The organism is Dyella sp. (assembly GCF_051954575.1).
Lineage (GTDB): Bacteria > Pseudomonadota > Gammaproteobacteria > Xanthomonadales > Rhodanobacteraceae > Dyella_B.
The window spans coordinates 1-57671 of record NZ_JBQCHP010000060.1 but is presented as its reverse complement, the minus strand read 5'-3'; the positions used below and the strand labels follow the sequence as shown (position 1 = coordinate 57671).

The 57671-nt window shown below is 61.8% G+C and carries 37 protein-coding genes; all 37 read left to right on the top strand.

The annotated features are described in order from the left end of the window. Positions 1–226 precede the first annotated feature (226 nt). The gene (gene tssB, locus ACTHNE_RS08280; protein WP_440268996.1) at positions 227–730 is read left to right on the top strand and encodes a type VI secretion system contractile sheath small subunit; all 504 of its coding nucleotides are present in this window, start codon (positions 227–229) and stop codon (positions 728–730) included. Positions 731–736: 6 nt separating this feature from the next. Further along, positions 737–2227, top strand: a complete 1491-nt coding sequence (tssC, locus tag ACTHNE_RS08275) for a type VI secretion system contractile sheath large subunit (protein ID WP_324947024.1) — start codon at positions 737–739, stop codon at positions 2225–2227. Positions 2228–2319: 92 nt separating this feature from the next. Further along, positions 2320–2823, top strand: coding sequence for an Hcp family type VI secretion system effector (locus ACTHNE_RS08270; protein WP_324947021.1), 504 nt, complete (start codon positions 2320–2322; stop codon positions 2821–2823). 267 nt (positions 2824–3090) lie between these two features. Continuing rightward, complete coding sequence (locus ACTHNE_RS08265) at positions 3091–3879, top strand: type VI secretion system accessory protein TagJ (RefSeq protein WP_440268995.1); 789 nt, start codon at positions 3091–3093, stop codon at positions 3877–3879. A 13-nt stretch (positions 3880–3892) separates the two neighbouring features. After that, positions 3893–4396: a type VI secretion system baseplate subunit TssE gene (gene tssE / locus ACTHNE_RS08260; RefSeq protein WP_324947017.1), complete on the top strand. Its 504-nt coding sequence runs from the start codon at positions 3893–3895 to the stop codon at positions 4394–4396. 10 nt (positions 4397–4406) lie between these two features. Further along, the gene (gene tssF, locus ACTHNE_RS08255) at positions 4407–6290 is read left to right on the top strand and encodes a type VI secretion system baseplate subunit TssF (protein ID WP_440268994.1); all 1884 of its coding nucleotides are present in this window, start codon (positions 4407–4409) and stop codon (positions 6288–6290) included. Then, positions 6254–7276 (top strand): type VI secretion system baseplate subunit TssG, encoded by a 1023-nt coding sequence (gene tssG / locus ACTHNE_RS08250; protein ID WP_440268993.1) that lies wholly within the window; start codon positions 6254–6256, stop codon positions 7274–7276. Before tssF ends, tssG begins: the two co-directional genes overlap by 37 nt. Positions 7277–7397: 121 nt before the next feature. Continuing rightward, complete coding sequence (locus tag ACTHNE_RS08245; protein ID WP_324947011.1) at positions 7398–7847, top strand: hypothetical protein; 450 nt, start codon at positions 7398–7400, stop codon at positions 7845–7847. Continuing rightward, the gene (locus ACTHNE_RS08240; protein WP_324947009.1) at positions 7828–8082 is read left to right on the top strand and encodes a hypothetical protein; all 255 of its coding nucleotides are present in this window, start codon (positions 7828–7830) and stop codon (positions 8080–8082) included. The genes ACTHNE_RS08245 and ACTHNE_RS08240 overlap by 20 nt, the downstream gene beginning before the upstream one ends. Before the next feature lie 118 nt (positions 8083–8200). Further along, positions 8201–10936 (top strand): type VI secretion system ATPase TssH, encoded by a 2736-nt coding sequence (tssH, locus tag ACTHNE_RS08235; protein WP_324947007.1) that lies wholly within the window; start codon positions 8201–8203, stop codon positions 10934–10936. A gap of 14 nt (positions 10937–10950) precedes the next feature. Next, the gene (locus ACTHNE_RS08230) at positions 10951–11439 is read left to right on the top strand and encodes a hypothetical protein (RefSeq protein WP_324947005.1); all 489 of its coding nucleotides are present in this window, start codon (positions 10951–10953) and stop codon (positions 11437–11439) included. Between the two features lie 145 nt (positions 11440–11584). After that, on the top strand, positions 11585–12604 hold the full coding sequence (locus ACTHNE_RS08225; RefSeq protein ID WP_440268992.1) for a M35 family metallo-endopeptidase: 1020 nt from the start codon (positions 11585–11587) through the stop codon (positions 12602–12604). A 136-nt stretch (positions 12605–12740) separates the two neighbouring features. Then, positions 12741–13076, top strand: a complete 336-nt coding sequence (locus tag ACTHNE_RS08220; RefSeq protein WP_324947001.1) for a hypothetical protein — start codon at positions 12741–12743, stop codon at positions 13074–13076. A gap of 125 nt (positions 13077–13201) precedes the next feature. Then, positions 13202–13489 carry a PAAR domain-containing protein gene (locus ACTHNE_RS08215; RefSeq protein WP_324946999.1) on the top strand — a complete coding sequence of 96 codons (288 nt, stop codon included), beginning with the start codon at positions 13202–13204 and terminating at the stop codon, positions 13487–13489. 51 nt (positions 13490–13540) lie between these two features. Then, positions 13541–13807 carry a hypothetical protein gene (locus tag ACTHNE_RS08210; RefSeq protein WP_324946997.1) on the top strand — a complete coding sequence of 89 codons (267 nt, stop codon included), beginning with the start codon at positions 13541–13543 and terminating at the stop codon, positions 13805–13807. A 106-nt stretch (positions 13808–13913) separates the two neighbouring features. Further along, positions 13914–14315, top strand: coding sequence for a DUF6795 domain-containing protein (locus ACTHNE_RS08205; RefSeq protein ID WP_324946995.1), 402 nt, complete (start codon positions 13914–13916; stop codon positions 14313–14315). Positions 14316–14353: 38 nt separating this feature from the next. Next, entirely contained in the window at positions 14354–15517 is a 1164-nt protein-coding gene (locus ACTHNE_RS08200; RefSeq protein ID WP_324946993.1) for a lipase family protein, read from the top strand. A gap of 101 nt (positions 15518–15618) precedes the next feature. Further along, a complete protein-coding gene (locus tag ACTHNE_RS08195) occupies positions 15619–16896 on the top strand; it encodes a tetratricopeptide repeat protein (RefSeq protein WP_324946991.1) in 1278 nt (425 codons plus the stop codon). A gap of 54 nt (positions 16897–16950) precedes the next feature. Continuing rightward, positions 16951–17607, top strand: a complete 657-nt coding sequence (locus ACTHNE_RS08190) for a hypothetical protein (RefSeq protein WP_324946989.1) — start codon at positions 16951–16953, stop codon at positions 17605–17607. A gap of 13 nt (positions 17608–17620) precedes the next feature. After that, positions 17621–18229: a glycoside hydrolase family 73 protein gene (locus tag ACTHNE_RS08185; RefSeq protein ID WP_440268991.1), complete on the top strand. Its 609-nt coding sequence runs from the start codon at positions 17621–17623 to the stop codon at positions 18227–18229. A gap of 316 nt (positions 18230–18545) precedes the next feature. Beyond that, positions 18546–20498 carry a type VI secretion system Vgr family protein gene (locus ACTHNE_RS08180; RefSeq protein ID WP_324938655.1) on the top strand — a complete coding sequence of 651 codons (1953 nt, stop codon included), beginning with the start codon at positions 18546–18548 and terminating at the stop codon, positions 20496–20498. Between the two features lie 64 nt (positions 20499–20562). Continuing rightward, positions 20563–21105: a DUF6931 family protein gene (locus tag ACTHNE_RS08175; protein ID WP_324938657.1), complete on the top strand. Its 543-nt coding sequence runs from the start codon at positions 20563–20565 to the stop codon at positions 21103–21105. Positions 21106–21117: 12 nt separating this feature from the next. Beyond that, positions 21118–22467, top strand: coding sequence for a type VI secretion system-associated FHA domain protein TagH (tagH, locus tag ACTHNE_RS08170; protein ID WP_440268990.1), 1350 nt, complete (start codon positions 21118–21120; stop codon positions 22465–22467). Positions 22468–22574: 107 nt separating this feature from the next. Beyond that, a complete protein-coding gene (gene tssK, locus ACTHNE_RS08165; RefSeq protein ID WP_440268989.1) occupies positions 22575–23918 on the top strand; it encodes a type VI secretion system baseplate subunit TssK in 1344 nt (447 codons plus the stop codon). A gap of 145 nt (positions 23919–24063) precedes the next feature. Further along, positions 24064–25356: a type IVB secretion system protein IcmH/DotU gene (gene icmH, locus ACTHNE_RS08160; RefSeq protein WP_440269001.1), complete on the top strand. Its 1293-nt coding sequence runs from the start codon at positions 24064–24066 to the stop codon at positions 25354–25356. Continuing rightward, positions 25352–28888 carry a type VI secretion system membrane subunit TssM gene (tssM, locus tag ACTHNE_RS08155; protein ID WP_440269000.1) on the top strand — a complete coding sequence of 1179 codons (3537 nt, stop codon included), beginning with the start codon at positions 25352–25354 and terminating at the stop codon, positions 28886–28888. Before icmH ends, tssM begins: the two co-directional genes overlap by 5 nt. Positions 28889–28894: 6 nt before the next feature. Next, on the top strand, positions 28895–30454 hold the full coding sequence (gene tagF, locus ACTHNE_RS08150; protein WP_440268988.1) for a type VI secretion system-associated protein TagF: 1560 nt from the start codon (positions 28895–28897) through the stop codon (positions 30452–30454). Further along, positions 30451–31161, top strand: coding sequence for a PP2C family protein-serine/threonine phosphatase (locus tag ACTHNE_RS08145; RefSeq protein WP_324947540.1), 711 nt, complete (start codon positions 30451–30453; stop codon positions 31159–31161). Before tagF ends, ACTHNE_RS08145 begins: the two co-directional genes overlap by 4 nt. Positions 31162–31394: 233 nt before the next feature. Next, entirely contained in the window at positions 31395–35015 is a 3621-nt protein-coding gene (locus ACTHNE_RS08140) for a protein kinase domain-containing protein (protein WP_440268987.1), read from the top strand. Continuing rightward, complete coding sequence (locus ACTHNE_RS08135) at positions 35012–35335, top strand: hypothetical protein (RefSeq protein WP_440268986.1); 324 nt, start codon at positions 35012–35014, stop codon at positions 35333–35335. Before ACTHNE_RS08140 ends, ACTHNE_RS08135 begins: the two co-directional genes overlap by 4 nt. Continuing rightward, positions 35325–35561, top strand: coding sequence for a hypothetical protein (locus ACTHNE_RS08130; RefSeq protein ID WP_440268985.1), 237 nt, complete (start codon positions 35325–35327; stop codon positions 35559–35561). Before ACTHNE_RS08135 ends, ACTHNE_RS08130 begins: the two co-directional genes overlap by 11 nt. Then, the gene (locus ACTHNE_RS08125; RefSeq protein WP_440268984.1) at positions 35558–35791 is read left to right on the top strand and encodes a hypothetical protein; all 234 of its coding nucleotides are present in this window, start codon (positions 35558–35560) and stop codon (positions 35789–35791) included. The genes ACTHNE_RS08130 and ACTHNE_RS08125 overlap by 4 nt, the downstream gene beginning before the upstream one ends. Before the next feature lie 364 nt (positions 35792–36155). Beyond that, positions 36156–38153 (top strand): ShlB/FhaC/HecB family hemolysin secretion/activation protein, encoded by a 1998-nt coding sequence (locus tag ACTHNE_RS08120; protein ID WP_440268983.1) that lies wholly within the window; start codon positions 36156–36158, stop codon positions 38151–38153. 11 nt (positions 38154–38164) lie between these two features. Then, entirely contained in the window at positions 38165–46891 is an 8727-nt protein-coding gene (locus tag ACTHNE_RS08115) for a filamentous hemagglutinin N-terminal domain-containing protein (RefSeq protein WP_440268982.1), read from the top strand. 14 nt (positions 46892–46905) lie between these two features. Next, positions 46906–48000 carry a hypothetical protein gene (locus ACTHNE_RS08110; RefSeq protein WP_440268981.1) on the top strand — a complete coding sequence of 365 codons (1095 nt, stop codon included), beginning with the start codon at positions 46906–46908 and terminating at the stop codon, positions 47998–48000. Positions 48001–48558: 558 nt separating this feature from the next. Continuing rightward, positions 48559–48735 (top strand): hypothetical protein, encoded by a 177-nt coding sequence (locus ACTHNE_RS08105; protein ID WP_440268980.1) that lies wholly within the window; start codon positions 48559–48561, stop codon positions 48733–48735. Between the two features lie 204 nt (positions 48736–48939). Then, on the top strand, positions 48940–57671 hold an 8732-nt coding region (locus tag ACTHNE_RS08100), incomplete at its 3' end, for an ESPR-type extended signal peptide-containing protein (protein ID WP_440268979.1).

The following is a 57671-nucleotide window of genomic DNA, read 5'->3' as shown; positions in this document are numbered from 1 at the left end:
TAACGCACGGTCATGCGGCCGTTGCGGCGCGCTCCGCAACCGCCATGCAGGCCCCGGGGGGAGCCGCACACGCCGCTACGTTTCATTTTGGTTGTCGGTTGCAAGTTTTGCTCCGTCGGGTGACTCACGCCTGTCATTTGGCTGTAAACCGCTGGACCCGGCGGGTGGATTGGAATGAAAGCGCAGCACCACTGTAGTTTTTGATCCTTTACAAGGAGACGTCGTAATGGCCAAACAAAGCAGTCAGAAATTCATAGCGCGAAATCGCGCGCCTCGTGTGCAGATCGAATACGACGTCGAGGTTTACGGCGCACAGAAAAAAGTCCAGGTGCCTTTCGTGATGGGCGTCATGTCCGATCTTTCCGGCGCCAACAACGCCGAGCTGCCGGCGATCGAGGAGCGCAAGGCGCTGGAAATCGACGTCGACAATTTCGACAGCCGCCTGCAGGCGATGAAGCCGCGCGTGAGCTTTGCGGTGCCCAACACCTTGACCGGCGAGGGCAATCTCAATGTGGACATCACCTTCGAAAGCATGGACGACTTCTCGCCCGCCGCCGTCGCGCGCAAGGTCGGGCCGATTGCCAAGCTGCTCGAAGCGCGCACGCAGCTGGCCAATCTCGGCACCTATCTGGACGGCAAGGCCGGCGCGGAAAAGCTGATCGCCCAGGCCATCAACGATCCGGCGCTGCTGCAGTCGCTGGCCTCCGCGCCGAAGCCGGAAGGGGAGTAAGCAATCATGGCAACCGAGAAACTGGCCGAACAAACTGCGGTGCAGACCGTCGAAGCCGGCGACTTCGCCGCGCTGTTGACCAAGGAATTCAAGCCCAAGAGCGAACGCGCGCGCGAAGAGGTCGAATCGGCCGTGCGCACGCTGGCCGAGCAGGTGTTGAACAAGTCGGACATTGTCTCCGACGACGTTACCCAGACCATCAACGCCTATGTAGCGGAGCTCGATCGCAAGATCAGCGAGCAGCTCAACCTGGTGATGCATCACGCGGAATTCCAGAAGCTGGAAAGCGCCTGGCGCGGCCTGCATTACCTGGTCAACAACACCGAGACCGATCAGCTTCTGAAGATTCGTGTGTTCAACATCTCCAAGAAGGAACTGGGCAAGACGCTCAAGCGCTACAAAGGTACCGCGTGGGACCAGAGCCCGATCTTCAAGAAGGTCTACGAAGAAGAGTACGGCCAATTGGGCGGTGAGCCCTATGGCTGCCTGGTGGGCGACTACTACTTCGACCACAGCCCGCAGGATGTCGAACTGCTGGGCGGCATTGCGCAGGTCGCCGCGGCGGCGCATGCCCCGTTCTTCGCCGCCGCCAATTCCACCTTGATGGGCATGGATAGCTGGAACGAGCTGTCCAACCCGCGCGATCTGGCCAAGATTTTCTCCACACCCGATTACGCGTCATGGCGCTCGCTGCGCGAGTCGGATGATGCCAAATACATCGGTCTTGCCATGCCGCGCACGCTTGCGCGCCTGCCGTACGGCGCCAAGACCAATCCGGTGGAAGAGTTCGATTTCGAGGAAGACACCGCCGGCGCCGATTCGTCCAAGTACACCTGGCAGAACGCCGCCTACGCGATGGCGGTGAACATCAACCGCTCGTTCAAGGAATACGGCTGGTGTTCGCGCATCCGCGGCATCGAATCGGGCGGGGCGGTGGAAGGCCTGCCGGTGCACACATTCCCGACCGACGACGGCGGCGTGGACATGAAGTGCCCCACCGAAATCGCCATCACCGACCGCCGCTCGGCGGAGCTGGACAAGATGGGCCTGATGCCGCTGGTGCATCGCAAGAACTCCGACATGGCCGCCTTCATCAGCGCACAGTCGCTGGCCAAGCCGGAGGAATACGACGATCCGGACGCCACCGCCAATGCCGCGCTCGCCGCGCGTCTGCCGTACATGTTCGCCTGCTGCCGTTTCGCGCATTACCTGAAGTGCATCGTGCGCGACAAGATCGGCTCGTTCAGCACGCGCGAGTCGATGGAAAAATGGCTTACCAACTGGATCGGCCAGTACATCGACGGCGATCCGCAGAACTCCAGCGAAGAAACCAAGGCACGCAAGCCGCTTTCTGCAGCGGAAGTGGTGGTAGAGGAAGTCGAAGGCGCGCCCGGCTATTACACCTCCAAGTTCTATCTCAAGCCGCATTACCAGCTTGAGGGTTTAACAGTGTCGTTGCGCCTGGTCTCGCGTCTGCCGTCGGCGGCGAAGGCTTGAATCAGGAAGTAGTGCAGTAAAAGGAGCCGCCGGGTTGGCGGTAGCCCTCATTAATCAGACCATCATCAATCAGAGCAGCGAGGAGAGGAATTATGGCATTCGACATGCATATCAAGTTTGAAGGCGGCAGCGTAGCGGTCAAGGGCGCTTCCAATCACAAGAAGCACAAGGGCGAAGTGCCGATCCTGGCCTGGTCGTGGGGCGTGAGCAACAGCGGTGACCTGCACAGCGGCGCGGGTTCGGCCAGCGGCGGCAAGGCCCACGTGCAGGATATTTCCATCACCAAGTACGTCGACGGCTGCTCCAACGCGCTGCTGCAGGCTTGCGCCACCGGTGCACGCATCGAAAAGGCCACGCTGTATGTGACCAACGCCACCGGCGAGCAGACCGACTTCCTCACCATCGAGCTGAGCGAAGGCGTGCTGATCACCTCCCTGTCCACCGGCGGCAGCGGCGGCGAAGATCGCCTCACCGAAAACGTCACGCTGCACTTCGGCAAGTTCAAGTACTCGTTCCAGCCACAGGACGACAAGGGCGGCAAGGACGGCGGCACCAAGGACTTCACCTACGACATCCAGCAGGTCGCCAAGGCCTAAGCCGGATTCGACGGTTGCACTGGCCCCGGCGAGGTATCAGCCGGGGCAAGTTGCCGGTGAAGTGTCAGTGAGTGGGGTTGCGCGAGCAGCTCCCTCACATGTCGCACGACGTTTCATTTTTCCTGTACGTCATTTCCGTTCTCGCGGGAATGACGGCTCAGGCGAATGGGCATCTATCGAATGCGTGGCCATTCATGCACGCAGGGAAGAGCGCTGTTGTGTTGCAGCAGCGCTTTCTCGTCCTACTGGAACGCAGGGGCTTAGGACATGACTCCCGAAAACATGCTCAAAGAAGGCCGCCTCGAGGAGGCGTTGCAGGGCTTGACCGCGCAGGTACGCGGCAATCCGGCCGATGCCCGGGCACGCGTGTTCCTGTTTCAGCTGCTCGCACTGCAGGGGCAATGGGAGCGTGCGCAAACACAGCTGAAAGTGAGCGGCGAACTGGATGCCGGCAATACGCTGATGGTGGAGGCGTACAAGCGCGCCTTGCAGGGCGAGTTGAAGCGCAACGCCGTCCTCGACGGCGAGCAGTTGCCCACCGTGATCGGCGAGCCTGCGCAGTGGCTTGCGTTGCTGTTGCAATCGCTGCAGTTGATTGGCAAAGGACATTACGTACAAGCCTTGGCATTGCGCGAACAAGCCTTCGAGCAGGCCGAAGCGGTAAGCGGCAACATCGACGGAACGCCGTTCGAATGGCTGGCCGACGCGGACCCGCGTTTTGGCCCGTGCCTGGAGGTGATCGTGAACGGCGGCTACGCATGGGTGCCGTATGCGCGCATCCGCGAATTGAAATTCGAGGCACCCACCGATCTGCGCGATAAGGTGTGGGCGCCGGTGCAGATCACCTGGAGCAACGGCGGCGAAGCGATCGGCTTCGTGCCGTGCCGTTATCCCGGTTCGGAACGTGCGCAGGACACGGACGTGGTGCTGGCGCGCAAGACCGAGTGGATCGACCTGGGCGACGACTGCTTTGTCGGGGCCGGCCAGCGCATGCTGGTGACGGATGCGGGTGAATATCCGCTGTTGGATATCCGCACCATTACGTTCGACGTCTAGCCAGGTTTCGCACATGGCCGAGCTGACCACCCAGGAACGCCTACAGCCTTCGTTGCTCGATCGGTTGGCCGATGACGAGCCGGCGAAAAAGGAAGAGAGCCGCGAAAAGCGCGTGATTTCCGCCACGCGCCTGCGCGATTGCGTGGCGCGCGACATTTCCTGGCTGCTCAACTGCGTCAACCTGGGGCTGGACGAAGAGCTGGCCGATTATCCGGACGTGGCGCGCTCGGTGCTCAATTTCGGCATTCCCGATCTTACCGGTACAGCGGTGGCCGGTGTCGACGGGAAGGTGCTGCAGCGGAAGATCAAGGACGCCATCCTGGCGTTCGAGCCGCGGCTTACGCCCAATACCTTGCGCGTGATCGTCAAGACCGATCTGAAGCGCATGGACGGCCAATCGCTGATCTTCAACATCGAATCGGAGATGTGGGCGCAGCCGATTCCGCTGAATCTTTACCTGAAAACCGAAGTGGACCTGGAAACAGGCAAATTCAACGTGTCGGAAAGCTTCGGCTAAGAAGGCTCTCATGGACCCGCGACTGCTGCGTTACTACAACAGAGAGTTGCAGCACGTCCGCGAGATGGGCGCGGAGTTCGCGCGCGAGTATCCGAAAATCGCCGGTCGCCTCGGCATGGAAGGTTTCGAATGCGCCGATCCTTACGTGGAACGGCTGCTTGAAGGTTTCGCGTTCCTGGCAGCGCGCATCCAGCTGAAACTCGACGCGCAATATCCGGTGTTCACGCAACACCTGATGGAAATGATCTACCCGCACTACCTGGCGCCGATTCCATCGATGGCGGTGGTGCAGTTGCATCCGGATACCAAGGAAAGCGCCCTGGCGACCGGCTATACGGTCGCGCGCAACACGGCATTGCGCAGTTTGATCGCGAACGACGACCGTACTGCGTGCGAATACCGCACCGCGCACGATGTCACGCTATGGCCGCTGGAACTGGTCGAAGCCAAATACTTCGAATCGCCCGCTGCGATTGCGGCGGCCAGCGTGCCGATTCCGCCGGGCAAGACCGTGCGCGCCGGCTTGCGCCTGAAATTCATCATCACCGCCGGCGCCCAGGCCAACATGCTGGCGATGGATGAACTGCCGATCTTCATCGCCGGCGCCGACGAACTGCCCAAGCGACTGTACGAACAGTTGCTAGGCAACGCCCAGGGGTTCGTGGTGCGCATGCCGGGTGCGAGCGGCATGCTGGTCGAGCATTTCGACGCCTCGGCGATTCGCGACAAGGGCTTTGCAGACGACGAAGCTCTTCTGCCATATAGCGATCGCTCTTTCAGCGGGTATCGTCTGCTGCAGGAATATTTCGCCTGTCCGGAACGGTTCCTGTTCACGGTATTTACTGGCTTGAAGTCCATGCTTGCGCGCTCGCAGGCCACCGAGTTCGACATCACCGTATTCTTCGATCGCAGCGTCAGCCGCCTGCACAATGCGGTCGACGCCAGCAATTTCCGTTTGTTCTGCACGCCGGCCACCAATCTTTTTCCGCGCCGCGCCGATCGCATCCACTTGCAGCAAGGCCGCACCGAATACCACGTGCTGGCCGATCGCACCCGGCCGATGGATTTTGAAATCCACAGTGTCAGCCAGGTGGAAGGCTTCGGTGACAAGCAGGAACCCGAACAGCGCTTCCAGCCTTTTTACGGCTGCGACGAGCGCGTCTGGCACAACGGCAACGCGGCGTTCTATACCTTGCGCCGCGAGCCGCGCCTGTTGTCCGCGCGGCAGAAGCTGCAGGGCGCGCGCTCCAGCTATGTCGGCAGCGAAGTGTTCATTTCCCTGGTGGACGCCAATGACGCGCCGTATTCCACGCAGTTGCGGCAGGTCGGCATGCTGCTGATGTGCACCAACCGCGATCTTCCGCTGCAGATGCCAGTAGGCAAATCGCGCACGGATTTCACGCTGGAAACTGGCGCGCCGGTAACCTCCATCCGCTGCGTGGCGGGCCCCACCAAGCCGCGTGCGCCTGCCGCGCATGGCGAAACCGCATGGCGGCTGCTCAGCCACCTGCAGCTGAACTATGTTTCATTGCTGGGCGATACCGGTGAAGAGGGCGCGGCGGCGCTGCGCGAAATGCTGACCTTGTACTGCGATGAATTCGACACCGGCGCGCGTCGCCAGATCGAAGGCGTGAAGGCGGTCAGTTCCAAATCGGTGGTGCGGCGCATTCCGGTACCCGGCCCGATCGCCTTCGGGCACGGCCTGGAAATTACCTTGACCTGCGATGACGGTGCCTTCGAAGGCACGGGGGCCTTCCTGCTCGGTTCGGTGATGCAGCATTTCTTTGCGCGCTACGTTTCGGTCAACTCCTTCACTGAAACTGTGCTGCGCACCCTGGAACGCAACGAGGTGGCACGATGGCCGGCCCGACTCGGCAAACGCCAGATCCTCTAACGCTGCAGAACGTGCTGCGCGACCGGCCGGAGACCTTCGAGTTTTTCGAAGCGCTGCGCTGGCTGGAATGCGCGTATCCGGACAAGCCGCGTTTCGGCCATTCCGCCAAGCCGGCGGAAGATGCCGTGCGCTTGTGCCAGACGCCTTCGCTGGCCTTCGCGCCGCGCACGGTGGAACGTTTCGAACAGCAGGAAGACGGCAAGCCGCCGCGCATGTACGGCCTGTTCTTCGGTTTATTCGGGCCTAACGCGCCGTTGCCGCTGCATCTGACCGAATACGCGTTGGACCGCAAGCTCAACGCGCGTGACGGTACCTTCATCGCGTTCGCGGACATCTTCCATCACCGCATGCTGAGCCTGTTCTACCGCTGCTGGGCGGATGCGCAGCCCACCGTGCAGCTGGATCGGCCCGGTGAAGATCGTTTCAGTCTCTACATGGGCGCGTTGGTGGGCCTGTCCACGCCCAACCTGCAGGCGCGCGACGCCTTGCCGGATCGCTACAAACAGTTCTTCGCCGGACGCCTGCTCGCGCAGGCTCGCAACGGAGAAGGCTTGAAACACCTGCTCGAACATTTCTTCGGCATTCCCGTGCGCGTAGTGGAGTTCATGGCCGAATGGATGCGCCTGCCGGGCACCGCGCACCTGCGCCTGGGGCAATCGCGCGAAGTCGCCGGCCTAGGCACTACGGCCGTGCTGGGTGAACACGTATGGGGCGCGCAACAACGTTTCCGCCTGCGGCTGGGGCCGCTGACACGCGCCCAGTTCAGCAACTTCCTGCCGGGCGGCGAAGCGCTGCGGCAGTTGGTTGCGGCGGTAAAAACCTACGTAGGCGAAGAAAAAGCGTGGGACGTGCAGTTGGTGCTCAAGCAGGAAGAAGTGCCGACCGTGAGCCTGGGCAAGAACGGGCGCATGGGCCTGACCACCTGGCTGGGCAAGCCGCAGCGCAAAGCGGATAACGATGACGTGGTGTTGAGGCCGGTGGGGTAGGTGATGCTCTGCACTTGGCTGCTTTGCTCTCGTGGGACAAGCGATAGCCTGAAAAAAGATATAGGTCAGTAGATCTAATCGTTCTGATTGGCATTAACCCTGGAAAGGAAAAGGAGGTCATATGTCAGAGTGCCCAACCCATCTCTGGAGAGCAGCGCATACCAGTGATTTTCCACATGGCCCGATCGTTGATGACGAGCCTGCCGAGGGCATTCTTTATCCCACCTTCGAGCCTAAGCTCGTCGGCACACTCCCCGACGGGAGCCCTAAATACCGAAAACCCGATGTCAAATTCGATAAGAAGGGCAGGGTGAGAACGGGCGGTGGCACTTCATTGTTCGACAAGGAAAAAGTGTTTAAAGGGAAAGCCTGGAGGTACTTCCACATCCCCAAGGGCACGCATGTCGATCCAAATCTTGTCCTAACCGGCCCGGACTACAACGAAGATTTTGACGCCAATCACTATCAAATCGAACCAGTAAAGCCAATGTTTCCTCATGTTTTCAAAGGGGCATTGGATAACTTCGCCAGAGCTGCCTTGGCGAAAGCATATGAGAGCGCTCGAAGCTAAAGGTATCGCTGCAATGACAATCAGCATTCATACACTGACCATGGCCATCTTGGCAGTCAACGCAAAGGTCGAAGAGCTGAAGGCGAAGGTGGACGTCGCTGAAGATCCCGACCTTTCTCATCTGGAAGAGGAGCTCTTCGATTACTCGAAAGCAAAGATGGAGTTGAAGAGAATGTATATAGAGGAACAGAAGACTTCGCAGAACCTTCTGCCGTACGAAAAGCTTCTTGGTTAACTCCCGGCTGCTTTAGAGAATGCCTGGTGCTGGGATTGGCATCCCAGCCAACAGAGAAGTTGGTGAGCTGGTCAGATCTCGCGCGGTGCGAGCATCAAAAATTTCAGGGGTAGTCGTCATGGCAGAAATCAGTCGCAGCGCATTGTTCGGCAAACTCAACAAGCTCGCCTACCGCGGCATCGAAAGCGCCACGGTGTTCTGCAAGCTTCGCGGCAATCCTTACGTCGAGCTGGTGCATTGGATCCACCAAATCCTGCAACTGCAGGATTCGGACCTGCACCGCATCGTCAAGCAGTTCAACATCAATCCTTCGAACCTGGCGCGCGACGTTACCGAGGCACTGGATCGTCTGCCGCGCGGCTCCACCACCATCTCCGATCTTTCAGGCGATGTGGAAGAGGCCGTCGAGCGCGCCTGGGTTTTCGCCACGCTGATGTTCGGCGAAGCGCAAGTGCGCAGCGGTTATCTGATTTTCGGCGCATTGCGCACGCGCCATTTGCGCAACGCCTTGCTCAACATCTCCAAGGAATTCGAGAAGGTCAAGGCGGAAACGCTGGCGGAACGATTCGCCGAAGTGGTCAGCGGCTCGCCCGAAGACGGCCAAAACGCGAACGACGGCTTCCGTCTCGGCAGCGCTGGCGTACCCGGCGAAGCCAGCGGTGCGCTATCGCCCGCGCAGATGGGCAAGCAGGAAGCCTTGCGCCAGTTCACCGTGGACCTGACCGCGCAGGCGCGCGACGGCAAGATCGATCCCATCGTCGGGCGCGATGAAGAAATCCGCCAGGTGGTCGACATCCTGATGCGTCGCCGCCAGAACAACCCGATGCTGGTCGGCGAGGCGGGCGTCGGCAAAACCGCGGTGGTGGAAGGCTTCGCACTGCGCATTGCCGCGGGCGACGTGCCGCCGCAGTTGAAAGAAGTGGAACTGCGCACGCTCGATGTCGGCCTGTTGCAAGCCGGCGCCAGCATGAAAGGCGAGTTCGAAAATCGCTTGCGCCAGGTGATCGAGGAAGTGCAATCCTCGCCCAAGCCGATCATTCTCTTTATCGACGAAGCCCATACGCTGGTTGGCGCCGGTGGCGCGGCAGGTACGGGCGATGCCGCCAATCTATTGAAGCCCGCGTTGGCGCGCGGCAACTTGCGCACGGTGGGCGCCACCACCTGGGCCGAATACAAAAAACATATCGAGAAGGACCCGGCGCTCACCCGCCGCTTCCAGACCGTGCAAGTGGACGAGCCCAGCGAAGAGAAGGGCATCCTGATGATGCGTGGCGTAGCCAGCGTGATGGAAAAGCATCATCGCGTGCAGATTCTCGACGAAGCGTTGGAGGCTGCGGTCAAGCTGTCGCATCGCTATATTCCCGCGCGCCAATTGCCGGATAAAGCCGTAAGCCTGCTCGACACCGCGTGCGCGCGCGTCGCCATCAGCCAGCACGCCGTGCCGCCGGAAGTCGACGACACGCGCAAGCGCATCCAGGCGCTGGAAACCGAACTGGCCATCATCGCTCGCGAAAAGACCGTCGGCGTGAACGTGGCCGAGCGTGAAGCCCTCGCCATCGAAAAACTCACCGAGCAAAGGACACGGCTGGAAAAACTCGAAGCCAACTGGCAAGCCGAAAAAACGCTGGTCGAAGAAATCCTCACTATCCGCGCCAAGCTTCGCGGCGATCACTCGCCCGTGGAAGGCACTGGTAGCAAGCTGGAAAAGGCCGCCGCGGCGGAAGCGGAGGTCATCGAAGCGCCGGTCGAGCTTTCTGATGAGCAACGCACGGGTATGCTGCAAGAACTGCACGCCCTGCAGGCGCAGCTCGCCGAACTGCAAGGCGAACATCCGCTGATTCTGCCGACCGTCGACTACACCGCCGTCGGCTCCGTCGTGGCGGATTGGACCGGCATTCCCGTCGGCCGCATGGTCAAGAGCGAACTGGAAACGGTGATGAACCTGGCCAACATCATGAGCCAGCGCGTGATCGGCCAGAACCATGCGATGGAAATGATCGCCAAGCGCATCCAGACCTCGCGCGCCGGCCTCGACAACCCCAACAAGCCGATCGGTGTCTTCATGCTTGCCGGCACCTCCGGCGTCGGCAAGACCGAAACCGCGCTGGCATTGGCTGAAGCCCTTTACGGCGGCGAACAAAACCTTATCACCATCAATATGAGCGAATTCCAGGAAGCGCATACCGTTTCCACGCTCAAAGGCGCGCCTCCCGGCTATGTCGGCTACGGCGAAGGCGGCGTACTCACCGAAGCGGTGCGCCGCAAACCCTATAGCGTGGTGCTGCTGGACGAAGTCGAAAAAGCCCACCCCGACGTGCACGAAATCTTCTTCCAGGTGTTCGACAAAGGCGTGATGGAAGACGGCGAAGGCCGCCAGATCGATTTCAAGAACACCCTGATCCTGCTCACCACCAACGCCGGCACCGACCTGATCGCCAGCTTGTGCAAAGACCCGGACTTGATGCCCGATCCCGACGGCATGACCAAGGCCTTGCGCGATCCCCTGCTGAAAATCTTCCCCCCTGCATTGCTGGGGCGCCTGGTGACGATTCCGTATTACCCGCTGAGCGAAACCATGCTGGGCGAGATCGTCAAGTTGCAGCTTGGTCGGATCAAGAAGCGTATCGAGACGCGCTACAAGATTCCGTTCGAGTACAACGACGAGGTGGTGAAGCTGGTGGTGAGTCGCTGTACGGAAAGCGAGTCGGGTGGGCGAATGATTGATGCGATTTTGACCAACACGATGTTGCCGGATGTCAGCCGTGAGTTTCTGATGCGGATGATTGAAGGTAAGGCTGTTGCAGGCGTGAATGTAGGGGTTAAAGGTCAGGATTTCGAATACGGATTTGCCTGAAAAGGAGAGCAGCTATGCCATTACGTCGCCCTAAGCTAGCCGCGATTTACAACGTTACGAACGGTTGGTGGGTTAATGCGGGTGCCATTCAATATGTGGCTCATGGAATTACCGCGGCACATGCTGCGGTCAATTTGGGGCCGGTTTTGGCCATCGCGGCAGGTGGTGGCCCAAATCAGCATCCAGACCAGCAATATTGGCAAGGACATGCGCCTCCTGCCGGGGCAGCCGGTTTTGTACGAATCGAGATAGATTGCACGTTGACGCCTTGCACTGGTCAGTTCAACGGTTGCCTCTATCGTGTCCCCTATTTGTTGCGCCAGGCTGGCTATGCCAACGTTCCGCTTCGCATCTTTTCGCATAGAGACGAAGGCATGGGCGGCGGAGGTTCGTCAAAGCGTTATATCACTTGCAATTCAGCGGACCAGAACGCCGCGCTGACAGTTGCGATGAATAATCACGACGACTGGGGATGGGTGCCCTGGGCTGGTGTTTACGCTTGACCAGGGTCGAAAAGCCTTTCTGGGCACCAAGAAATGGAGCCGCGATGCTTTGAACCTATGAGAAATGAATCTGACCCGGTTCTTGAAAACGAAGTGAGCCGTATCGACTCGCGTGTTACGACACTGATGTCATCAGGGAGCGTTCATGGCAAGCAAATTTACCGTCGCATACCAGGAAATCGTGGATGGCCTGTCCAGCCGCGCTTTCGCTGCCGAGGGGGATTGGTCGAAGGTTGTCGCGCGGGCGCGCAAACTCGTGGATACAGATGGATTCAATGCAGGCGAGGCAAGCGTCGTTGGTGAACTGCGCAAGAAGCTGACACGGGCTGAGGCAGCAGGCACCGGTGAAGCATCCGGCTTGTTCGCGGCGGTAAGTGACGCGTCTTCTGGCATTGGCACAGGTGCGTTGATCGATGCGGATTTGGCCAGACGTCTTGGTGCTCTCAAATCGCTTCGTCATACCTATCTTCTCAAGCGCTTCGGTTCCCACAAGGTCTGGTGCGTGGATATCCCCAATTCATTCACGGATTGGCCTCACGAAGCATTGATCGGGGAGCGCGGGCAGGCCACGGCCAAGTTGAACGACAAGGATGAGCGATTTGCCGACGAACGTCGCAAGGATCTTGGCAATGCCTCACAGGAAGCGCTGGCGTGGGTACATAAGGCGATGCTGGTCGCCACCAGTCCAAAGAGCTCAAAGAATGCTGTGCGTATTGCACGCTGGTTTGCCGACGACGCCAGCAAAGACGAGGACATGCTGGCTGTGGCCAATGCCCTGAACAATGGACTCAAGAAAATCGCCTCCAAGCTGAAATCCGGCCACTTGATCTATACGGATTCGGTTTCCGAACGAGGGACGAGTGAAAACGAAGGAGTCGAGGCGTTCGTGTGGGGTGATGCGCTTGATGTTGTGTACATCGAAAAAGAGTTCTTCGGCAAGCGAAATACCCTTACTGGCCTGACCAATTGGGCGCGGATCGTAGTGCATGAACTTACGCATCGTGAAGTCAAGACAAAGGACCATGCTTATGAGCATCAAGGCATCAACCCCAAAAAGTTGACGGCAGCGAAAGCTATGGAGAATGCAGACAGTTGGGCTTGGTTCTGTGCCGATTGTGCGGGAGCACTTACTGACGGAGTCATCAAGAATGCGCTCGACCGGTAGTAATGAGGCCTTCAGGCCGTCAGGTCGGTCAGCACAACGTGTTTGGAAGGCTTTCGCTTTCTTGGCGGTACTCATGCTTGTTCATGGGTGCAAGGCGCAATCGGCACCACCATCCGCTGCACAAAAGGAAAGTTCAATGGGCAAGTCATCCAGCAGAATTCCTGCTCCAACGGTTGGCGCAGTGACCATCGGTAAGGTGCGTTACGAACAGGTGCGCAACGGCCTGCTGGCCGGTTTCGACCAAATGGGGGGCTATCTGGCGGCCTACGATGTCGAATCCGGCAAGCAGCTGTGGACACTCAAGGTATACGACAACAGGCGCCTTTCTGACAAAGAAGGGGACGTGCAAGATGTGTTTTTCAAATCAATGAAAGCGCAGCCTGATGGAAGCCTGCTGATCGAGAACGAGCAGGGCAAGCGTTTTGTGGTTGATCCAAGCGCTAGGACGTCTAGTGCTGCAGTTGAACAGTAGGCGCTCGACAACACATCTGTCCGGCACTGATGAAATTTGTAAAAAAACGGGTGAGTTTTTTTCGATTGTTGCCAAAAGGAGTCCGCCTCCTCTGGCCCCATTGCCGCACCGTAACGGAGAGACCCATGCAACCCGCCGCTCGCCTAACCGATATGCACACCTGTCCCATGTCCACGGGGCCAGTCCCCCATGTTGGCGGCCCGATTGCTGCGCCCGGCGCTCCCACCGTGTTGATCGGCGGCTTGCCTGTCGCCTGCGTGGGTGACATGGCGGTATGCGTTGGTCCACCTGATGCGGTTGCGATGGGCTCGCCAAAAGTGTTGGCTGGCGGTCGACCTGTCGCGCGCATGGGGGATAGCACCGCCCATGGCGGGGTGATCGTGCTGGGGTGTTTCAAAGTGCTGATCGGCTGAGACGACAAAAATGATGGAGTGTTTGAAACAGAGCGGCGAGTGGGGCATGGCATGCATGTAAGACCATGGTTGGTTTATCTGGTGATTGCCTTTCTTGGTGTGCTACCTGTGTTGATCGCCATGCTGGCTGGTGTCATCGCCAATTGGGCGAAGTGCGAGTTGAACGAAGGAAGTGTGAATCCATGCGTGATCGCGGGAAGGGATGTGGGAAGGCTGCTTTATATGATGTTCGTAGGTGGCTGGTTCACATTCATGACCATGCCCGCCGCCCTGTTCGCCGCGCTGGTCTATTCGATTTACTTGCTAGTGATTCGTTGAAGGGCGAACTGCGATGCAAAAACACAGAGTGATATCGCGTTCGCTTTGGAAAATTTTCCTTATCGTTTTGGTGTTTTCGTTGTCCGGTTTATCAGAGGGATGTGCGATGGGCGTGTTCGATCGTGTGGTTTTGTTTTCCGAGGTGCATGGCACGGTGTTGAAGGACGGCAAGCCCGTGGAAGGTGCTGAGCTTATTCAGAAAGTGCTGTGGTCGGAGAATGAGGAGAAAAACCCAGAACAACGTGCCGTGACTGACGCGAAAGGCGTATTTGGATTTCCGAAGATCGAACGCAGTGCAGGCTTGCTTCGAATGATTCCAGCTCAGCCCATGATGTTGCAGACCATTGTGATTCGATATCAAGGGGTCGAATACATCGCTTGGCGTTACGGCAAAGGCTCCTATGACAACAACTCTGAGCTTGACGGCCGGCCGATGAATCTGGTTTGCGAGCTGACTCGTCCACCAGAGCATGAAGGTAAGCATTTCGGAATCTGCAAGGCAGTGTGACGCGTATACAAATCAATACTCTCAGGGGATGACGTCGGATGGCTACGGAACTTTCACCGATTCAGGCAGCGGAAATTGCCACGAGTACGTACATATTGCGTTTGTCGGATGACATGGACGCAGCGGGAGATGCCGCGCCTAGCATTAGCCACACTTTCGATATTCCTGGCGGTGTTCGCTTGACGGGCGTTACCGGGGTGGGGATACAGAAGCGCATGGGCTTCGGTTTTACGGCTTGGGGCCAAGGGGCGCGCCAGGGCGAATGTCTTATTGCAGTGCGTGGCACTCATCCGACGAGTGTGTATGACTGGTTGAGCAACTTCCGGATGGGAGGCATCACCGGTCCAAGTGGCTACATTGTTCATACCGGCTTTTGGCGTGCGGCTCAATCGGTGCTGCCGCAAGTGGCACGGCAACTGCGAGGACGCACTCCATCTGCGTTGCACGTGGTGGGCCATAGTCTGGGCGGGGCGATGGCGACATTGATTGCCGATAGCCTGAGCGGCATCGGCTGCAAGGTGCGCTTGTATACATTCGGCGCCCCTCGCTGTGGTCTCGAGGCGCATGCAGAGTATTTGACCTCGCGCCTGGGTGAGGACGATATCTATCGCGTTTATCACGATACCGACCCGGTGCCCATGATACCGCTCTTTCCGTATTTTCATGTGCCCTATGGAAGCAATGCTTATCGTTTGAAGGGATCGGGTACGTTGATAAGCGTGCCCGCGCACTCGATGCCAAATGCATACGAAAAGTCCGTGGCGGGCTGCACCTGGTCTTCGCTGCCGGTGATCCTGCCCAGGCATAGCAGCTTCGAAAAGGCGAGCGAGTGGCTTGCGAATGCGGCGAAAGATAGCGGGCCTTTCATCATGCGCTCGGCCGCTGCACTGCAGTTGATCTTGTCCGCGCTGGATTGGATCCTGAAGCAAGTGGGCCATGCGGTGGGCGCGGGAATCGGCACGGCCCTGTTTGCCGGTACAACGGTGCTCGATACGCTTGCCCGCCTGCTTTACAGCGGTGCGTTGCAATCCATCCGTCTGGCAGAAGCCGTGCGCAATTTGCTGTCGGCAGCAATGCGGTTCATGGGGCGCGCCGTGGTTGCAACGGTCGAGATCACCGTGGCGTTCGTCGAATACGTGCTTGGCTTGCTGTTCCGCTTCCTTTCCTCGATGGCAAGGCGCGCGCTGGACATGTTTTCCTAATCTGTGTGATGGGTGTGAACAAACATTCTTCGCCTATGTCTAATCGCCGGTCCGTTGCTGTGACAGCGGCGACGGATTATCGCGCCGTCTTGAAGCAGGCCATGCAATCCCATCGGGCCCATGACCTGGACGCCGCCGAACGCCTCTACCGCGAAGTACTGGAATTGCGTGCAGCACAGCCCGATGCCATGCACTACCTGGGCGTGCTTTGCCATCAGCGCGGACGGAGCGACGAAGGTGTGCGCTTGATCGAGGCGTCTTTGAAGATCACGCCAAAGCATCCAGATGCGCATAACAACCTTGGCAACATCCACAAAGAATGTGGGCGTTTCGCTGATGCGGAGCGCTGCTACCGCAAAGCGCTGGCGTGTGGGCCGCAACATTACAACGCGCAGAATAATCTTGCCGTGGTGCTGGAGGCGCAGGAGCGCCTGGAAGAAGCGTTTGAGGCGTACGCGAAGCTGCTGCGGCAGGCGCCGAAGTTTGCCCTAGGGCATTATCTGATGGGGATATTCCTGCGCAACAACGCGCGGGAGGTGGAACACGTCGAACAGTCGGTGGAGTGCTTCCGCACGGCCTATGCGCTGGACCCGCACAACCTGCGTGCGCTTGAGGCGCTGGGCGTTTCGCTGTATGCACTCCAACGTCGCGAGGAGGCGGCGCAGGTGTATCGCGACTGGCTCGCGCGCGAGCCGGAGCATCCTGTTGCGCGCCACATGCTCGCTGCTTGTGGTGGAGCAGAAGCGCCGTCGCGCGCGGAAGACGCATACGTACGTGACATCTTCGACAAATTTGCCGACAGCTTCGACGAACAGTTGTTGAAGAACTTGAATTATCGTGCACCGCAGGTTCTTGCGGTGGCCTTGGGCGATGTCCTTCCCGCCGCGACTGGTGAGTTGGACGTGCTGGATGCAGGTTGCGGCACCGGCTTGTGTGCTCCATTGCTTCGTCCATACGCGAAGCACCTGGTGGGTGTCGACCTTTCAGGCGGCATGGTCGAAAAGGCACGCTTGCGCGGCGGTTACGACGAACTCGAAGTGATCGAGCTCACCTGCCATCTGCAGGCGCATCCGGATGCCTATGACGTAATAGTTTCGGCCGACACGCTGGTGTATTTCGGCGAGTTGCAGGATGCGCTCAATGCTGCACACCACGCATTGCGTCCTGGCGGCTGGTTGGCCTTTTCGCTGGAAGCGGCGGAAGGCCATGATGACCGTGTCGAGCTGGCGCCAAGCGGTCGTTACCAGCACACGCGCCGTTACGCAGAGCGGGCGTTGGTCGCGGCGGGATTCACGCTAGTGCATATCGCAACGGATAAGCTGCGCAAGGAGTGCGGGCAGCCGGTGGTTGGATGGGTAGTGCTGGCACAGCGGCAATAGCCTGTTGAGCTTTTTTTGGCATGCAAATGAAAAAATTCAAAGAGACATGAATCCATGAAGAACCCCCGTACTGTTTTTTTGATCGCCGTGCTCTCCCTTCTATCGATGGGGGGCGCCAGTTGTTCCGGTACAACGCCAGCGTGGGATGCGTCATCTCCGTCGCGGGTGCAGGAAAACAAGGATGCTGGCAAGTCCGCCAAACTGCCTGCAGGGGTCGATATTTACGCCACCACGGACGCAGGCCACGGGCAGTTGTGCAAGGCGGGCGCCAAATCCGATCAGGATGGCATGAACGAAAGGCCCGTTGTCTATCTCTCGAAGGCTACCGGTGGATTTGCATGGCATGTGCAGTTGCGCATTCCCAAAGATATGTATCAGGGCAGGGCGACGCATTGCGTCGCGTCGGGCAACCAATTGTATGTGTTGATCCAAATCGATACCCAGTCGCAGCAAACGTCGTCGCAGACGTTGCTGCAAGTGGTTGAACTGAACAGGGCAACGGGCGCAGTCATGGCGATGCGTGACATCCAAGTGTCTGGTGTTTCGGCTGCCTATTCGGCATGGGTCGATGAAGGTGGAGATCGATTCAAGCTTGACGAAAACAAGCTCGTTATCAAGGGCAGTTATGAGCTTCTGTCTGACAGGGACAACTCGCCAGGAAAGGAACCCACCAGTTTCACGGTTGAGGTTCCCGAAAATCTGCATCCATGATGGAGAGTGAGATATGGTCGCGAAAAAACATGCGCACAAGAAAAAAAATGCCAAGGATGCGCACAAGATTGGCGCGAGCGAGCAATTCATCATCAATCTCTATCCTGCGGCTCGCGATGTGGCGGCCAAAACGGGGATGTCCTGGGAGCTGATATTGGCGCAGGCGGCGCAAGAAACCGGATGGGGACAAAAGGTGCTGCCGGGTTCCAACAATATCTTCAACATCAAGGATTCGCCTGATTGGAAAGGGGCGACCCGAATGTACAAAGTGCCCGAATACATCAATGGCAAAAAGGTATATATGGATTCCCCTTTTCGCGTATACGGGTCATACCAGGAAGGCCTGGAAGATCGCATAGCGTTCTTGCGCGATAACCCACGTTATGCGGCGGCAGGCTTGTTTGATAACGGAACCAAGGGCAACTTGCGCAAGGAGGCGGATGCACTTCAAAAGGGGCATTACGCGACCGATCCGCACTATGCCGACCATATGGCCCACGTATTTGAAGGACCGACGATGACGCGGGCACTCAAGGAGGCGCAGGCGCGCGAAGCCGCCGCAGCAGCTGCGCAATCGGCGCAGTCGGCGCAGTCCCAACCTTCGACCCCGCCGGTGCCCTAGCAGAATTCGTTTCATGACCCGGATGTTTCAGGAGAAAGGATGCAAAGCCATAGATACGAAGGCCTTTACGAAAATCACACAATTTGTCCCCGCGACGTCACCTCGCCGGCCCCTTGTGGTAGTAACATGGCGATTCCCATTGTGCCCGTGGCGACAGGACGGGCGAAAGGGAAAGGGGCTGCTCGGTTTGTGTATCAGTGTTCGTCGGTGTTGCCGGTTGCGGTAGCAGCGATCGGGTGCTTTTTTCAGGGCATGGTGCTGTGGTTGTTGCCTGGTAACGAGTCTCGCAGCGGAACTTTTTCAGGAGCGTAGTCGCATGTCGGATCCCATCACGATCACTTCCTCCAAATGCGACAACCTGCTGTTTGTCAATATGGGCGCGGACGAGGAGCTGGGTGAGCTCTTTCGTTTTCACGTGCAGTTCGAAAGCGAGAACGCGAACATCGATTTGACCTCGTTGCTTGGTTCATCCATGACGGTCACGCTCACTACGGAAGACGGGTACGTACGCCATTTCAACGGCATGGTGTGCGAAGCGTCACAAACGGGCGTGGTGACGATCGAGTCGCTTACGTATGCGCAATATTCGGTCACCTTGGTGCCAAAGCCTTGGCTGCTTGGGCAGATCGTCGACTGCCGCATTTTTACCGATGCAACCGTGCCGGACATCATCAAGCAGTTGCTTTCCGAATCGGGCTATACCGATGTAAAGCTGAGCCTCTCCGGAAACTATGCCTCGCGCGACTATTGTGTACAGTATCGTGAAGATTGCCTCAGCTTTATCCATCGCCTGATGGAACAGGAAGGCATCTATTACTACTTCACCCATGATGAGAGCAAGCACACCATGGTGCTGGCCGATGGGGTGGGAGCGCATTCGGCCGCTGGCGATTTCAAAGTGGTGCCTTATGCCGCGAATGTGGACAGCGTGCTGCGAAGGGAAGCGACCATCGGCATGTTCGATGCGACGCGAGGCATGGATTCGGCCACCTTCAAGTTGACCGACTACAATCCGCTGTCGCCCAAAACAGCGTTACTCTCGTCCAACACCAGCGATGGTCATCAGCCTGAGAAGTCATACAGCGTCTTCGATTTTCCCGGTGCGCACAGCGAAGCAGGCGTCGGCCAGCACTATGCCACCGTGCGCGCCGAGGCGCATACCGCGTCGCAGTCGCAATACAGCGGGTTGACAGAAGCACCTGGTGCGCAGATCGGCAACCTCTTTACGCTTAGTCAATATCCTCGCAAGGAACTCAATCAGGAGTACCTGATCACGGGAACCAGCACTCATATACACGCTGGTGGCCATGCGTCGGGTGACGGGGGGGCCTTGGCTTTTCAATGTCGTTTTCGTGCGCTGGAAAGTCGCATTCCTTTCCGCAAAGAGGTCAAGACCGTAAAACCCACCATTGTCGGCCTGCAAACCGCCGTCGTCTGCGGCAGCAAAACGGACGAAGACATCGTGGTCGACAAGTACGGTCGTGTGCAGGTGACGTTCCACTGGAACAAGCCCGACAAACCCAAAGCGAAAAGCTCATGCCCGGTACGCGTCGCCACGCCATGGGCCGGCAAGAATTGGGGCGCCATCAGCATCCCGCGCGTGGGGCAGGAAGTGGTGGTGAGTTTTCTCGAGGGCGACCCGGATCGCCCGCTGATCATCGGCAGCGTCTACAACGGCGACAACCAGGTGCCGTACAGCCTGCCGGACAACAAGACGCAAAGCGGCATCAAGAGCCGCAGCCTGCTCGGCGGCACGGCGGATTTCAACGAGCTGCGCTTCGAAGACAAGAAGGGCAGCGAAGATTTCTTCATGCATGCGCAAAAGGACATGCACGAGGAAGTCGAGAACGATCACGTGGTGACCATCGACCACGATGAAACGGTCACCATCAAGAACGACCGCAAGGCGACGATCAGCAACAACGACACGATCGACGTCGGCAAGGTTTTCAAGCTCACCGCCGGCACGCAGATCGAGCTGACCACCGGTTCGTCGAGTATCATCATGAAGAGTTCCGGCGAGATCCAGATCACCGGCGTGAACATCACCATCACCGGCAATTCCTCGGTGAAGGTGGAGGGGCAGGTACAGGTTGGGATCAAGGCGGGGGCGACGATGGATATCGGCGCCGGCGCCAGCTTGAAAGTACATTCGGATGGCATGGTGGATGTGGAAGGCGCAGCCGCGACCAACGTGAAGGGCGCGATGGTCAGCGCCGGCGGCGATGCCATGACGAAGGTGGGCGGCGGCATCATCATGATCGGCTGAGCAGCGCCGGCCGGGTAGTGGGACAGAGGCAATCACAGGGATCGGGTAAAAGGGGAACCTGAGCATGTCGGTGGTTACGCAGGCTTCGACGCAAATGGGTTTGTCCGCTCCAGCCAGCGCTAGGCTGCGTCCGGACATGACGCCGCAGATGGCGGTGCAAACGCTGCTCGACGCCGGCGACACCCAGGACGCGCTCAAGCTTCTCGCACGCCTGTTGCCCAAGCGCTACGCGGTGGCGTGGCTGCTGCAATGCGCGCGTGATCAGCCGCTTGGCCTGGAAGACAAGGCCGGCGCATCGCTGGCCGAAAAGTGGGTGCGCGAGCCGAACGAAGACAACCGCCGCGCCGCGTACGAATTTGCGAATGCCGGTGGTTATCGCTCGTTGGGTGCATGGCTTGCGGCCGCTGCGGGCTGGTCAGGCGGCAGTCTGGCGCCGGCCACGCAGGAAACGCCGGTGCCGCCGGCCGAACATCTCACCGCGCGTGCCACCGTGGCAGCGATCAACCTGATGGCGGCGCTGGTGGAAGAGCAATTCCAGGCACGGCGCACTGCGTTTATCGAGCGCGCGATGAGCTTGCTCACCGCAAACGCAGACGCGCATCGTTAAGCAGGGCAGCAGATGGCACAGACACTCACCCTCGCAGTGCAAGGCCAGCAGGCGGCGCAGTTCGGCAGCCGCGCGCAGAAGAGCTTTCACGGCAAGGACGGCAGCATCGGGCGCTCGGAAGATTGCGACTGGGTGCTGAGCGCGGCCGGCGTTTCGCGCGTGCACGCGATGGTGCGCTTTCTCAACGGCATCTACTTCATCGAGGATCGCAGCACCAACGGCATGCTGCTCAATGGCACGCCGCTGATGCGCGGCGATCCGGCGGCGTTGAAGAACGGCGATCGCCTGCAGATCGATACCTTCGAAATCGCCGTGCGCATGGAGCAGGACAGCGAAACCATCGTGCAGCCCAGCGCGCCGATCCCGCAGTACGCGCCGGCGCCGGCGCCCGTGTCCGCGCCGGCTGCAGCGCCGCTTTCGTTCGGCAACGATCCGCTGGATTTCGGATTCCTCGATCCGTTGCCGCAAAACCCCGCGTCGTCACCGCGGCGTTCGCCAGTCGATAGCTTGATTCCGTCGCCGCATATTCCATCGCCGGGCAGCGACGATCTCGATCCGCTGAGCTTTCTCGATGCGCCGCTCAACGCGCCGGCGCCCGAGCCGATACCTGCGCCGAGCTGGAATCACACGGCGGGCGTCAACGATCACTTCCGGCCGCCCACCACCGACGTGCGCCGGCAGGCGAACGTGCTGCCGGAAAACTGGGACCTGACCACCGGCGATTTCGCGCCGCCCGCGCCGGCACCGGCACCGCCACCGGTTATGGAGCCGATCGTTGCACCCGCGCCACCGCCTCCGCCGGTTGCGGCGCCGGCACCCGTTGCAGCGCCTATCGCCAGCGCGGCCTTGGCGCCGGATGTCGAGCAGATCTTCCGCATCGTGGTCGATGGCGTGATGGACGTGCTGCGTGCACGCGCCGAGATCAAGAACACCTTCCGCCTGCCGGTCACGATCATCCAGCGTTCGGAAAACAACCCGCTGAAGTTTTCGCTCGGCACGGACGAGGCGGTACAGAAAATCCTCGGCCCCGCCAATCCCGGTTTTCTTTCCGGTACCGCTGCGTTCCAGGACGCGTTCGAAGACATTCGCTGCCATCAGATGGCCATGCTGGCCGGTGTGCGCGCGGGTTTCGAAGCGTTGCTGATGCATTTCAATCCGGATCGCTACGAGCACGAGGTGGATGGCGGCAAGCGTGCAGCGTTCGGTGCGAAAGGGCGCTACTGGGACAAATATCGCGACAATTTCGAAGGCTTGATGAAGAACCCGGACGATAGTTTTCGCAGGTTGTTCGGGGATGAGTTTGCGCGGGCGTATGAAGAGCAGTTGGCACGGTTGAAGGGGAATCGCCGCCATGATCGCTAACGTAGGTTGGGGTGCAAACCCCAACATCGCCATGCGTGCATGCGTCACGAAGTTGGGGTTTGCACCCCAACCTACAAAAGCTGCAAGACCGTAGACGGACCCGATACATGACGCAAAACAACAAAGTGGTGTGGAGCGAAGGCCTGTTCCTGCGGCCCCAGCATTTGCAGCAGCAGGAGCGCTACATGGAGCGCTTTGTCGAGCTGCGCGCCGGTGGCTTGCGGCCGTACGCATGGGGTTTCCACGAACTGGAACTGGAAGCGGACTTGCTGGCGATCGGCAAGCTCGGCATCAAGCGTGCGCGCGGCATCTTTCCGGACGGCACGCCGTTTTCCATGCCCAACGACGATCCGCTGCCGCCCGCGCTGGAAGTGGATCCGAACTGGCGCGACCAGACCGTCTATCTCACCTTGCCATTGCGTTCGCCCACGCAACCGGACAGCGGGCGTCCGGAAGCGCCGTCGGAAAAGCTGTTCCGTTTTCGCGTGCGCGAAGCGGAAGTGCGCGATGCGTCCGGCAGCGTCGACGGGCTCACCGTACTGGAAGTAGGCGGCATGAGCAGTCGCCTACTGCCGCAGTCGCAGCCGATGGAAGGCTTGGCGCATATTCCGCTGGCACGCATCGTGGAATGCCGCGCGGATCGGCGCGTGGTGCTGGATGAAACCTTCATGCCCACCGCGCAAAGCTGCCAGGCAGTGCCGCGGTTGGTGACCTTTCTTACCGAATTGCTTGGCCTGCTGCACCAGCGTGGCGAAGCGCTGGCCAGCCGCGTCGCGGTGACCGACCGCGGCGGTGCAGCGGAAATTGCGGATTTCCTGCTGCTGCAGGTGGTGAACCGCTATCAGCCGCTGATTGCGCATCTGGCCGCCACGCCGATCGCGCATCCGGAAGACCTGTATCGCATCGCCGTATCGATGGCCGGCGAGCTGGCTACATTCACCGCGCCCAGCAAGCGCGCGCAGGCGTTTCCGCCGTATCGGCACGAACTGCTGCGCGAATGTTTCGAGCCGGTGATCGTCGCGCTGCGCAACAGCCTGAGCGCGGTAATGGAACAGACCGCCACGCCGATTCCGCTGCAGCAGCGCAAGTTCGGCGTGTGGGTGGCGGTGGTGCCGGATCTCACCTTGCTCGACACCGCGGCGTTTGTGCTCGCGGCCAAGGCCGACATGAAGTCGGAAGACTTGCGCCGCCAATTGCCCGCGCAATCGAAGATCGGTCCGGTGGAAAAGATCCGCGACCTGGTCAACCTGCAATTGCCGGGCATCGCAGTGGCGCCCATGCCGGTGGCGCCCCGGCAGATTCCATACAACGCCGGCTTTCTGTATTTCGAATTCGACAAGAACTCGCAGATGTGGCGGATGCTGAAGACGTCCGGCGGCATCGCGTTCCACTTCGGCGAGGAATTCGCGGGGCTTGACCTGCAACTGTGGGCCATCAGGGGCGGAACATGAGCCATCAGCGCCCGCATCGGTATTTCGTAGGTTGGGATACAAACCCCAACGTCGGGATGTTGGCGTGCACGGCATGTTGGGGTTTGCACCTCAACCTACGAGTTCGGAGCATTGAGACATGAGCACCAACGGCCCCAACGACGATATGCGCGACGCCACCATCGTGCGTCCGCGTGGCGCGGCGCCTGCACCTGCCGCGCCACCGCCTGCGGCACCCGCACCGATGCCAGCGCGCGCACCGGTGTATGGCACCACCGCGGAAATCAACGCATTCCTGGAAGGTGGCGCCAACCCGCTGGTGCAGGCGGCCAGTCCCTTGCTGTTGTTGGCCGTGCAATTGCGCCATAGCGCGGTGCAGCCCGATGCGATGCATCTGCGCGAGCAGACGGTGGCGCAGATCCATCGCTTCGAACAACTGGCGCAGGCGGCAAACATTGCGCAACAGACGATCCTCGCCGCGCGCTACGTGCTGTGCACCATGCTCGACGAAGCGGTGCTCAATGCGCCCTGGGGCGAGCACAGCGGCTGGGCGCAGAAAACCCTGCTGGTCACGTTCCACAGCGAATCCTACGGCGGCGCAAAGTTTTTCCAGATTCTCGAGCGCCTGTGTGCGGATTTCGCCAAGCACATCGACCTGATCGAGCTGATGTACATCTGCCTGGCGCTCGGTTTCGCCGGCCGCTACCAGATCGAATCGGGCGGACGTGCCAAGCTGGCCGATATCCAGGAAGACCTGTACCGTCGCATCCAAGCGCAGCGCGCCAAGCCGGCAGATGAACTGGCACCGCATTGGCGTGGCATCGAAGACCGGCGCAATCCGTTGATCCGCTACGTGCCGCTGTGGGTGATCGCAGCAGCGGCAGCGGTGATATTGCTTGGCGCTTTTTTGTTTTTCTATACCCGGCTCAACAATGCGTCTTCGCCGATCAGTGCGCAGCTCGCACGCATCGGCCTGGAAAACGGCACGCCACCGGATAACGCCCATCAGCCGCAGCCTGCACGCAAGAGCCTCAAGCAATTGCTGTCGCCGGAAGAGCAGGCCGGTCAGCTCAGCGTGGACGAAAAGCCGGATGGTCAGGCGCTGGTGCGGCTTGCCGCTACCGGCATGTTCCCCTCCGGCGGTGTCGACGTGGGTGCCGACCAGATTCCCTTGCTGCACAAGATCACCGCGGCGCTCAACCAAGTGCAGGGGCGCGTGATCGTCGTCGGCCACACCGATGACCAACCGGTGCGCTCGCTGAAATACAAGGACAACTTCGAGCTGTCCGGCGCGCGTGCACGCAGCGTCGCGCAGATTCTGGGGCAGGGTCTGGACAACCCCGGCCGCATTGAATCCAGCGGCGCAGGTTCGTCGCAACCGATTGCGCTGCCGCCCGATACGCCCGACAACCGCACGCGTAACCGGCGCGTGGAAATCATGTTCATTCCGGAGAATTGAACTCGTGAAAATCCTGGCGTTGTTCAAATCCGGTTGGTTCATCGCGTTGGTCGGCATCCTGCTGCTGTCGGTACTGATCTGGTGGGGCGGTCCTTATTTAGGCATTGGCGATTCGCAACCGCTGGCCAGCCCGGTGGCGCGGTTGGTGCTGATCATCGTGATTCTTGCGGTGTGGGTGATCTGGCTGCAGGTTGCGCAGCTGCGTGCGCGCAACAAGACGGCGCAGATGTCCGGAGACCTGGCTTCGCAAGATGCCAAGCCGGCCGGTGGCGAGCGCGATGAGCGCAGCGCGGCCGAACGCACGCAATTGCAAAGCCGCTTCCAGGAGGCGGTCGATACACTGCGCAAGAGCAAGCGCGGCGGCAATCTCTACACCTTGCCCTGGTATGTGGTGATCGGCCCGCCGGGTTCGGGAAAAACTACGCTGCTGCAGAATTCCGGCCTCAATTTCCCGCTGTCCGATCGCTTCGGCAAACAGGCGCTGCGCGGCGTGGGCGGCACGCGCAATTGCGATTGGTGGTTTACCGACGAGGCAGTGTTCCTGGATACCGCCGGCCGCTATACCACGCAGGATTCGGACCAGGCCGCAGACTCATCAGCGTGGAGCGAATTCCTCAAGCTGCTGCGCAAATACCGCAAGCGCCGGCCGATCAACGGCGTGCTGATTGCGATGAGCATGTCCGACCTGCTTATGCTGGATCAAAATGGCATGCAGGATCACGTGCAGGCGGTGCGCCGGCGCCTGGACGAGCTGGCCACCGAATTACGCATCGGTGTGCCGGTGTACATGGTGCTGACCAAGTGCGACCTGATCGCCGGCTTCAGCGAATTCTTCGACGATCTCAGCCCGGAACTGCGCAGTCAGGTGTGGGGCATGTCGTTCCCGGTCGAGCAGACCATGAACGGCACGGCCGCGAAACAGTTCGCCAGCGAATTCGAGCTGCTGTTGAATCGCCTGCATACCCGCATTCTTGGCCGGTTGCATGCGGAGCGCGATCCGAACCGGCGCGCGGCGATTCTTTCTTTCCCGCAACAGCTCGGCGCCTTGCGCGAAACGCTGCGCCAGTTCATCGAAGGCGTGTTCACCGGCTATGCCTACGGCACGCCGCCGTTGTTGCGCGGCGTGTATCTCACCTCCGGCACGCAGGAAGGCACCCCGATCGATCGCATGATGGCGGCGGTGGCGCGCACCTTCGGTCTGGACGCCGCGCAAGTGCACGCGCCCGGCGTACAGCAGCGCACGTTCTTCGTGGAACGCCTGTTGAAAGACGTGCTGTTCCGCGAATCTGGATTCGCCGGCACCAATCCCAAGCTGGAACGGCAGAAGATCTTGCTGCAGGCCGCCTCGTACCTGGGCGTGCTGGTAGTGACGGTCTTGCTGCTGGCCGGCTTTGCCGAAAGCTATAGCCGCAACAGCACCTACCTCGGGCAGGTGAGCGATGCGCTGAAGGGGTATCCGGCCACCAGTGATGTGTCCGACGCCACCTCGCAGAAGGATTATTTCGCGCGCGTGCTGTCGCGCCTGGAAGGTCTGTCCGGCGTGCAGGACGTGGCGCAGCAATACAAGGGCGACGTGCCCTTGTCGATGCGCTTCGGTTTGTATCAGGGCCATGCGGTCGGCGATGAAGTACACGGTGCCTACCTGCGCGAACTCAATGGCCTGTTGCTGCCGGGTGTGGCTTCGCAGTTCCGCACCGGCTTGACCAGCAGCGCCAGCGATCCGCAAGCGCTGTATTACTACCTCAAGGGTTACCTGATGCTGGGCGAACCCCAGCATCAGAATGCCGATCAGCTTGTCGCGCTCACCGATATCGAATGGCGCAAGATTTTCCCGGAAGATTCGGTGCTGCAGAAGGCGCTCGACAAGCATTTCCACGCGCTGGTCGGTGAGCCGGGACAGCTGCGCGCCATCCATCTGGATGATGCGATGGTGGAGCAGGCGCGCAGCACATTGCGCACGGCGGATCTGTCCACGCTGATCTACGGCAGCATGAAGCTCGACGCGGACAGCGCCGACAATCCGCCGTTGCATCTGGATAAGGAGCTGGGCCTGCTCGGCAATGTATTCCGCCGCCGCAGCGGTGCACCTTTGTCCGAACCTATCCCTGCGCTTTACACGCAGCTGGCATTCGCGCAGCAGGTAAACAAGGGTATCGAACAGGCGGTGAAGCAGTTCACGCAGGACGACTGGGTGTTCGGCAGCGGCAAGATCGATGCCATCGGCCAGGCCAAGCTCGCGCAGCAGGTGCTGGCGCTGTACCAGACCGACTACATCAAGGTGTGGGACGACCTGCTCAACGATCTGCAACTGCAGCCGATCGCCAACATCCAGGACGCCAGCGCGATCGCGGCCAAGCTGTCCGGTCCCAGCTCGCCGCTGAAATCGCTGCTGGCGCTGGTGCGCGACAACACGCACGATCTGATGCGCGCGCCACCGGCTACCGATGCCGACAAGGCGGAAGGCGCACTGAAGAAAGTCGCCGAAAAGCGTGCCGAACAGACCGCGGTGATGCGCGCGCTGGCCAATGCCGGCGTCAAGGCTGGCGAGGGTGGCGAGAAGAGCGCCGCCAAGCCGGGCGATGCGATCAGCGCGCACTTCGATACGCTCGACAAACTGACCGAAGGCGCGCCGGGCAGCACGCCGATCGATCACACGCTGAGCGTGCTCGACCAGCTCAGCAAGACCTTGCTGACCATGAGCGATTTCAGCAATGCCGCTGGCCAGCCGAATCCGCAATTGCTGATGGCGCAGCAGGAAGCCGCGCAGTTGCCGCAGCCCGTAACCGGCTGGGTCGCCGCCTTGACCGGCAAGAGCGAAGCGCTGGTCGCCACCGGCACCTCCGGCGCCCTGGGCGATGCCTTCCAGCAGGCGGTGGCCAAGGATTGCGGCAGTTTTACGCGCGGACGTTTTCCGTTCTCGCCGAACAGCGCGTCGGATATTCCGGTGCAGAACTTCGGCGAGCTGTTCGGCTACGGCGGCCGCTTCGACAGCTTCTACAAGCAGACGCTGGATAAATTGGTCGACGCCAGCGGCGCCACCTGGAAATGGAAGAGCGGCCCCGGCGCGGTCAGCGGTTCGCCCGGCATGCTGGCGCAGATGCAACTGGCCGACGCCATCAAGCAGATGTATTTCCGCAACAATGGTGCCACGCCGGAAGTGGATTTCACCCTGGTGGCGCCATCGCTGGATGCGGGCATCGGCAAGTTCGCCATGACCGTCGATGGGCAGAAGTTCGAATACCAGCCCGGCGGCGTGAGCAGCGCCGGCATGAAGTGGCCTGGTCCGCAGCCCGGCCATGTGACGATTTCCGCGTGGGATACCAGCGGCAATCTGCTCAGCACCTTCGACTACCAGGGCGACTGGGCGTTCTTCCACGCGCTGCAGGCCGCCAACCTGCAGCGGCAATCGGACTTGCGTTATCTGGCCAGCTTCAACTTCGGCGGCCACGTCGCCAAGCTCACCGTGCAGGCCGATAACCTGAAGAACCCCTTCCTCAATAACGCCGTGCAGCGTTTCCGGTGCGGAGGTTAGTCGAGCATGGCGACAGGGGCGGCGGGTTTCTTCGGCAAACTTCCAGGCGCGGGCGATTTCGTCCAGCGGCGCTTGCCGTCGCCGTTCGTCGACGCCTGGGACCAGCATTTCGAGCGCGCGGTAAACGAAAGCAAGCTCGCGCTGGGCGATGCCTGGCAGCACGCGTATCGCAGCAGCCCGACGTGGCGTTTCGTGTTGTCGCCGGGCGTGTGCACCAGTGCGGCGTGGGTAGGCGTGATGGGGCCGGCCAACGATCGCGTCGGCCGCAGCTTTCCGATGGTGATCGCCACGCCGCTGGATGATGCCTGGGGCATGGTGCGCGACGGTGATGCCTGGTTCGGCGCGATCGAGCACGCGCATACATGCGCGCAAGCCCAGGCGCTGAGTGTGGAAGCGTTCGATGCGCAACTGCTCGCGCTGGCCGACATGCCGATGATGACGCCCAATCACACGCATGTGCACGGCGTGGAGCATGTCGCCTGGTACAACGCGATGCAGTGGCGGTTGCCGTTGCCGCGCGTGCGCACGGACGGCGAATTTCTTGCCGATCTGTGGAACCGCGTCAGCGCCAGCGGCAGCGGCTGGTGTTTGTGGTGGACGCAAGGCGCCGGCCACGTGCCGCCCAGCGTGCTGGTGACGCGCGGCCTGCCGCAGCCTTCGGCGTATGCGGGTTTTCTCGATGCGCGCCACGCCGATGAAGGCTGGCAGTCGCTGGGCGTGTTCGAAACGCCGGCGCACGCGCATCCGCATGCCGCGCATGTCTCGGTGGCGCCGCACGTCGCCGCGCCGGCGCCGCGCAACGTGCTGCCGGATGACTTGAGCGAACTGTTTGCCGATCTCACGCCATCGGTATCGATGGCAGTGGCGTCCGGCACGACGAGCGAAACCGAAACGAAGGTAAACGGCAGCAGCGCCGCCACGGTGTATCGCGGCGATGTTGCGTTGGCGCTGGTCGCCGCCGATGAAGGCAGTCCCGATCCGCGCCGCCAGGCTGCTGCCGCCGCCAGCAAGGTAGCGCACGAACTGGAGGCGGATCATCTCAATGGCGGTCTGCAGACGCTGCGCCAACGCCTGCTTGCATTGCATCCCTCGTTGCGCGAACGCAGCGAAGACCTGATCAATCCCATTCCCGAAGACGGTTCGGTAATCGCCGTGCGCATTACCCAGCGCTGGGCCAACCTGCTGCGCATCGGCACGGCGTCTGCATGGCACTGGCGCCGTGGCAGCCTGCAGCCGCTGTTCGCCACCGGCCCTGCGGCGACGGAACAAGGCAATGCCCTCGGCGGCGAATTCGACGATTTGCTGTTTACGCGCGCCGCACCGGTGGCCTCCGGCCTGGGCGGCCCGACCGAACCCTTGTGCGATGAAGTGGTGTGCGCGGTGGAAGAGGGCGATCGCCTGCTGCTGGTAGTGACGCAAAGCCTGGTGCAGCTGCCGCCCGATGTGTACGCACGAGCACTGGCGATGCCTTCCTGCGACGACGCGCGTGCGCGCATCGCCGACGCCGCCGGGCTGGGCAGCGAACCGGCGCACTGGCCGCTGGCCGTGATCGAGGTGACTGCATGACGCTACGCTACGAATCCGTCGGCCATACCGACACCGGCAAGGTTCGCGCGCACAACGAAGACGCGGTGCTGGTGCGCGAAGACGTCGGCATGTGGGTGGTGGCCGATGGCCTGGGCGGCCACTCCGCCGGCGACTATGCCAGCAACATGATCGTGGAACGCCTGCGCGCGCTGCCGCGCCCGGGCAGCGTGTTCGATTTCGTCGAATCGATCGAAGACACGCTGGTGCAGGTCAACGCCGACCTGCGCCGCACCGCGCAGGAACGCAACGTGGACGTGATCGGTTCCACCGTGGTGGTGCTGGTGCACGACAAGGATTTCATGCTGTGCGGCTGGGTCGGCGACAGCCGCGCGTATTGCTTCGAAGACGGCCGCCTGCAGCAGATCACGCGCGATCACGTGCATGGCCTGAAAAACGATGTAACCCAGATCGGCCAGGCGCAACCGGCGGGTGCAGGCGTGCTCACGCGTGCGATCGGTGCGGAAGAAACGTTGTACGTGGATTGGGTGGTGGCCGGCAGTCGCCCAGGCATGGCGTTTCTGCTTTGCACCGATGGCGTCAACAAGGAACTGTCGGATGCAGAGCTGGACGCGGAATGCCGCGCGCATGCCGATCCGCAGATATTGCTGGCGAGGTTGTTCGAGCTGTCTTTGAATCGCGCCGGTCGCGACAATATTTCTGCCGTGATCGTGCGGTTGAAGGATTAGGTGTTGATGTCTATGACTTGTTCAATTGTGCCGAAACAGCCCCCTCTCCCCTCCGGGGAGAGGGTAGGGGTGAAGGGAAAAGGCTTGCCCGAAAACACACAAATACAGGCGAGCCTTGGCTCTTTTCCTATCTGGCGGGCAACCAACTTCCGGCAAGATTGGCCCCTCACCCCAGCCCTCTCCCCGAAGGGGAGAGGAAGCCACATCGCGCAAAGCAGGGTTGATCGCAACCTATGACCCTGCTCGCCGACCTCATCGACGACTTCAACGCGCGTCACCGCAAGCTGCCGGAACTGTTCGAAGCGCTGGGCGAGCGCGGCCCGCAGACGGAAGAGGATTACCTTGCCGATGTAGCGCTGCTCGAACGTACGCTGGAAGAGGGTACGCTCTCGCCCGACATCGCACGCGCACTGATCGCCAAGCTGCATGCAGTGCAGAAGCCCGCCATCGCACCATCCAACGACGCCACCGTGGTCAAGCCGCCCACGCCGGCACAACCGGTGTTCGAATCGGAAGTCACGCAGGTAAAACCCGCGGCGATACCGGCCGCCACCGACGCCGAAGCCACCGTGGTGAAGCCGGCGTCGGGACCTTCGTCAACCGGCCCCACGCATACCGAACAAAGCACCGGCAACTCCAGTTCCAACCGCGACACCTGGCAGCGCATCGCGCAGGTGGAAAGCAGCGAATACGCCACGGTCGGCATGCTGCTCAAAGGGCGCTTCCTGCTGGAGCGGGAAGTCGGCCGCGGCGGCATGGGTGTGGTGTTCCTGGCGCGCGACGAGCGCAAGGTGGAAGCGCGCGACCGCGATCCCTACGTCGCGGTAAAAGTGCTGAACGATGAATTCCGCCGCCATCCCGATTCGCTGATCGCGTTGCAGCGCGAAGCACGCCGCTCGCAGTTGCTGGCTCACGACAACATCGTGCGCGTGTTCGACTTCGACAAGGACGGCACCATCGTTTTCATGACGATGGAATACGTCGACGGCCAGGACCTGAAGGCGCTTATCCGCGAAAAAGCCTTCAACGGCATGCCGCTGACGCAGGCGCGACCGTTGATCGAAGGCATGGCCTGGGCGCTCAAGCGCGCGCACAGCGCCGGCGTGGTCCACTCGGACTTCAAGCCCGGCAACGTGATGGTGACGCGCGATGGCATGCCGAAGGTATTCGATTTCGGTATCGCCCGCGCGGGTAAACATGCCGCCGATGCGTCCGGCGAACAGACCCTGTTCGATGCCGGCACGCTCGGCGCGCTCACACCGGCGTATGCCAGCCTGGAAATGATCCAGGGCAAGGAGCCCACGCCCAGCGACGATATCTATGCCTTGGGCTGCGTCGCGTTCGAACTGCTCACCGGCAAGCATCCGTTCGACAAGGTCAGCGCGGAAGTGGCCCAGCGCGAAGGGCGTAAGCCGCCGCCGGTGCCGGGCCTCACCAAGCGCCAATACAAGGCGTTGTGCGATGCAGTCGCGTTTCATGGCGAGCAACGCCTGAAAAACGCGGTGGAACTGGTGGAAGGCCTGCGCGAGCTGAGCCTGCGCGAGCGCGTTGGCCCGCAACTGGCTTACGGCGGCGGTGCGCTGGTGTTGCTGGTCGGCGCCGGCTGGGGACTGACGTATTACATGCATAACCAGCATGTGGCGAACATCGTCGGCCGCTTCTTGCTCAATGCACCCGATCACTACAGCAACGAAGACCAGGCCGCCCAGGCGCTGAACGGCCTGAGCGACGACGAACGCAAGCGCATCGTGCTCGACCAGGGCGATGCGATCCAGAGTTACCTGCTCAGCCGCATCGACACTTACTGGAACCCGGCGCAGAACCGCTACGACTACGCCGGCACGCAGCACGTGTTCCAGTTGCGTGATCAGTTGAAGCTCTATTCGCCCACGCTTGATGCCAAACGCAGCGCGATCGAAACGCAAAAGAACGAGCTGCTCAACACGCTCGATACGCAACTCACGCAGCGCATCGATGCCGGCGCGATCTTCGAGAACCAGCCGGAAAACGCGGTGGAAACGCTGGCCAAGATCCGCGCCATCGATCCGCACAGCGCCTTGCTGAAAAACGCCGAGCTGGAACTGAAGTACGACATCGCCATCGGCCATGCCGTCAGCGCCAACCGCATCGACGAAGCCAGGGCCGATCTGGCGCTGGCCATGCGGCTGTTTCCGGATTCGCAACGCCTGAAGCTGCGCGAATCGCAACTGGCCGGCATGAACGCGACGCAGGCGGTCGCGGCTACACCCACGCAGAATTTGCCGGAAGCGCGCAAGACACTGGCGAACCTGATCGCGGCGCCGGCCATGAGCGCGGAATGGCACCAATCCGTCAGCAACGCGCTGAGTGCGCTGCACAGCGACAATTCGCCCGATACGCGCAAGCTGGTCGACAACCTCGCCAGCGTCATCGCCGCCGAAGCCGGCAAGCAGACCGATCCGCTGCAACTGCAGCAGGCCAGCAACCTGGTCAACCTCGGTTTGCAATACGCACCGCAATCGAGCGCGTTGCGTGCGCAGCGCAGCCGCCTGGATACGTTGCAGCAACAACAGGAGGCGCAACTCAACCAGGAGAGCGCCGCGGCCGAAGTGACCGCGCGCATCGAATCGCTCAAGCGCGCTGCGGCCGCCAACGATATCGGCAAGGCAGAAGAGTCGCTGGCGCGCATCCGCACGCTGCAGCCGGGCAATGCATTCCTGAGCGAGGAGGGGCCGCAATTGCTGGCTGGCGCCTATCTGCGGCAAGCGGATGCATCGATCCAGCGTGGCCGTTACCAGTTCGCATCGGATCTGCTGGCCAAGGGCATCAAGACCCTGGGCAACCGCAGCGAGCTGCGCAACGCCAAGCAGCGCGACGACTTGCTTGTGGCGGTGATGAACGCGCGCGGCAAGCCAGTGGCCGCCGCGGATCTGGATCGGATGAAGAAACAGTTGGCCGATGCACGCAAGGCCGATCCGGATGGCTTGAAGCAACTGGAAGCCGACCTGAAACAACGCGGCCAGTTGCAAGGCACGCTGGCCGATCTTCTCAACAGTATGCAGCCGAGCGAAGTTGCGACCGCCACGCCGACGCCAGCGACGCCCACACAATCCAACGCTGTTGCGACATCGGGACAACCGACCTCCGGCGCCACCACAAAAACCGGCACAAACGGCAAGACCACGGTATCCACCAACAACGCGACGACCGCAGCCAACGCCGCTACGCCGGCAGGCCCCAGCACTGATCCCTGCAACCAACCGGACCTAATCGGCAAGGGCAAGGTCTGCTTCGATGCATTGGGCCAGCGCCGCGGCCCTTCGCTGGTGGTGGTTCCCGGCGTCAACGGCGGCAAACCGTATGCGGTGTCGCGCGCGGAAATCACGGTGGGCGAATTCAACCGCTTCTGCAGCGCTACCGGGCAATGCTCGGCCAAGCCGGTGGATGATCCGGACGGCAGCAGCCTGCCGATCAGCAACATCAGCCTGGCGCAGGCCAGGGCGTATACGGCGTGGCTGAGCTCGGCCAGCGGCGGTTACGTCTATCGACTGCCCAGCGATGCGGAATGGACGCACGCTGCCAAGGCCGGTGGAAGCTGGTCGCAGGCGTCCGACAGCAATTGCATTCCACCCACGGCCGGCAGCGGCGACAGCACCGCCACGCCCATCTCGGCACGCGGGCGCGAAGCCAATCCATGGGGCTTGGTGAACATGACGGGTAACGTATGGGAATGGGTCACCGCCGGCGGCGGCGTGGCGGTACGCGGCGGCAGCTTCAACAGCTACTGGTCCGATTGCAACGTGAACGCTCGTCGCGACGATAGCGGCGCTGCGCAAAAAGACGTGGGCTTCCGCGTGCTGAGGGAGCTCAAATGAACGAGCGCGAACGCCATATCAACCAAAGCCTGCACGCACTCGACGACGCGCACCGCCTGGGCCGCATCAGCCGCGAGGAATACCGGTCGCGCCGCCGTCATCTGCTGGGCGCATTATTGGAAAGCCACGTGGTCACCGCACGCAATGCGATCGTGCGGCCGGCGCCGGGTTCGCATGAACGTGCGACGGTGCCGGAAGGCGACGTGTTGCCCGGCTTGTTTCCGCCGCGGCATGCCGCGCGGAAATGGATGGTAGCGGCGGTGGTTGGCGTATTGCTGTGCGCAGTGGTTCTGTACGTGGTGTTGCGACATGGCGCGTAGGTTGGGGTGCAAAACCCAACGTCTCGAACTCGCAATCATGGCGGTGTTGGGGTTTGCACCCCAACCTACAAAAACCGTCGCGCAAAGCAAAAGTAATGCCGCAAAAACGCTGAATTTTTGTATCGCTCCTGTTCAAAACATGCCTATCGACAAGTACAAAGGGCTGCTCGAGGAGCTTGCTCTCAAGGCGGCTCGCGTATTCAAGAAAGAAGGAAAGATAGCGTGAGACAGATCGAACTATCGCTGGTTGCCGGCGAGGCACAACTCATCCTCGAGGCCCTCGCAGAACTGGACTCCAAGTGGGCCCATATCTGTGAAACGTCGAAGGACGAAGATGAAGTCGCCGACTACGGCAACGACCTTATTGCACTACGACTGTTGGCCAATAAGGTCAAAGAGGCCGCTGTTCCTGTATTTGGAGCGGGTGTCACCAACTTCTCACGTACGCCCCTCTAATGCGTAGGTTGGGGTGCAAACCCCAACATCGTGAGCTCGCAGGCATGGCGGCGTTGGGGTTTGCACCCCAACCTACAAAAACCGTCGCGCAAAGCAAAAGTAATGCCGCCAAAACGCTGAGAAAACGAAAAATGCAACTTGGAACGCACTATCGAATGGAGGCATCATAGGCAGGTTCACGCCGCGCCAGGCTGGCCGGCGGACAGGGGACAAACGGACGCACCGAAGTACGGCGTGCGTACCGCAGCAGGGGTTCCGTTTTTAAAACCACAAAGTTGATCGAAGGGAGCGCGTCAGCGTTCTCGCGATCCATATACACCACCGCGTTTCGATTCAGAGGATACGTATCGTGCGGATTGCATGCATGGCAGCAGCATTGGCTTTGGCATTGAGTGGCGGCAGGGCATGGGCGCAAGGTGGCGCTCCAGCGGCGCCGCAAAACATCCTGGTAAGCGGGGTACCGGCATCGTCGCCGGATATCCAGAAAATCGTCGACGGTGAATATCAAAAGGCGATGGCCGCGGCCGGCCACGCGACCGCGCTCGATCATGCGCAGTTGCAGGCATTGGCCGAGCGCATCACGGCGGCGTTGAACAAGGCGGGCTACCCGCAGGCGCATGCCTATCTGGCGGACCAGTTCGCCACCTACAGTTTTGGTGCAGGCGCGAACGCGGCAAGCAGCAATGCCGAAGCCGCCGCCAGCGCGGTGCCCGCGGCTTCTGCATCGGGCAGCGCCGCACTGGCATCCGCGCCCAGCGAAAGCGGCGTGGTGCCGCCGGTGAAAGAACGCGAAGGCAGTGCTGCCGCGCAGCGCATCGCCGTGCGCGGTTTCCGCGTGGACGGGGTGGGCGATCATCCCGATTCCGGCATCACCTTCGACAGCATCCAAGGTATGGCCGATGCGGAGTACAAGAAGCTCGGCGGCAGCGCCGATCAGCCGGCGCAACTCACCTTTGCGCAAATGCAGGGCGTGGCCGACAAGATCACGGAGCGCTACCGCCAGGCCGGCTTCATCGTGGCCAATGCGTTCCTGCCGGCACAGACGATCGGCACCGACCAGAAAATCCAGATCCAGATTCTGGAAGGCCGCGTCGGTCGTATCATCGTCAAGGGCAATAAGCGCTATTACGCCAGCGTGATCGCTGCGCCCGCGCAGCAATTGAAAGGCGAGCCGCTGCAGAAGAGCACAGTGGATTCGGCCTTGCTGTATGTGCGCGACCTGCCGGGCGTAACGGTGGCGTCCACCTTCCAGCCTGGCCGGCAAACCGGCGATACCGACCTGATCATGGTGGCGCGCGAGGCGCGTATTCCGTTCACCTTCACCACCGGCGCGGACAACTACGGCACGCCGCTTACCGGACGCTATCGCGCACAAGCCGGCATGACCTGGAACAGCCCCCTGGGCATCGGCGATTCGCTATCGGCCAATGCCAACTACGCGCTCGATCCGAACCAGAACGCCTACGGTTCGCTCAACTACACCGCGCCGCTGGTGGTGGTACCGGGCATGAACGTCACGGTGGGCGGCTCGCGCAGCGAATTGCAGATCAATTCCGATGGCTTTGCGGCACTGAAGGTGCGTGGACCGACCACGCAGTACTACGCCGGCAGCGATTGGAAATTCCTCAACACCGACGACATGAAGATGCAGGCATCGCTGCATGGCATTCGGGAACAATCCAAGCTGAGCACGCAAGGGCTGCAGCTGTCTAACGAGAAGTTCAACCTGCTCGAACTCGCCTATGCGATGAACCACACCGACCGCCGCTTCCACGGCGTGGACCTGTTGCAGGTGAGCGTGCGCAAGTCGCTCTCCGACCAATCGCACGAACCGGATCTGGTCAGCCCCAATCACGCACACGATTTCACCGTGGCGAAGATCGGCTACACGCGCCTGCAGTTCCTGACGCAGGCGCAGCGCTTGTACTTCAAGTTCAACGGCCAATGGACGCCGGATGCGCTGGTGCCGATGGAGCAGTTCGTGATCGGCGGCCCGGACAGCGTGCGCGCCTATCCGATTGCCGACGGCTTGATGGATCGCGGCTATTACACCTCGGTGGAATACCACGTGGACGCGCCGGGCTTCGGCAACGTCACCTCGCCGTTCTTCGCCAGGCCATGGCGCGAACTGCTGGAAGTGGAAACCTTCTTCGACTATGCGCGCGGTTTTGCCGCCGGCGCGGACCTGCACAACAACACGCCGCCGATCAGCTTCAGCGGTTGGGGCGCCGGTTTCATTTTCCGCATACCGCAGTTCCACCATTTCGAATTCCATCTGGACGGTGCGATTCCGCTGGGTAGCCAGCAGGCATCGGATCGGCACGGATACCACGTATACGGACGTATGGGCTTGACGTTTTGAGGGAGACAATCATGAACACGAATACTGGCAAACCGCAGCACGTGTCACGTCACTCCAATGGATTGAACGACTTGCGGTGCAAACTGCTGCCGGCGAGCCTGTTCTCCCTGCTCGGCCTGTTCGCCTGCGGCGGCGAAGCATGGGCAGGCGGAGCGGTGGCGGCAAATGCCACGCCCACCGGCGGCACGATCGTCGGCGGCAGCGGCGCCATTTCGCAGAGCGGCGCCAACACCACCATCGTGCAGAAATCGCAGATGCTGGCGTTGAACTGGCAGAGCTTCAACGTCGGCGCGAACGCATCGGTGCTGTTCAAGCAGCCATCGTTCACCTCGGTGGCGCTTAACCGCATTCTCGACCAGAACCCGAGCCAGATCTTCGGCCACGTCAACGCCAACGGCCAGATCTTCCTGATCAACACGCACGGCTTCATCTTTGGCGCCGGTTCGCAAATGAACGTGGGCGGCCTGGTGGCCAGTACGCTGGACCTGACGCCCAGCGACTTCCTCGCCAACCATTTCAACCTGGATGCCCACGGCGGCAGCGCCGGCATCGTCAACCACGGCACCATCGAAGCGGCCAGCGGCGGCTCGGTCAGCCTGGTCGGCGGACACGTTGAAAACGACGGCGTGATCCTCGCCAACTACGGCCACATCAACCTCGACGGCGCCGATCGCGCAGTGCTCGATTTCGATGGCGATGGGCTGATCAATGTGCAGGTGACCGGCGCACTGCAGAAGCGCCTCAACGCCGACGAAGCGGCCGTCACCAACAAAGGCAAACTGCAGGCGGACAGCGGCACCGTGGTGCTGCAGGCGTCGGCGGCGAAAGATCTGTTCACCAACCTCGTCAACAACACCGGCGTGGTCGAAGCCGGCGGTATCACCACCCGCGGCGGCAAGGTGCAGTTGATCGCCAGCGGTGGCAATACGGTTACCAGCGGCACGATCGATGTATCCGGCACCGAAGGCGGCAGTGTGCAGGTGCTGTCGGACCAGAACGTCGGCGTCACCGGCAATATCAATGCGTCCGGCACGCAGGGTGGCGGCAGTATTCGCGTGGGTGGCGGTTATCAGGGGGGGGAGGGGCTGCAGACTGCAGCTGTAACCTATGTTGGATCTTCCGCCGCGCTCGATGCCGATGCCACCAAAACCGGCAATGGCGGCTCGGTCGTGGTATGGGGCAACCAGGGCAACAATTTCTACGGCAGCATCAGCGCGCGTGGCGGTGTGCTGGGAGGCGATGGCGGCAAGGTCGAAACGTCCGCGCACCAAGGATTGAACGTATTGGGGCAAGTGGATGCCTCTGCTCCGAAGGGGGCGGCCGGTACGTGGCTGCTCGATCCCTATGACGTCACCATCCAGAGCGGTGGTACGGCCTTCAGCAATCCGTTCACGGCCAGCAGTACCTCCACCATCAGCCCCGGCAATATCAGCTCTGCATTGACCGGTGGCACCAACGTATTCGTATTCACCAATACCGCTGCCAACGGCACGGATACCGGCAACATCACCGTCAACAACTCGATTACCGCCAGCGGTGCCGGCTCGCTATACCTGCAGGCGGTTGGCAGCATCTTCCTCAATGCCAGCATTCATAGCGATGGCCTCGATGCGCTGAATGTCAATTTGTGGGCGAACTACGGCGGCGCGGCGCAGGGAACGAGTTACATCAGCAATGCGGCCTGTTCCACCTGCCAGGTGATCATCGGCAATGCTTCCAGCGCCACCGTCAGCACCACCGGCGGCAACCTGGATATCGAAACCGGCGATGCCACCCATGCCGGCGGCTCGCTGTTGGTGGGCCATAACACGCATAACGGAACGATCAATCTCGGCGCGGGTACGCTGACGGTCGATGCAACGGGCGTCACGCAAACCACCGGCGGCGGCAGCATCACTGCCGGGAACGCTAGCTTCAATGCAGGCAATGGCGTCATCAGCCTGGCCAATACCAGCAACAATTTTTCCGGCACCGTCAATCTGAACAACAGTGGGGCGAACAACGTCACCATCGACAACGGCACCAACGGCTTGACGCTCGGCACCGTATCGATGGGAAGCGGCGCATTGAGCGTTTCTGGGGGTGGCTTTCTTGGTGGCATCACCCTCGACAACAACGTTACGACCTCAGGGACGCAAACCTACAACAACACCGTGACGCTGGGTGCAAGCACCATTACCCTGACCGGTACGAACGTAGACTTCACTGGCGGCGTGACAGGTAGCGGCGACACTCTGGCGATTGTCGGCAACGCGACGTTTGAAGGTAGCTCCAGCAGTCTCGGGGCATTGTCGGTTAGCGGTACTACCGCACTCGACGCCGACGTGACAACCAGTGGCACGCAAACCTACACCGGCGGCGCAACGCTGGGGGCCAGTAGCGTCACGTTGACGGGAAGCAGCATCAGCCTGCCGGTTGGCGTAACCGATGGAGGCAGCGGCGACAGCCTCACCATTACCGGTAACGCGTCGCTGGCGGGAACGAGCAGCGTTCAGTCGCTATCGGTGAGTGGTACCAGTGCGCTAAGCGGAAGCATCACTACTACTGCCGGTACGCAGACTTATTCGGGCGCCGTGACATTGAACGGCGATACGACGTTGGCCAGCCCCGGCGGCGGCATCACCTTTGGCAGCACCGTGGACAGCGCCGGTTCGTCGCACGCATTGACCGTGAACGCAGGCGCCAATACGACTACCTTCAATCAACTGGTGGGCAATACGCTCCAGTTGAGTTCGTTGAGCAGCACCGGAACGGGCAAGGTGGTGCTCGATGGCGATGTCACCACCACCGGAACGCAGAGCTATGCCGGCATCGTGCAGCTCGGCAGCGGCGTCGCGCAATTGACCGGTGCGACGGTGACCGCATCGAAAGGTATTACTGGGAGCTCGGGTACACCCAACAGCCTGACCATTACCGGCAATGCAAACCTGGCCGGAACCAGCAGCAGCCTGGCGTCGCTGGCTGTGAGTGGCACCAGCGCGCTCAGTGGAAGCATCACCACCAACGGCACGCAAACCTATGCAGGTGCGGTGACGTTGGGCGGCAACACCACGCTCAAAGGCAGCACCGTAACCTTGCAAAACGCGCTCGCGGGCGGCAGCCACAACCTGACGGTTACCGGCAATGCGGCGCTCGATGGGGCTGCCACGGGTCTGGGTACGCTTTCGGTCAGCGGAAGCAGCGCGCTGGCCGCGAATGTCACGACCAGCGGTACGCAGACCTATACCGGCGCGGTCACCCTGGGCAACAACATCACGCTCGACAGTACTGGCGCAAATGTCGCGTTCGGCAGCACGGTCGACAACGCCACAACGCAGCAAAGCCTGACGGTCGACGCACTGAGCGGCCTGGTGAGCTTCGGCGGTGCGGTGGGCGCAGGGTCCAACGGCGCCTTGGCAGCGCTGACCACGCAGAGCAAAACGTTCAGCGCGGGTGCGCTCACCGTTGGTTCGGGCGGCTTATCGGTAACGACCACCGGCGGCACCATTGCGCAGGCTGGCGCCTTCACCGTAACCGGCGGCGGCATCAGCAATTTCAACGCCGGCGGCAATGCCATTACCCTGAATGACCCGGGCAACAATTTCGCAGGCAACGTATTCCTCAGCAACAGCGGTGCGAACAATGTCACGCTCAGCAACAACGGCAATCCGTTGCTGCTTGGCAATATCAGCGTGGGAAGCGGCGCGCTCAATCTTTCTGGTATAGGCATCACCCAGGCAAGCGGCAGCATCACGCAAGCGCCAGGCGCCGGCACGGCAACTTTCAACGCAGGTACCGGTGCGTTGACGCTCGGTAGCACCAGCAATAGCTTCACCGGTGCGGTGGATCTCATCGGCGGCAACACGCAGATCGCCAGCGGCAGCGCGTTGAACCTGGGCACCGGCTCCATCAACGGCACGCTTACGGTCAGCAACAACGGCGCGATCAGCCAAAGCGGCGCACTGGCCGTAATGGGTGCGGCCAGCTTCACCCAAACCAGCGCCACGGCTGGCAGCACGCAGGACATTGTTCTCGACAACGCAGGCAACGATTTCAAGAGCACCGTCACCTTCGCAGCGGGCGGCCCGAGTGCTCGGGTACACGCCCTGTCGCTGACCAATACGGACGCCACGCCAGGCGCGCTGACCTTGCCGGCCGGCATCACCGGCGACCTCACGCTCGATTACACCGCGGCGGCACTGACGTTGCCGGCGATCCAGGTTGGCGGCAACCTGAGCGCAACCAGCCTGAGCGGCATTTCACAAAGCGGCGCGCTGGCCGTGACCGGTACCAGCACGTTCGACGCGGGCAGCAATGCCATCACGCTGACCGATACCGGCAATGCGTTCGGCCAGGCGGTGGCGTTGACCGGCGGCGTAACCCAGATCGTTAACGGTGCATCGCCGTTGATGCTGGGCGTACTCAATACCGGCGCTCTCACGGCAAGCAGCGGTGGCGCGCTCGATCTCGGTAGTGGCACTGTCACCGGCACGCTGACGGCGACCAGCAATGGCGCAATGACGCAAGATGGCGCCTTGACCGTAACGGGCGCGGCCAGCTTCACGCAGAACGGCAACGCGGACATCCTGCTCGGCAACAGCGCCAATCAATTCCAAAGCACGGTTGGCTTTGCCGGCGCGCAGATCAACAACCTAACCTTCGCCAATGCCTATACCTCGCCCGGCGCCCTGAGCTTGCCGGCCAGCGTGGCGGGCAACCTTACTTTGAGCGAGTACGCCGCGACGCTGACGCTGCCAGCCACGTCGGTGGGCGGTACGCTCGATGTCACCGATACCGACACGAGCGGATACATCGCCATCGGCGGCACCGAAACCACCGGTGGCGGCCAGACGTATCACAGTGCCGTGCAACTGGGCGCCGACGCTACGCTGGTCAGCACCAACAACGGCGCGATCGATTTCGCCTCGACCGTAAACGGCGGCTATACGCTCACGCTCCATACCGGGGGTGCCGTTACGTTCGGCGGCGACGCCACGCTTACCGGCCTCAACAGCACCAGCAGCACGTTCAGTGGCAATGCCTTGTCCATCGGCAGCGGCAATCTGTCGGTAACCACCACGGGCGGCGCGATCACGCAGACCGGCGGCTTTACCGTCACCGGTACCAGCAGCTTCAATGCTGGCAGCCAGGCGATCACCCTGACCGATCCCGGTAACAACTTTACCGGCGCCGTGTCGCTGACCGGCGGTACTACGGCGATCAGCCAGGGCTCGGCGCTGAGCTTGGGTACCCTCAACACTGGAGCGCTGACCGTCGTCAGCCACGGTGCGCTGAATCTGGGCGCCGGTACCGTCAACGGCGTGCTGAGCGCAAACAGCAATGGCGGCGCCATCGTCCAGTCGGGCCCGCTGGCGGTCACCGGCACCAGCAACATCAACGCCGGAAGCAACACCATCGCGCTGACCAGCGCCAACAATTTCGCCAACGCGGTAACGCTGACCGGTGGCACGACGCAGATCACCAACGGCGCAGCGCAGCTCACGCTCGGTACGCTCAGCACCGGCGCCTTGACCGCCATCAGCAGTGCAGGCCTGAACCTCGGTACCGGTACGGTCAACGGCACGCTTACGGCAGCCGGTGCCGGCCCGATCAGCCAGAGTGGCGCGCTCACGGTCAATGGCGCGGCCAGCATCACGCAGAACGGCAGCGGAAAGGATGTGGCGCTCGACAACACCGGCAACCAATTCAAGAGCACGGTGAATTTTGCGGGTGCAGCCATCAACAATCTTTCGTTCGCGAACGCCTACGCCACCTCGAGCAGCGGCTTGACGTTGCCGGCGAGCATCAGCGGTAACCTCACGCTGATCTACCCCAATGCGGGCTTGAGCTTGCCGGCCACCACAGTGGGAGGCACGCTGACCATCACGGCCGGCAATGGCATCACCATCAACGGCAACGAAACCACCGGCGGCGGACAGATCTATAACAACGCCGTGACGCTGGGCGCGGATGCAACGCTGCGCAGCACGGGCAATGGCAACATCGACTTTGCATCCACCGTCGATGGCGCACATGTGCTTGCGCTCGACACCGGCGGCAACGTCACGTTCGGCGGTGAGGCAACGCTAAACGGCCTGACCAGCACCAGCAATACCTTCGCTGGCAATGCGCTGACGATCAACAATGGCGGCAACCTCGCGATCAGTACGACCGGTGGCGCCATTGCACAGGCTGGCGCCTTCACGGTCACCGGCAGCAGCGTCTTCAACGCCGGCGGCAATGCGATCACGCTGACCAACGGCGGCAACCACTTCGCTGGCACTGTCGCATTGACCGGCGGCACCACGCAAATCAGCCAGGGCTCGGCGTTGACACTGGGTGCAGTGCATACCGGTTCGCTGACCGTAAGCAGCCAGGGCGATCTGAACCTCGGCAGCGGCTCGGTCAGCGGGGACCTGTCGGCCACCAGCGGCGGCGGTGCGATCGGCCAGGGCGGTGCGTTATCCGTTAGCGGCAATAGCACGCTCAACGCAGGCACCGGCGCGATCACGCTCACCAACGCGGGCAATGCGTTCGGCGGCGCAGTCAACTTGACCGGTAGCGCCACGCAGATCTCCGATGCTTCGGCACTAAACCTTGGCGCATTGAACACCGGCGACTTGACGGCCACCAGCAACGGCAATTTGAATCTCGGCAGCGGTACGGTTGGCGGCAATCTGGTGGCGACCAGCAATGGTGGCGCGATCAACCAGACCGGTGCGTTGTCGGTGGCAGGCACGACTGCGCTCAACGCTGGCAACGGGGCGATCTCGCTGACCGATAGCGGCAATACGTTCACCGGTGCGGTCACGGCGACTGGCGGTGGCGTGGCGTTGAACGATGCGGGCGATCTCACCGTCGCGTCGCTGACCGACAACGCCAACGGCAGCGTTACGCTGACCGCAGGCGGCACGTTGACGGCTTATGGCATCAGCGCGGGCAGCGGCGATATTGCGCTGGCGTCCAACGGCGGCACGCTGTCGACCGGCGGCGCCATCAGCGGCGGCAACATCTCGCTGACCGGCCATAACGGCATCACGTCCATCAATAGCATCACCGCCAGCGGCTCGCTGACCATGACCAGCGCCAACGGTGCGATCACCAGCGCCGGCGGCCTGAGCGCCGGCACGCTGACCGGTTCGTCGGCGGGTGCTACGGCGCTCAACGGCACCAACACCATCGGCACGCTGGGCACGTTCAGCGCGAACGGCTTCAGCCTGAGCAACGGGCAAAGCCTCACCGTAAGCGGCCCGATCACCGGCAATGGCAGCGCGACGCTCACCGTGACCAGCGGCGATCTCACCCTCAACGGCTTGGTGAGCGGCACCAGCACCGCGTTGAACGCGGCCGGCAATATCAACCAGGGCCGCGGCGGCGGCATCATCGCCAGCACGCTTTCCGGTGGCGCCGGCGGCGCGGCCAACTTGAGCGGCTCGGCCAACCAGATCGGTGCGCTGGGTAATTTCGGTGCATCGCATTTCGCCTTGCTGGATGGCCCGGCGTTGACGATCAACGGCACGGTGAACGGCGGCACCAGCACGGCGATCACCGTGAGCAATGGCGGCCTCACCATCAAGGGTGAGCTGCTTGGTACCACCACCACGTTGAACGCGGCCGGCGCCATCACCGAAAACGGCGGCAGCATCACCGCGAGCACACTCAGCGGCGGTGCGGCCGGCGCTGCCACGCTCAACGGCGGCAACCAGTTGGGCGCACTCGGCAACTTCAGCGCCAACGGCTTCAGCTTGAACGATGGGCAAGCGTTGACGGTGAACGGATCGGTGAACGGCAACAGCAGCACTGCGCTGACCACCACCAGCGGCGGCATCACCATCAACGGTACGGTGATCGGCACTACGGTGGCGCTCAACTCGGCCGGATCGATCAGCGAAGGCAGCAACGGTATCCAGGCCGGCACGCTCACAGGCAGTTCCATTGGCGCCACCACGCTCAATGGCGCCAATCAAATCGGATCATTGGGACCGTTCACCGCGAACGGCTTCAGCCTGACCGATGCACAGGCGCTGGCAGTGAATGGCGCAGTCAGTGGCGGCAGCACTCTCGCATTGATCACCACCACTGGCGGCATCGACATCAACAGCGCCGTCAGCGGCACCGCGACCAGCTTGAATGCCGCGGGCGCCCTCGGCGAAGGTAAAGGCGGCTCGATCACCGCGGCCACGCTGAGCGGCAACGCCGGCGGCGTCACCACGCTCACCGGTGCGAACAAAGTCGGCACGCTGGGCGATTTCCGTTCGCTGTCCGGTTTCAGTTTCGTGGACGATCAATCGCTGACCTTGAGTTCGTTGAACGGCAGCAGCTACGTGGTCAATGCCGGTACATCGCCACTGTCGATCGCGGTGACGCATGGCAACCTGTATCAGGCCGACCACACCTGGAGCTACGACGGCACCGGTTCGTGGTCGGCGAGCGGGGCGATCGGCACGCAGGCCAATCCGATCTACGTGACCGGCGTGGGCACGCAATACGTGACGCTGGTCGGCGACCCGCCGGCGTATTTCTACGCGGTGGATCGCAACGGCAATATCCTGTCGATCATCGGCGACAGCGTGAACGTGCCGACCTCGCTGTTCTCCAGCCGCGCGCAGAACGTCAACAATCACCTGGATTCGTACATCGACGCCAGCGTGATCACGGCAAACTATCGCTCGTTCGGCATCGTGCCTTCCGGCATCCTGTTGCCGCCGGATCAGCAGAGTTGCCAGACGGGCGGCGGCGTGGATTGTTCGGACGAATAAACGGGGGAGGGCGGATGCGCAGCGCAGGTTGGCTGGTTTTGCTGGGATGTTGTGGCGCGCTTGCGGCCGGTCACGTGCAGGCGCAGATCGCACCGCGCCTGACCGGCGAGGCAGTGATCGGCCGGCTCGATACCGTACGGCAGGAGCTGGCCGAACGCGCGAACAACCTGCACGACGATCGTCTCACCGCGGCCAGCACACGCCTGGGCACGATGGCCGATGCGTTGCGCAAATCGCTCGGCAACAAGATCAGCCAGCCGGTCGACATCATCGATGAAGGCTCGCGTGTCGCGGTATGGCGCGCGGATGCCGCCGTGCAGCGCACGCGCGCCTATCTCGATGCGCAACCCGGCTGCCCGGGCAGCGATGCGAAAGCGATGGCTGATGGCCTGGTCATCACCATCGACCGCCTCGCCACCGCATCGGGCTCGTCAAAGGCTACGCCGGTGGTCAGCAGCGTGGAAACCATCGATCACCGTCCGCTGTTCGCGCTTCATCCCGGCAGCATGCCGATTGCGCTGGCGCTGGCCGGCACCAATCTTGCCGATCCGCAATGCGCCGATCCGCAAGTCACCCTCACCGACGAGCATGGCAAGCTGGTCGATGCCCAGCCGGTGATCACCGGCAGCTTGCCGACGCGGATCGAGCTGAAACTGCCCAACGGGATAGGCAATACATCCGGCACTTACGTGTTGCACGTGGTGACCAAGCACAAGTCGTTCCTGATGGGCTGCTCCGCGCAGCCGGAAGCCTTGGCGGTGCTGCAGGTGACGCAGCCCATGCGCGTCTCGGTGAACTACGAACTGACCGCCACCTGCAGCAACGGCCAACGCATGCCCATCTCCGGCAGCCTGCCGGACATCACCGCGTATGGCGGCACGGCATCGCGCCAGGTGGACGCCGCGATGTGCCCGGATCCATCGCGCTACGCCATCAGCGCCAAGGTCGCCTTCGGCGACGGCAATAGCGCATCGGTAGGCCCGGTCGAGCAAAGCGCCACCGCCGATATCACGATGGGCCTTCCCGCTGGGTTTACCTTGAGTTGGAGTCCGTCGACGCGCACGGTGTTCGTGCGTTCGGCCAGCAACGTCTGCAAAGGCGTGTATTGAATCCCGATGCGTGCGTGCACCGCAACGGTTTTGTAGGTTGGGGTGCAAGCCCTGAAATATCCCCACGTTTTTCACCTGATATGTTGAGCGAAATCAGCGGACTAACCATTTCTGTGCGCAATCGCTCATATCGCCTCACCGTCATTCCGGCCTTCGCCGGAATGACTTTTGGACTTTTTTGGCGGCCCTCCAGCATGAACGTTTTCGTTTTTGCAGAGAAAGAAGCGCTAAGCAAAAGCGTGGGGATATATCAGGGTGCAAAACTCCAACACCTGCGACCTGTGCATGCATGGCAATGTTGGGGTTGTCACCCCAACCTACATGGGCTTTCGGCGAAGCCATGTGCATCCTGTTTTTGATTTGTGAAACGGCTGCGTCTTGCCGAAGGAATAGGCAAGACGACCGTCCAATTGCCAAATAAGTACGATAATTGCCGAAAACGGGTAGTGGTCTTGCCGATTTTGTGCATCGATTTCCGTTCCCATCCGCTTCAATGAGTGCGCAGGTTTCGACATGGCCGCAGGGTGCGGCCATGCATGCGCAATCTCGGGGGCGGTCATGCATTACGGTTACAGCTTCGCAAACAGTTACGGGTTTCACGCCACACGCGTGCTTGCAGCAGGCGCGGCGTATCGGAACGGCCATGGCGTCAGCGGTTCGTTCCGCGCTTTGAAGAACGCCTTGCCAGGCGCTCCGCCCAATCGCCTGGGCGCGTTCGGCTTCATCCGTTACTGAATCTTTTTCCCGTTTTCCCGCGTGCCAGGAAGGCATGTGTCCGCGAATTGACGCGGGCGGCAGACGATCGACTCCACCCCCCGAGATGACGCCTCAGGATCCTTTGCCTGCCGGGGATCCCTTTTTTCGATGCGCGGCGCGACGCGCCGCAGCGATGTATTTGATTTTCCCAATGTCCGTGGAAGACGGATTTCGGAGACCGCTATGAACAGGATCTATAGCAAGGTATGGAATGCTTCGTTGAAGCAGTTGGTGGTGGCGTCGGAGTTGGCTTCGTGCCATCACGGCGGGGCAACGGGGCAAGGCGTGAGTGCGCAGCCTGCGCAGCGCCGGCTCTGGGCAAGCATTCTGGTTGTGCTTATGGCCACCGGTTGGAGCGGATGGGCCGATGCGCAAACAATCGACTGTACCAACGCGCCCTACAACTTATACAGCGGCAGCGCTACCTGCGTGGGTTACACGTCCAAAGTCTTTGCCGCCGGTGGCACTGCTCTGGGTTATAACGCCGACAGTAATGGAATAAACGCCACGGCACTCGGCTATGGAGCCATTGCCTCGGGTACCAACGCCCTTTACGTAGGTGCGCGCGCCGCTCCAGGTACCGGTGCGTTGGCGGAATCGGCAATTGCCGTCGGTACGGATGTCACTTCCAGTGGCTCCGGGTCCATCGCGATGGGCGTGGATTCCGTCTCCAACGCCAACTTTGCGGTTACTGTCGGTGCCTTGGCGCAAGCAACGGTAGGCGACGCGGTTGCAATTGGTCATTCGGCAGCCGCATCAACACAGTACGGGATAGCCATTGGTTTGAACGCGGCTGCCTCAGGCACCGGCGGTGCGATCGCGATTGGTCAAGGTACGATTTCCAATAACATCAATTCGATCGCGCTGGGCGTCACCTCCATTGCAAACGCGGCCGGCGCCACCGCCTTGGGTACCTACGCGGTTGCTGCGGGAGGGAACTCGACGGCAGTCGGTGTCAGCTCGAACTCCAGCGGTAACTATGCATTCGCCGGAGGCTGGGGTTCCGTTGCCAACGCCGCTAGTGCCATCGCTGTTGGCAAATCCAGCATTGCATCGGCGACGAATGCCGTTGCAGTAGGCCCCACGGCCAATGCAACAGCTAATTTTGCGCTTGCTCTGGGCAACCAGGTTACGGCCAATGGCGTGGGATCGGTCGCTGCTGGATCGGGTGCCAATGCCCAAGGTGTTTCAGCTGTGGCGGTGGGCAACAACGCTAATGCCGCAGCGAATAACACGGTGGCAGTTGGGCTCGGTGCCTACGCCAGCCAAGCGAACACAACAGCCATGGGCGTGGTGGCCAACGCAACAGGCGCCTACTCCATTGCGCTCGGCAACCAGACCACGGCGAGCGGCACCAGCTCGGTCGCGCTCGGATCAGGTGCATTGAGTGCGGGCACTTCGGCCACGGCATTGGGCAACAGCTCCAATGCGGCAGGCGCCAATGCGGTGGCGGTGGGCAATCAGGCCAACGGCACCCAGGCAAACACGGTCGCCGTCGGCGTGCTTGCCATCGCGAATGCTGCGCAAGCCATCGCCATCGGCCGCAGCGCCAGCGCGCAAGCGGCTTCCACGGTGGTGATCGGCGACAGCAGCTCGGTAGCGAGCACGGCGGGCACTGGTTCGTTTGCCGGCGGCTATCAATCCAAAGTGCTCGGCGGCACCGGCGCGGTGGCGATCGGCCAGCAGCAGACGGCGAACGGCAACGGTGCGGTGGCGATCGGTGATCCCAATAGCGCCACCGGCAACGGTGCGGTAGCGACCGGTGCGAATGACACCGCCAACGGTAATGGCGCTGTCGCCATCGGCAACAACAACAACGCCACGGGGCAGGGCGCGGTGGCGCTGGGTAATGCGTCCAATGCAACAGCAGCAGGTGCGCTGGCCTTCGGCGATACGGCGACCGCGTCGCAAGTCAATGCCGTTGCGCTCGGTTCGCAGTCCAATGCCACGGCGACCAACACCACGGCCATAGGCGGTTCCGCTTCCGCCACCGTGAATGGCGATACCGCCATCGGCCAAGGCGCGACGGCTGCCGGCGTCAATGGACAAGCCACGGCCGTCGGCTACAACGCCAATGCGGCGGGCGAATTGTCGGTGGCCTTGGGCCATGCGGCGCAAACGGGCGATCACGCGGCGGTGGCGATCGGTACCAGCGCAAACGCATCCGCCATCCGTTCCATCGCCATCGGCGATACGGTGCAGTCGACCGGTGCCGGTTCGATTGCGATCGGTGGCAATGCAACGGCAGCTTCCAAGGCGACCGCTGCCGATGCGATTGCCTTGGGTGGTGCTTCCACCGCGAGCCAATCGGGCGCGATCGCGATCGGCGCATCGGGCAACGCGACGACGACGAACGCATTGGCCTTGGGCAACGGCGCTGCCGCGACCATCCAGGCGGGCGACGTGGCGCTGGGTTCCGGCTCCGCTACGTCGACGGTGGTGAAGACCACAGGCATCACGCTCGGCGGCACGGCATACACCTTCGCCGGTACCAATCCCACCAGCACGGTGAGCGTGGGTAGCGCGACCAACCAGCGCACCATCACCAACGTGGCGGCGGGACAGATCAGCGCGAACAGCACGGATGCGATCAATGGTTCGGAGCTGTATGCCACGAACCAGGCATTGTCGTCGGCGATTTCCAGCGGCGCGATCCACTACTTCAGCAACAACGACGGTGGTGTGCAGCAGGCCAACTACAACAACACTGGCGCAACGGGTTCGGCGTCGCTGGCCGCAGGTGTCGCGGCATCGGCGAGCGGTCCGCAGAGCGTGGCGGTGGGCAATAACGCCAGCGTCACGGGCGGCAAGTCGATCGCGATCGGTCTTTCGGCCGTGGCTTCGGGTCCGAGCGGCGCTACGGCTGTTGGCACTCAGTCCAATTCGGCGGGCCAGAATTCGTTGGCGGTAGGTGTGTTTTCCACCGCCACCGGCACAGGTTCCGCCGCGGTAGGCCCAAGCGCGAGGGCCGTGGCCGATACCGCGACCGCCTTGGGGCCATCCACCAATGCAGCGGGCGTATCGTCCACGGCGATCGGTTTCCAGTCGCATGCCTTGGCCGATTCCACCGTGGCATTCGGCAATGCCAATACGATTGCTGCGGGTACGGGTACGGGCTCCATCGCCGGCGGCCATAACTCGCAAGTGCTCAGCGGCACCGGTGCCGTGGCGTTGGGCGAAAGCCAGACGGTTAGCGGCAACGGCGCGGTGGCGATCGGTGATCCGAATACAGCCACCGGCAATGGCGCCGTGGCCACGGGCATGAACGACATCGCCAACGGCAATGGTGCCGTCGCCATCGGCAATACCAACAACGCCACTGGGCAGGGCGCCGTTGCGCTGGGTATCAACTCCAATGCAACCGCTGCCAGCGCGCTTGCGTTTGGCGATACCGCCACGGCAAGCCAGAGCAATGCGATTGCCTTGGGCGCGGGCGCTACGGCCAGTGCGCAAGCGGGCGATGTGGCGCTGGGTTCCGGTTCCACGACGTCGACGGTGGTCAAGACCAGCAGCGCGACGATCAACGGCGTGACGTATTCCGGATTTGCCGGTACGTCGCCGCTGTCCACGGTCAGCGTGGGCAGCGCGACCAGCCCGCGCACCATCACCAATGTGGCGGCGGGTCAGGTCAGTTCGGCCAGCACGGATGCGATCAACGGTTCGCAGCTGTATGCGGTGGCGTTGGCGGATCAAGTGCATGATTTCAGCGTCAACAACCCCAATCCAGCCACCGACACCAATTACAACAATGCCGGCGCGACAGGTACCAGCGCCATGGCCATTGGTTATTCAACGGCTGCGAAGGGCAATCAATCCGTAGCGGTTGGCAACTTGGCGAATGCATCAGGCAACCTGAGCACCGCCTTGGGCTACGGCGCACTCGCGCAGGGGGGCATCAACGGCCGGGCCGTAGCGGTGGGGGCGGGCGCTAACGCGGCCGGGAACGCCAGCATCGCCATGGGCTACAACACGGTGGCGAGCGGAAGCGCGAGCATGGTGGTGGGTTACCTCGCGCAAGCGACCGGCACCAACAGCGTAGCGCTAGGCAATCATGCGAATGCCACGGCTACGACATCGACGGCGGTCGGCGGCTTTTCGCAGGCGCTTGCCGCATCCACCGTGGCGATCGGCGACACCAATACGGTGGCTGCTGCGGCGGGTACCGGTTCGTTCGCTGGCGGCCACAACTCGCAGGTGCTTGGCGGGACCGGCGCGGTGGCGATCGGTGAAAGCCAGACGGCGAACGGCAACGGCGCGGTGGCGATTGGCGATCCCAATACCGCCACCGGCAACGGCGCCGTGGCCACGGGCATGAACGACACGGCCAACGGCGATGGCGCCGTGGCGATCGGCAATACCAACAACGCGACTGGGCAAGGCGCCGTGGCGCTGGGTATCAACTCCACTGCCACAGCTGCCAGCGCGCTTGCGTTTGGCGATACGGCCACGGCAAACCAGACCAATGCGATTGCGCTGGGTGCGGGCGCCACGGCGAGCGCGCAAGCAGGCGACGTGGCGTTGGGTTCGGGTTCCTCGACATCGACGGTGGTGAAGACCAGCAGCGCGACCGTGGGCAGCGTGACGTACGGCGGCTTCGCCGGCGCCAACCCCAACAGCACGGTAAGCGTGGGTGCTGGCGGCGCGGAGCGCACCATTACCAACGTGGCGGCGGGTCGCATCGCGCAGAACAGTACGGATGCGATCAACGGTTCGGAGCTTTACAGCGTGGCGAACACGCTGCAATCGAACATCACGGCGGCGCAAACGCACGACTACAGCGTCAACAGCACATCCACCGGCACGGACACCAACTACAACAACGGCGGCGCCACCGGTGGCAATGCACTTGCCGCAGGCGTGAGTGCTTCCGCGGCGGGCATAAGTGCCACGGCTGTCGGCAACAACGCCAACGCCAGCAGCGCGAACAGCGTGGCGCTGGGCAATGGCAGCAAGTCCAGCATCAGTTCCGCCGTGGCCATCGGTAATGGCGCGACGGCGGGTACGAACGTAGGCGACGTGGCGCTCGGTTCCGGTTCCGCCACATCCGCCGTGGTGAATACGCCAAGCACCACCATCAATAACACCACCTACAACTTCGCCGGCACCAATGCGAACAGCACGGTGAGCGTGGGTGCTTCGGGCAGTCCGCGCACGATTACGAACGTGGCAGCGGGCCAGATCAGCGGAAGCAGTACGGACGCGGTCAACGGTTCGCAGTTGTTCGCCGCCAACAGCGCCATCACCACGCTGGGCGGGCAGGTGACGAACCTGGGCAACAGCGTGGCTTCGTCGCTGGGTGGTGGCAGTACGTACAACAGCAGCACTGGTGCGGTGACCACCAACCTGAGTTACGGCGGCAACACGTACAACTCCGTGCAGAACGTGCTGAACCAGATCGGCAGTGCGGTGGATGGCGGCGGCATCAAGTACTTCCATGCCAATTCCACGCTGGCCGATTCGCAGGCGACGGGTACGGATAGCGTGGCGATCGGGCCGGTATCCAATGCGACGACGGCCAACGCGGTATCGATCGGCAATGGCGCCACCGCAGGCAGCAATGCCGGTGACGTGGCGTTGGGTTCCGGTTCGGTGACATCGGCTGTGGTGCAGACGCCGAGCACGAGCATTGCCGGCACCACCTACACCTTTGCCGGTGGCGCGCCCACCAGCACGGTGAGCGTGGGCAGTTCCACCAATCAGCGCACCATCACCAACGTGGCGGCCGGTCAGATCAGCGGCAGCAGCACGGATGCGATCAACGGTTCGCAGCTGTACGCGACGAACCAGGCGATCGATACGCTCAACACGACAGTGAACGCCGGATTGACGCATTACTACAGCGTCAACGATGGCGGCACGCAGCAGACCAACTACACCAACAACGGTGCGACGGGTACGGATTCGCTCGCCGCTGGCGTCAAGGCTTCGGCCACGGCGACGAATGCAACGGCCATTGGTTACAACTCGCAGGCGTTGGCCGCATCGACGGTGGCGATCGGCGACAGCAACATGGTGGCGGCGGCGTCCGGTACGGGTTCCATCGCCGGCGGTTATCAATCGCAGGTGCTGGGCGGTACCGGTGCGGTGGCGCTGGGCAATCAGCAGACCGTCAACGGTAACGGTGCAGTTGCTATCGGCGATCCGAATTCGGTCAGCGGCAATGGCGCTGTCGGTGTGGGTGCGAACGAAACCGTGAATGGCCAAGGTGCGGTTGCGCTGGGTAACGGCAATACCGCGACGGGTCAGGGCTCGGTGGCGCTCGGCAATGCATCAAGCGCTACGGCCGCCAGCACGCTTGCATTCGGTGATACGGCAACGGCCAATCAAACCAATGCAATCGCGTTGGGTGCAGGGGCCACGGCGGGCACACAAGCAGGCGACGTGGCGCTGGGTGCCGGTTCTGTCACCGCGGCCGTGGTGCAGACGCCGAGCACCGTCATCGCCGGCACCACCTACAACTTTGCCGGCGGCGCGCCCACCAGCACGGTGAGCGTGGGCAGCGCGACCAACCAGCGCACCATCACCAACGTGGCGGCGGGCCAGATCAACGGCAACAGCACGGATGCGATCAATGGTTCGCAGTTGTACGCGACGAACCAGGCGATCGATACGCTCAACACGACAGTGAACGCCGGATTGACGCATTACTACGGCGTCAACGACGGCGGCACGCAGCAGGCCAACTACAACAACAACGGTGCGACGGGTGTGAACTCGATGGCGGCGGGCGTGGCGGCTTCGGCCACTGCGGCCAATGCCAGCGCACTCGGTTACAACACGCAGGCGACGATTACCGATAGCGTGGCGTTGGGGTCGGGTTCTGTTTCCGATCGTGCGCTTGCACCGGCCAGCGGCACCATCGGCGGCACGATCATTCCGTACAACACCACGGACCACACCTTGGTCGGTGCGGTGTCGGTCGGCAGTGCCACCACCTATCGCCAGATCACCAACGTGGCCGACGGTACCGCAACGAACGATGCGGTGACGGTGCGGCAGTTGACCGGTGCATTGAGTTCGTTCGCGACCACGACCACCCGCTACTTCCACGCCAACTCCACCGATCCGGACTCGCTGGCCGTGGGCAACAACGCCATTGCCGTTGGCCCGAACACGGTGACCAACGGCGACAACGGCGTGGCGATGGGCAACGGCGCCCTGGTGCAGCAGAACGCGCCGGGCGGCGTGGCGATCGGCGAGAACGCGACCACCAATCTGCAGGACTCGATTGCGCTGGGCACCAACTCGGTGGCGAGTGGCATTCAAGCGATCTCGATCGGCGCAGGCAGTTCCACCGTCAATCCCACCGACGTGGCGCTCGGCTCAGGCTCGAATGCCAATGCGCAGGCAGGCGACGTAGCGCTGGGCGCAAACTCGACGACCGCCACGGTGGTGAAAACGGCCAACACCACCATCAATGGCGTGACCTACGCCTTCGCCGGCACCAACCCGCTGAGCACGGTCAGCGTGGGTGGTGTGGGTACGGAGCGCACCATCACCAATGTGGCGGCGGGACGCATCAGTTCCACCAGCACGGATGCCATCAACGGTTCGCAGTTGGACGCCACCAACCAGGCAGTGACCGCACTCGGTACCGCCACCACCACGCTAGGCAACACCGTCACCAACCTCGGCAACACGGTGGCTTCGTCGCTGGGTGGCAACACCACGTATGACCCGACCACGGGCGCCATCACCACCAACCTCAACTACGGCGGCAACACCTATAACTCGGTGCAAAGCGTGCTGAACCAGATTGGTGGCGCGGTGGATGGCGCGGGCATCAAGTATTTCCACGCCAATTCGAGCCTGGCCGATTCGCAGCCCATCGGCACGAACAGCGTGGCGATCGGTCCGGTATCCACGGCAAGCACCACCAACGCGGTATCCATCGGCAACGGTGCAACGGCGGGCGCCAATGCAGGTGACGTTGCCTTGGGCGCCGGTTCCACCACCTCGACCGTGCAGGGCACCAGCAGCGTCACGGTGGGCGGCAACACGTATGCCGTGGCTGGAACGAATCCCACCAGCACGGTGAGCGTGGGCAGTGCGGGCAACGAACGCACCATCACCAATGTGGCGGCAGGGCAGGTGAGCAGCACCAGCACCGATGCGATCAATGGTTCGGAGCTGTATGCGACCAATCAGCAGGTGAACGCCAACACCAATGCCATCGCCAACCTCAACACTACTGTCAGCAATATCAACAATGGTGGCAGCAAGTATTTCTCGGCCAATTCCAGCGGCACCGCGGCTTCCGCCACCGGTACCAATTCCGTAGCGGAAGGTCCTTCGGCGACCGCGTCGGGTACGGACAGCACGGCGATCGGCGATGGCGCCTCATCGAGCGGCAACAACTCGGTGGCGTTGGGTGCGGGTTCCACTGACGGTGGCCGCTCGAACGTGGTGTCGGTGGGCTCGTCCACCGATCAGCGGCAGATCACCAATGTGGCCGCAGGTACGGCGTCGACCGATGCGGTGAACGTCGCGCAATTGCAGCAGTCGCAGGCCGGCTCCGTGCAGTACGACAAGAATGCGGACGGCACGGTGAATTACACCAGCGTCACCGTGGGCCAGGCCGGCACGCCGGCGCAGATCCACAACGTGCAGGCCGGCACCGCCACCACCGATGCGGCGACCGTGGGCCAGGTGAACCAAGGCGTGCAAACGGCGGAGAACTGGGCGCAGAACTACACCGACCAGAAACTGGCAGGCGTCAATCACCAGCTCAACGCGATATCCAACCGTGCCAATGCCGGTGTTGCCGCAGGCATTGCGATGTCCAGCCTGGGCCAGGCGTATCAGCCTAACCTGAGCAGTTTCGGTGTGGGCTTCGGTTCCTTCCATGGCGAAGCCGGCGTGGCGGTGGGCTTGTCCACCATCACCGAAAGCGGGCGCTACATCTTCAAGCTGGC

Bases quoted from the DNA above. Each gene is read 5' to 3' on its own strand.
- ACTHNE_RS08205 (WP_324946995.1), top strand. From the start codon at position 13,914: ATGGGCGTGTTCGATCGTGTGGTTTTGTTTTCCGAGGTGCATGGCACG.
- ACTHNE_RS08245 (WP_324947011.1), top strand. From the start codon at position 7,398: ATGTCAGAGTGCCCAACCCATCTCTGGAGAGCAGCGCATACCAGTGAT.
- ACTHNE_RS08130 (WP_440268985.1), top strand. From the start codon at position 35,325: ATGGCGCGTAGGTTGGGGTGCAAAACCCAACGTCTCGAACTCGCAATC.
- ACTHNE_RS08185 (WP_440268991.1), top strand. From the start codon at position 17,621: ATGGTCGCGAAAAAACATGCGCACAAGAAAAAAAATGCCAAGGATGCG.
- tagF (WP_440268988.1), top strand. From the start codon at position 28,895: ATGGCGACAGGGGCGGCGGGTTTCTTCGGCAAACTTCCAGGCGCGGGC.
- tssB (WP_440268996.1), top strand. From the start codon at position 227: ATGGCCAAACAAAGCAGTCAGAAATTCATAGCGCGAAATCGCGCGCCT.
- ACTHNE_RS08200 (WP_324946993.1), top strand. From the start codon at position 14,354: ATGGCTACGGAACTTTCACCGATTCAGGCAGCGGAAATTGCCACGAGT.
- tssK (WP_440268989.1), top strand. From the start codon at position 22,575: ATGACGCAAAACAACAAAGTGGTGTGGAGCGAAGGCCTGTTCCTGCGG.
- icmH (WP_440269001.1), top strand. From the start codon at position 24,064: ATGCGCGACGCCACCATCGTGCGTCCGCGTGGCGCGGCGCCTGCACCT.
- tssF (WP_440268994.1), top strand. From the start codon at position 4,407: ATGGACCCGCGACTGCTGCGTTACTACAACAGAGAGTTGCAGCACGTC.
- tssG (WP_440268993.1), top strand. From the start codon at position 6,254: ATGGCCGGCCCGACTCGGCAAACGCCAGATCCTCTAACGCTGCAGAAC.
- ACTHNE_RS08140 (WP_440268987.1), top strand. From the start codon at position 31,395: ATGACCCTGCTCGCCGACCTCATCGACGACTTCAACGCGCGTCACCGC.
- ACTHNE_RS08215 (WP_324946999.1), top strand. From the start codon at position 13,202: ATGCAACCCGCCGCTCGCCTAACCGATATGCACACCTGTCCCATGTCC.
- ACTHNE_RS08195 (WP_324946991.1), top strand. From the start codon at position 15,619: ATGCAATCCCATCGGGCCCATGACCTGGACGCCGCCGAACGCCTCTAC.
- ACTHNE_RS08120 (WP_440268983.1), top strand. From the start codon at position 36,156: ATGGCAGCAGCATTGGCTTTGGCATTGAGTGGCGGCAGGGCATGGGCG.
- ACTHNE_RS08105 (WP_440268980.1), top strand. From the start codon at position 48,559: ATGCATTACGGTTACAGCTTCGCAAACAGTTACGGGTTTCACGCCACA.
- ACTHNE_RS08220 (WP_324947001.1), top strand. From the start codon at position 12,741: ATGGGCAAGTCATCCAGCAGAATTCCTGCTCCAACGGTTGGCGCAGTG.
- ACTHNE_RS08190 (WP_324946989.1), top strand. From the start codon at position 16,951: ATGAAGAACCCCCGTACTGTTTTTTTGATCGCCGTGCTCTCCCTTCTA.
- ACTHNE_RS08225 (WP_440268992.1), top strand. From the start codon at position 11,585: ATGGCAAGCAAATTTACCGTCGCATACCAGGAAATCGTGGATGGCCTG.
- tssE (WP_324947017.1), top strand. From the start codon at position 3,893: ATGGCCGAGCTGACCACCCAGGAACGCCTACAGCCTTCGTTGCTCGAT.
- ACTHNE_RS08270 (WP_324947021.1), top strand. From the start codon at position 2,320: ATGGCATTCGACATGCATATCAAGTTTGAAGGCGGCAGCGTAGCGGTC.
- tssC (WP_324947024.1), top strand. From the start codon at position 737: ATGGCAACCGAGAAACTGGCCGAACAAACTGCGGTGCAGACCGTCGAA.
- ACTHNE_RS08180 (WP_324938655.1), top strand. From the start codon at position 18,546: ATGTCGGATCCCATCACGATCACTTCCTCCAAATGCGACAACCTGCTG.
- ACTHNE_RS08230 (WP_324947005.1), top strand. From the start codon at position 10,951: ATGCCATTACGTCGCCCTAAGCTAGCCGCGATTTACAACGTTACGAAC.
- tssH (WP_324947007.1), top strand. From the start codon at position 8,201: ATGGCAGAAATCAGTCGCAGCGCATTGTTCGGCAAACTCAACAAGCTC.
- ACTHNE_RS08110 (WP_440268981.1), top strand. From the start codon at position 46,906: ATGCGCAGCGCAGGTTGGCTGGTTTTGCTGGGATGTTGTGGCGCGCTT.
- ACTHNE_RS08210 (WP_324946997.1), top strand. From the start codon at position 13,541: ATGCATGTAAGACCATGGTTGGTTTATCTGGTGATTGCCTTTCTTGGT.
- ACTHNE_RS08115 (WP_440268982.1), top strand. From the start codon at position 38,165: ATGAACACGAATACTGGCAAACCGCAGCACGTGTCACGTCACTCCAAT.
- ACTHNE_RS08135 (WP_440268986.1), top strand. From the start codon at position 35,012: ATGAACGAGCGCGAACGCCATATCAACCAAAGCCTGCACGCACTCGAC.
- ACTHNE_RS08145 (WP_324947540.1), top strand. From the start codon at position 30,451: ATGACGCTACGCTACGAATCCGTCGGCCATACCGACACCGGCAAGGTT.
- ACTHNE_RS08265 (WP_440268995.1), top strand. From the start codon at position 3,091: ATGACTCCCGAAAACATGCTCAAAGAAGGCCGCCTCGAGGAGGCGTTG.
- ACTHNE_RS08240 (WP_324947009.1), top strand. From the start codon at position 7,828: ATGAGAGCGCTCGAAGCTAAAGGTATCGCTGCAATGACAATCAGCATT.
- tagH (WP_440268990.1), top strand. From the start codon at position 21,118: ATGGCACAGACACTCACCCTCGCAGTGCAAGGCCAGCAGGCGGCGCAG.
- ACTHNE_RS08175 (WP_324938657.1), top strand. From the start codon at position 20,563: ATGTCGGTGGTTACGCAGGCTTCGACGCAAATGGGTTTGTCCGCTCCA.